General features: G+C 72.4%; 47 protein-coding genes, 1 rRNA gene and 1 pseudogene. 13 read left to right on the top strand and 36 right to left on the bottom strand.

Going from position 1 to position 53,399, the window contains the following annotated elements; all coding sequences use genetic code 11:
- Positions 1-242 precede the first annotated feature (242 nt).
- Positions 243-1,448, bottom strand: coding sequence for a DUF5685 family protein (locus ACFYQ6_RS34135; protein WP_361586562.1), 1,206 nt, complete (start codon positions 1,446-1,448; stop codon positions 243-245).
- Between the two features lie 309 nt (positions 1,449-1,757).
- Between ACFYQ6_RS34135 and ACFYQ6_RS34130 the strand changes: the two genes are divergently transcribed.
- A complete protein-coding gene (locus ACFYQ6_RS34130) occupies positions 1,758-2,204 on the top strand; it encodes a cell division protein SepF (RefSeq protein ID WP_356740348.1) in 447 nt (148 codons plus the stop codon).
- A 22-nt stretch (positions 2,205-2,226) separates the two neighbouring features.
- Here the strand turns inward: ACFYQ6_RS34130 and ACFYQ6_RS34125 are convergent, their stop codons facing one another.
- Together ACFYQ6_RS34125 and ACFYQ6_RS34120 are read right to left on the bottom strand one after the other, a co-directional pair.
- Positions 2,227-3,447, bottom strand: a complete 1,221-nt coding sequence (locus tag ACFYQ6_RS34125) for an acyl-CoA dehydrogenase family protein (protein WP_361586560.1) — start codon at positions 3,445-3,447, stop codon at positions 2,227-2,229.
- A gap of 89 nt (positions 3,448-3,536) precedes the next feature.
- Complete coding sequence (locus ACFYQ6_RS34120) at positions 3,537-5,279, bottom strand: MFS transporter (protein ID WP_361586558.1); 1,743 nt, start codon at positions 5,277-5,279, stop codon at positions 3,537-3,539.
- Positions 5,280-5,759: 480 nt separating this feature from the next.
- Between ACFYQ6_RS34120 and ACFYQ6_RS34115 the strand changes: the two genes are divergently transcribed.
- The gene (locus ACFYQ6_RS34115) at positions 5,760-6,800 is read left to right on the top strand and encodes a phosphatase PAP2 family protein (RefSeq protein ID WP_361586555.1); all 1,041 of its coding nucleotides are present in this window, start codon (positions 5,760-5,762) and stop codon (positions 6,798-6,800) included.
- A gap of 85 nt (positions 6,801-6,885) precedes the next feature.
- Here ACFYQ6_RS34115 and ACFYQ6_RS34110 read toward each other — a convergent pair whose 3' ends face one another.
- Together ACFYQ6_RS34110 and ACFYQ6_RS34105 are read right to left on the bottom strand one after the other, a co-directional pair.
- Positions 6,886-7,101: an I78 family peptidase inhibitor gene (locus ACFYQ6_RS34110; protein WP_361586552.1), complete on the bottom strand. Its 216-nt coding sequence runs from the start codon at positions 7,099-7,101 to the stop codon at positions 6,886-6,888.
- Positions 7,102-7,544: 443 nt separating this feature from the next.
- Positions 7,545-8,825 carry a glycosyltransferase family 4 protein gene (locus ACFYQ6_RS34105; protein ID WP_361586549.1) on the bottom strand — a complete coding sequence of 427 codons (1,281 nt, stop codon included), beginning with the start codon at positions 8,823-8,825 and terminating at the stop codon, positions 7,545-7,547.
- Positions 8,826-9,125: 300 nt separating this feature from the next.
- Between ACFYQ6_RS34105 and ACFYQ6_RS34100 the strand changes: the two genes are divergently transcribed.
- The gene (locus ACFYQ6_RS34100; protein ID WP_361586567.1) at positions 9,126-9,908 is read left to right on the top strand and encodes a hypothetical protein; all 783 of its coding nucleotides are present in this window, start codon (positions 9,126-9,128) and stop codon (positions 9,906-9,908) included.
- A 137-nt stretch (positions 9,909-10,045) separates the two neighbouring features.
- The gene (locus tag ACFYQ6_RS34095; RefSeq protein ID WP_361586546.1) at positions 10,046-10,351 is read left to right on the top strand and encodes a hypothetical protein; all 306 of its coding nucleotides are present in this window, start codon (positions 10,046-10,048) and stop codon (positions 10,349-10,351) included.
- A 72-nt stretch (positions 10,352-10,423) separates the two neighbouring features.
- On the opposite strand, the gene der is transcribed toward ACFYQ6_RS34095, so the two are convergent.
- The 5 genes from der to aroH form a co-directional block, all read right to left on the bottom strand.
- Entirely contained in the window at positions 10,424-11,893 is a 1,470-nt protein-coding gene (der, locus tag ACFYQ6_RS34090) for a ribosome biogenesis GTPase Der (RefSeq protein ID WP_388766711.1), read from the bottom strand.
- A 56-nt stretch (positions 11,894-11,949) separates the two neighbouring features.
- Positions 11,950-12,618, bottom strand: coding sequence for a lysophospholipid acyltransferase family protein (locus ACFYQ6_RS34085; protein WP_356740366.1), 669 nt, complete (start codon positions 12,616-12,618; stop codon positions 11,950-11,952).
- Positions 12,615-13,331 (bottom strand): (d)CMP kinase, encoded by a 717-nt coding sequence (gene cmk, locus ACFYQ6_RS34080; protein ID WP_361586541.1) that lies wholly within the window; start codon positions 13,329-13,331, stop codon positions 12,615-12,617. Before cmk ends, ACFYQ6_RS34085 begins: the two co-directional genes overlap by 4 nt.
- Positions 13,332-13,442: 111 nt before the next feature.
- Positions 13,443-14,528 carry a prephenate dehydrogenase gene (locus tag ACFYQ6_RS34075; protein WP_361586538.1) on the bottom strand — a complete coding sequence of 362 codons (1,086 nt, stop codon included), beginning with the start codon at positions 14,526-14,528 and terminating at the stop codon, positions 13,443-13,445.
- A complete protein-coding gene (gene aroH, locus ACFYQ6_RS34070; protein ID WP_356740372.1) occupies positions 14,525-14,887 on the bottom strand; it encodes a chorismate mutase in 363 nt (120 codons plus the stop codon). The genes ACFYQ6_RS34075 and aroH overlap by 4 nt, the downstream gene beginning before the upstream one ends.
- A 250-nt stretch (positions 14,888-15,137) precedes the next feature.
- Between aroH and ACFYQ6_RS34065 the strand changes: the two genes are divergently transcribed.
- Positions 15,138-15,548 carry a Rieske (2Fe-2S) protein gene (locus tag ACFYQ6_RS34065; protein WP_361586535.1) on the top strand — a complete coding sequence of 137 codons (411 nt, stop codon included), beginning with the start codon at positions 15,138-15,140 and terminating at the stop codon, positions 15,546-15,548.
- A 44-nt stretch (positions 15,549-15,592) separates the two neighbouring features.
- A pseudogene (locus ACFYQ6_RS34060) lies at positions 15,593-16,282 on the top strand (DNA polymerase beta superfamily protein).
- Position 16,283: 1 nt separating this feature from the next.
- Here ACFYQ6_RS34060 and ACFYQ6_RS34055 read toward each other — a convergent pair.
- Positions 16,284-17,234, bottom strand: a complete 951-nt coding sequence (locus ACFYQ6_RS34055) for a class I SAM-dependent methyltransferase (RefSeq protein WP_361586533.1) — start codon at positions 17,232-17,234, stop codon at positions 16,284-16,286.
- Positions 17,235-17,281: 47 nt separating this feature from the next.
- On the opposite strand from ACFYQ6_RS34055, the gene ACFYQ6_RS34050 reads away from it, so the two are divergent.
- On the top strand, positions 17,282-17,848 hold the full coding sequence (locus ACFYQ6_RS34050) for an XRE family transcriptional regulator (protein WP_361586531.1): 567 nt from the start codon (positions 17,282-17,284) through the stop codon (positions 17,846-17,848).
- Positions 17,849-17,866: 18 nt separating this feature from the next.
- Here the strand turns inward: ACFYQ6_RS34050 and ACFYQ6_RS34045 are convergent, their stop codons facing one another.
- The 14 genes from ACFYQ6_RS34045 to ACFYQ6_RS33980 all read right to left on the bottom strand — a co-directional run bounded on the left by ACFYQ6_RS34045 (position 17,867) and on the right by ACFYQ6_RS33980 (position 33,488).
- Complete coding sequence (locus ACFYQ6_RS34045; RefSeq protein ID WP_388766705.1) at positions 17,867-18,658, bottom strand: DNA polymerase beta superfamily protein; 792 nt, start codon at positions 18,656-18,658, stop codon at positions 17,867-17,869.
- A 3-nt stretch (positions 18,659-18,661) separates the two neighbouring features.
- Complete coding sequence (locus tag ACFYQ6_RS34040; protein WP_361586525.1) at positions 18,662-19,684, bottom strand: ADP-ribosylglycohydrolase family protein; 1,023 nt, start codon at positions 19,682-19,684, stop codon at positions 18,662-18,664.
- The gene (locus ACFYQ6_RS34035) at positions 19,681-20,424 is read right to left on the bottom strand and encodes an NUDIX domain-containing protein (RefSeq protein ID WP_361586523.1); all 744 of its coding nucleotides are present in this window, start codon (positions 20,422-20,424) and stop codon (positions 19,681-19,683) included. The genes ACFYQ6_RS34040 and ACFYQ6_RS34035 overlap by 4 nt, the downstream gene beginning before the upstream one ends.
- Positions 20,421-21,500: an AAA family ATPase gene (locus tag ACFYQ6_RS34030; RefSeq protein ID WP_361586520.1), complete on the bottom strand. Its 1,080-nt coding sequence runs from the start codon at positions 21,498-21,500 to the stop codon at positions 20,421-20,423. The genes ACFYQ6_RS34035 and ACFYQ6_RS34030 overlap by 4 nt, the downstream gene beginning before the upstream one ends.
- Positions 21,497-22,150 carry a nicotinamide riboside transporter PnuC gene (gene pnuC / locus ACFYQ6_RS34025; protein ID WP_361586517.1) on the bottom strand — a complete coding sequence of 218 codons (654 nt, stop codon included), beginning with the start codon at positions 22,148-22,150 and terminating at the stop codon, positions 21,497-21,499. Before pnuC ends, ACFYQ6_RS34030 begins: the two co-directional genes overlap by 4 nt.
- A gap of 133 nt (positions 22,151-22,283) precedes the next feature.
- On the bottom strand, positions 22,284-23,471 hold the full coding sequence (locus ACFYQ6_RS34020) for a pseudouridine synthase (RefSeq protein WP_388766701.1): 1,188 nt from the start codon (positions 23,469-23,471) through the stop codon (positions 22,284-22,286).
- Positions 23,471-24,121 carry an SMC-Scp complex subunit ScpB gene (gene scpB / locus ACFYQ6_RS34015; RefSeq protein ID WP_361586511.1) on the bottom strand — a complete coding sequence of 217 codons (651 nt, stop codon included), beginning with the start codon at positions 24,119-24,121 and terminating at the stop codon, positions 23,471-23,473. Before scpB ends, ACFYQ6_RS34020 begins: the two co-directional genes overlap by 1 nt.
- The gene (locus ACFYQ6_RS34010) at positions 24,118-25,404 is read right to left on the bottom strand and encodes a segregation/condensation protein A (protein ID WP_388766699.1); all 1,287 of its coding nucleotides are present in this window, start codon (positions 25,402-25,404) and stop codon (positions 24,118-24,120) included. The genes scpB and ACFYQ6_RS34010 overlap by 4 nt, the downstream gene beginning before the upstream one ends.
- Before the next feature lie 104 nt (positions 25,405-25,508).
- Positions 25,509-26,087, bottom strand: a complete 579-nt coding sequence (locus ACFYQ6_RS34005) for a hypothetical protein (RefSeq protein WP_361586564.1) — start codon at positions 26,085-26,087, stop codon at positions 25,509-25,511.
- Complete coding sequence (locus ACFYQ6_RS34000; protein WP_361586505.1) at positions 26,084-27,202, bottom strand: ParA family protein; 1,119 nt, start codon at positions 27,200-27,202, stop codon at positions 26,084-26,086. The genes ACFYQ6_RS34005 and ACFYQ6_RS34000 overlap by 4 nt, the downstream gene beginning before the upstream one ends.
- Positions 27,203-27,560: 358 nt before the next feature.
- Positions 27,561-28,676 carry an alanine dehydrogenase gene (gene ald / locus ACFYQ6_RS33995; RefSeq protein WP_361586672.1) on the bottom strand — a complete coding sequence of 372 codons (1,116 nt, stop codon included), beginning with the start codon at positions 28,674-28,676 and terminating at the stop codon, positions 27,561-27,563.
- Between the two features lie 143 nt (positions 28,677-28,819).
- On the bottom strand, positions 28,820-30,892 hold the full coding sequence (locus ACFYQ6_RS33990; protein WP_388766696.1) for a tetratricopeptide repeat protein: 2,073 nt from the start codon (positions 30,890-30,892) through the stop codon (positions 28,820-28,822).
- 221 nt (positions 30,893-31,113) lie between these two features.
- Positions 31,114-31,740: an NUDIX domain-containing protein gene (locus ACFYQ6_RS33985; RefSeq protein WP_388766694.1), complete on the bottom strand. Its 627-nt coding sequence runs from the start codon at positions 31,738-31,740 to the stop codon at positions 31,114-31,116.
- Positions 31,741-31,817: 77 nt separating this feature from the next.
- Positions 31,818-33,488, bottom strand: a complete 1,671-nt coding sequence (locus ACFYQ6_RS33980) for a CTP synthase (RefSeq protein WP_361586639.1) — start codon at positions 33,486-33,488, stop codon at positions 31,818-31,820.
- Between the two features lie 437 nt (positions 33,489-33,925).
- Here ACFYQ6_RS33980 and ACFYQ6_RS33975 point away from each other — a divergent pair, with 437 nt between their 5' ends.
- From ACFYQ6_RS33975 to ACFYQ6_RS33965, 3 genes are all read left to right on the top strand, one after another.
- Entirely contained in the window at positions 33,926-35,728 is a 1,803-nt protein-coding gene (locus tag ACFYQ6_RS33975; RefSeq protein WP_361586674.1) for a glycoside hydrolase family 15 protein, read from the top strand.
- Positions 35,729-35,869: 141 nt separating this feature from the next.
- Positions 35,870-37,267, top strand: coding sequence for an FAD-binding oxidoreductase (locus ACFYQ6_RS33970; protein ID WP_388766692.1), 1,398 nt, complete (start codon positions 35,870-35,872; stop codon positions 37,265-37,267).
- Between the two features lie 79 nt (positions 37,268-37,346).
- Positions 37,347-38,987, top strand: coding sequence for a PucR family transcriptional regulator (locus tag ACFYQ6_RS33965; protein WP_361586645.1), 1,641 nt, complete (start codon positions 37,347-37,349; stop codon positions 38,985-38,987).
- A 473-nt stretch (positions 38,988-39,460) separates the two neighbouring features.
- Here ACFYQ6_RS33965 and ACFYQ6_RS33960 read toward each other — a convergent pair whose 3' ends face one another.
- From ACFYQ6_RS33960 to ACFYQ6_RS33940, 5 genes are all read right to left on the bottom strand, one after another.
- Positions 39,461-40,540, bottom strand: a complete 1,080-nt coding sequence (locus tag ACFYQ6_RS33960; RefSeq protein ID WP_361586647.1) for a glycosyltransferase family 4 protein — start codon at positions 40,538-40,540, stop codon at positions 39,461-39,463.
- A gap of 175 nt (positions 40,541-40,715) precedes the next feature.
- On the bottom strand, positions 40,716-42,461 hold the full coding sequence (recN, locus tag ACFYQ6_RS33955) for a DNA repair protein RecN (protein WP_361586650.1): 1,746 nt from the start codon (positions 42,459-42,461) through the stop codon (positions 40,716-40,718).
- A gap of 95 nt (positions 42,462-42,556) precedes the next feature.
- Complete coding sequence (locus ACFYQ6_RS33950; RefSeq protein ID WP_361586653.1) at positions 42,557-43,504, bottom strand: NAD kinase; 948 nt, start codon at positions 43,502-43,504, stop codon at positions 42,557-42,559.
- A gap of 134 nt (positions 43,505-43,638) precedes the next feature.
- A complete protein-coding gene (locus ACFYQ6_RS33945; protein WP_361586656.1) occupies positions 43,639-44,454 on the bottom strand; it encodes a TlyA family RNA methyltransferase in 816 nt (271 codons plus the stop codon).
- A gap of 7 nt (positions 44,455-44,461) precedes the next feature.
- Positions 44,462-44,776, bottom strand: a complete 315-nt coding sequence (locus tag ACFYQ6_RS33940; protein WP_361586658.1) for a hypothetical protein — start codon at positions 44,774-44,776, stop codon at positions 44,462-44,464.
- Positions 44,777-44,818: 42 nt separating this feature from the next.
- On the opposite strand from ACFYQ6_RS33940, the gene ACFYQ6_RS33935 reads away from it, so the two are divergent.
- Positions 44,819-45,166 carry an SCP2 sterol-binding domain-containing protein gene (locus ACFYQ6_RS33935; RefSeq protein ID WP_356740416.1) on the top strand — a complete coding sequence of 116 codons (348 nt, stop codon included), beginning with the start codon at positions 44,819-44,821 and terminating at the stop codon, positions 45,164-45,166.
- Positions 45,167-45,272: 106 nt separating this feature from the next.
- On the opposite strand, the gene ACFYQ6_RS33930 is transcribed toward ACFYQ6_RS33935, so the two are convergent.
- The 4 genes from ACFYQ6_RS33930 to ACFYQ6_RS33915 form a co-directional block, all read right to left on the bottom strand.
- Positions 45,273-46,076 (bottom strand): ABC transporter ATP-binding protein, encoded by an 804-nt coding sequence (locus ACFYQ6_RS33930; RefSeq protein ID WP_361586661.1) that lies wholly within the window; start codon positions 46,074-46,076, stop codon positions 45,273-45,275.
- A gap of 56 nt (positions 46,077-46,132) precedes the next feature.
- A complete protein-coding gene (locus tag ACFYQ6_RS33925; RefSeq protein WP_388766688.1) occupies positions 46,133-47,191 on the bottom strand; it encodes a FecCD family ABC transporter permease in 1,059 nt (352 codons plus the stop codon).
- The gene (locus ACFYQ6_RS33920) at positions 47,188-48,168 is read right to left on the bottom strand and encodes an iron chelate uptake ABC transporter family permease subunit (protein ID WP_361586676.1); all 981 of its coding nucleotides are present in this window, start codon (positions 48,166-48,168) and stop codon (positions 47,188-47,190) included. The genes ACFYQ6_RS33925 and ACFYQ6_RS33920 overlap by 4 nt, the downstream gene beginning before the upstream one ends.
- A 398-nt stretch (positions 48,169-48,566) precedes the next feature.
- On the bottom strand, positions 48,567-49,595 hold the full coding sequence (locus ACFYQ6_RS33915; protein WP_361586667.1) for an HAD hydrolase-like protein: 1,029 nt from the start codon (positions 49,593-49,595) through the stop codon (positions 48,567-48,569).
- 72 nt (positions 49,596-49,667) lie between these two features.
- On the opposite strand from ACFYQ6_RS33915, the gene ACFYQ6_RS33910 reads away from it, so the two are divergent.
- The gene (locus ACFYQ6_RS33910) at positions 49,668-50,948 is read left to right on the top strand and encodes a DUF1015 domain-containing protein (RefSeq protein WP_361586669.1); all 1,281 of its coding nucleotides are present in this window, start codon (positions 49,668-49,670) and stop codon (positions 50,946-50,948) included.
- Between the two features lie 177 nt (positions 50,949-51,125).
- Here the strand turns inward: ACFYQ6_RS33910 and ACFYQ6_RS33905 are convergent, their stop codons facing one another.
- Positions 51,126-51,908 carry a hypothetical protein gene (locus ACFYQ6_RS33905; RefSeq protein ID WP_361586679.1) on the bottom strand — a complete coding sequence of 261 codons (783 nt, stop codon included), beginning with the start codon at positions 51,906-51,908 and terminating at the stop codon, positions 51,126-51,128.
- Positions 51,909-52,193: 285 nt separating this feature from the next.
- Between ACFYQ6_RS33905 and ACFYQ6_RS33900 the strand changes: the two genes are divergently transcribed.
- Positions 52,194-53,279 carry a hypothetical protein gene (locus ACFYQ6_RS33900; RefSeq protein ID WP_388766718.1) on the top strand — a complete coding sequence of 362 codons (1,086 nt, stop codon included), beginning with the start codon at positions 52,194-52,196 and terminating at the stop codon, positions 53,277-53,279.
- Between the two features lie 28 nt (positions 53,280-53,307).
- Here the strand turns inward: ACFYQ6_RS33900 and rrf are convergent.
- Positions 53,308-53,399, bottom strand: a 5S ribosomal RNA gene (gene rrf, locus ACFYQ6_RS33895); the annotation flags it as partial.

The following is a 53,399-nucleotide window of genomic DNA, read 5'->3' as shown; positions in this document are numbered from 1 at the left end:
CCCCCCCCCCCCCCCCCCCCCCCCCCCCCCCCCCCCCCCCCCCCCCCCCCCGCGCCCCCCCCCCCCCCCCCCCCCCCCCCCCCCCGCCCCCCGGGCCCCCCCCCCCCCCCCCCCCCCCCGCCCGGGGCGCCCCCCCCCCCCCCCCCCCCCCCCCCCCCGCCCCCCCGGGGGGCCCCCCCCCCCCCCGGGCCCCCCCCCACGGCACCGCTGCGCGCCGGTGGGCCGCACCGCGGACCGCTCTCTCAGCAGTCGCACCCGCAGTCGCAGTCGCAGCAGCCGCCGTCCTCGCCGCCGCAGCAGTTGCTGCAGCAGTCACAGCCTTCGCAGCAGTCACCGCAGTCGCACTTGTGGCAGAGCCCTTCCCGCTCCTGACCGCTCCAGGGGTCGTTGAAGTTACTGGCGCAGCACATCTGGCAGGTGCAGGCGAGCCCCGCCCAGACCAGGCACCCGGCGATGAGGCCGCGCCGGTTGCGGGGCGGCTCGGGCGGAAGGGGCGGCCCGAACGGGCCTCCCGGACCACTGGGTGCGTACGGGTTGCCGGGCGGCGGGCCGAAGGACCCCGCGGGCCCGCCGTCCGGCTGGTGCGAGCAGGAGGACGAGCCGAAGGCCCGGTCGACGGACCTCCGCAGCTCGTGGACCAGGAGCACATGGGCCAGCGTGCTGTCGGTGAATTCCGCGTCCCGCATCGCCAGACGCACACCGTGCAGCGCGTCGTCGCACAGCCGGCGGGCCTCGGTGAGGGACGTGCCGGTGGCGGTGAGCGGGTTCCAGGCACCCGACGCGGCGTCGGTCTCCCTGTCCTCCACGGCGTCCAGGAGGTGGGCGAGCCTGCCGAAGAGCCGTCCCGCCTCGGCGAGCGCCTCGGCGTTCTGCGGCTTGCCCGCGAGTACGGCGGTGTGCGCGAAGGCCGCGGCCGTGGCGGTCTCGGTGGGCTCGGTGACCGTCAGGAGGGAGGTGCCGGGTCCGGCGAGGGACTCGATTCCGGTCTGCCGGTCGACGGCGTCGACCAGGACCGCCGTGTCGAAGCCGAGCTCGGCCCCGGTGCGCGCCCCCGCCCTGTCCCAGCCCGCCGCGACCCTGCGCGCCGCCGCGGCGACCGGGCGCCGCTTCAACAGTCCGTCCCGGTCGGCCACATGGTCGCGGACCTTCGCGGAGGCCAGCACGAGCGACACGGCGGCGGCCAGCCTGGCGCCCTCGCCGCGCGCGACCGGAGCCGTCCGCATCGAGCGCAGCGGGCAGGGGCCGGCGGTGCGCCGTTGTGCGCCGGTGCGCTCGGCCTGAGCCTCCGTCAGGACCGAGACGATCAGGCCGTCGTAGTTCGTCACCACCCGTGCGAACTGCCCGTGGTCCGCGCGCAGCGCGAGACAGAGCCCGCAGAGATGGGCCATCCACTCGGTCTTGAGCCCTTCGGACAGCCGATGGGTACAGGGCCTGACGATTCCGAACACGACGATCCCCCGGTAGCCGTTCACCTGATACGCGGCACTCGTCCGCCCGCGCGGCGTGCATCGTATCGAGCGTCCCGTTCACCCGTACGCACGCCATGTCACCCGGACGGCCCGGAGCATCATATTTTCCTTTTGCAACCCCCCTTATACGGGAGGAACCCTGACGAATCGCCACATGCTCTGCACCAGTAGCGTCACGAATCGCCTGCGCGCCGACTATCCCCTTGGCGCTGTATCCGCATCATGGACGACCATAGGGATAGGAAAGAGATGCGGAACACCAACGAACCGCGGTGAGAGGAGGCGTCCATGGGATCGGTGCGCAAGGCGAGCGCCTGGCTGGGCCTCGTGGAGGACAACGACAACGACGAGCGGTACTACGACGACGAGTACTCCGAGGATGCGGAGACCGGCACCGGCCAGCCATGGGTGACCGACCCCCGCGTGCAGGTGGCCTCCGAGAAGGCCGAGGACACGGGGCGCAGGATCGCCACGGTCACCCCGGACAGCTTCCGGGACGCGCGTGGGATCGGTGAGCTCTTCCGGGACGGCGTCCCGGTGATCGTCAACCTCACGGCCATGGATCCCTCGGACGCGAAGCGAGTCGTGGACTTCGCCGCGGGACTGACCTTCGGCCTGCGCGGCTCCATCGAGCGAGTGGCGACCAGAGTCTTCCTTCTGACCCCCGCCCACACCCAGGTGGTGAACGGCGAAGCCGCCGGCCGGCCCGCCGACGGCTTCTTCAACCAGAGCTGAGCAGGGCGCTCGCCGGAGAGCCCTACCGGAAAGCGTCCAGGCCGGTGAGCGCCTTGCCCAGTACCAGCTGGTGCATCTCCACGGTTCCCTCGTAGGTGAGCACCGACTCCAGATTCGTCGCGTGCCGCATCACCGGGTACTCCAGCGAGATCCCGTTGGCACCGAGAATCGTCCTCGATGTGCGGCAGATCTCGATCGCCTCACGCACGTTGTTGAGTTTGCCGAAGCTGACCTGCTCCGGACGGAGCCTGCCCCCGTCCAGCCTGCGGCCCAGGTGATGGGCGAGCAGGACGCCCTTGTGGAGTTCCAGGGCCATGTCGGCGAGCTTGGCCTGGGTGAGCTGGAACCCGCCGATCGGCCTGCCGAACTGCTCACGGGACTTCGCGTAGTCCAGCGCCGCCTCGAAGCTCGCGCGCGCCGCGCCCATGGCTCCCCAGACGATGCCGTAGCGGGCGTGACTCAGGCAGCTGAGCGGGCCGCGCAGACCGGTGGCGCCGGGCAGGACGGCGTCGGCGGGCAGCCGTACACCGTCCATGACCAGTTCGCTGGTGACCGAGGCGCGCAGCGACCACTTGTGCCTGATCTCCGGCGCGGAGAAGCCGGGGCTGTCCGTCGGCACGACGAATCCGCGGATTCCGGTTCCGCCGCCCGCCTCGTCGGTCTGCGCCCACACGACGGCGACCCCGGCGACCGATCCGTTGGTGATCCACATCTTGCGGCCGGTGAGGACCCAGTCGTCACCGTCCCGCTCGGCGTACGTCCGCATCCCCGCGGGGTCCGAGCCGTGGTCGGGCTCGGTCAGGCCGAAGCAGCCGATGATCTCGCCCGCCGCCATGCCGGGCAGCCACCGCTGCTTCTGCTCCTCCGAGCCGAAGCGGTGGATGGCGTACATGGCGAGGGAACCCTGGACGGAGACCAGGGAGCGGATCCCGGAGTCGGCGGCCTCCAGCTCCAGGCAGGCCAGGCCGTACTGGACGGCGCTCGCTCCCGCACAGCCGTAGCCCTTCAGGGACATGCCCAGCGCCCCGAGCGATCCCAGTTCGCGGGCCAGCTCGCGGATGCCGGGGAGCTCGCCCTTCTCGTACCACCCGGCGATGTGCGGGAGGACCCGGTCGGTGGCCCAGGCGCGCACGGTGTCGCGGATCGCGAGGTCCTCCGGCCCGAGGACGTCGTCGATGCCGATGGGGTCGCGCGGATCGAAGGGCGGGAGCTTCGACGGCTTCGCGGACTCGGTGGTGGACATGGGTGCCTCCGGCGGCTCGCACGGTTCGGAAACGCGCCACCGTACTGAAACTAGCAGTGATAGTTATGGCGCCCCGGCGACGTTACGGCTCAGAGTGCGGCCCGTCCAGAGCCGGTGGCCTCGGCGGGTTCGCGCCGGGCCGGACCCGGCAGCCGCTTCCCCCGGGCCTCCGGTACGGCCGGCGCACGCGCCCCGCCGCGGGCCGCCGACGCGACGGAATCCCGCCCGCTCGCCTGCTCCGGCAGCTCCGGCAGCTCGACGGGCCGCTCCCGGCAGCCCTTCGCCACCGGCGGGCAGTCCATGACCCGCGGCAGACGCAGTGCCGCCAGCGCGCCGAGCAGCAGGAGCCCCGCACTGACCAGCAGCGTGATGTGGAGACCGTCGACGAAGGCGTGCCGCGCCGTGTCGCGCAGCAGTTCCCCCATGGGGCCGCCCAGCCTGCCCGCCACCTGGTAGGCCTCACCCAGCGAGTGCGAGGCCGCCGATCCGGCGGCCGCGGGGACTCCCTCCTCGTGCAGCCGGGAGAGTCCGGGGGCGTAGGCCGCGTTCATGACACTGCCCAGCAGCGCGATCCCCAGGCCCGCGCCCAGCTGGTAGGAGGTCTCACCGATCGCGGCGGCTCCGCCGGCGCGTTCGGCGGGCACCTCGCTCAGCATCGACTCGTAGGCCCCGAACAGCGTGGACTGGAGCCCGAAGCCCAGCAGCACGAAGCCCGCGGTGAGCAGGACGGGTCGGTCGTGCTGTCCCATCAGGGTCAGCAGGAGCACGGAGGCGGCCGTCAGCACGAAGCCCCATCCGACCATCCGGCGCGGCCCCATCCGGCTGAGGGTGTACGAACCGGTGGCGCCGGCCGCCATCGCCGCGAAGGTCAGCGGCAGCAGCCGCAGACCGGTCTCCAGCGGGCTCAGGTCCAGGACCAGCTGGAGGTACTGGACGGCGATCAGCTCCAGGCCGACCAGGGCGAGCATGGCGAGCACGATGCAGCCGACGGCCGTGGTGAAGGCGGGCCGGGAGAACATGGCGATGTCGATCAGCGGGTGTGTGCGCCGCCGCTGCCTGCGGACGAAGAGGACGAGCAGGAGGATCCCGGCGAGCAGCGGGCCCAGGGTGGCGACGGTCAGGAGTCCTCCGTCGCCGCCGATCCGCTTGATGCCGAGGACGACGCCGAGCACACCGGCCGCGGCCGTCAGAGCGCCGAGCACGTCCCAGGGGCCGTCGCTCCCGCCACGCGACTCGGGCAGCAGCCAGCGCCCCACGGGGAGGATCACGGCCATGAGCGGGATGTTGATCAGGAAGACCGAGCCCCACCAGTAGTGCTCGACGAGGAACCCGCCGATGACCGGGCCGGTCGCGGCGCCCACCGCGGCGACCGCGGTCCAGATCCCGATGGCCAGGGCCCGCTCGCGCCGGTCGGGGAAGACCTGCCGGAGTATCGACAGCGTGGCCGGCATGATCATCGCGCCGCCCACGCCGAGCAGCGCGCGCGCCGCGATCAGCATGCCCGCGCTGTCGGCCGCCGCCGCGAGCGCCGAGGCGATCCCGAAGAGCGCGTAACCGAGGAGGAGGACCCGCCGTCTGCCGATCCGGTCACCGAGCGTGCCGAAGAGGATCAGCAGGGAGGCACAGACCAGCGGGTAGGCGTCCACGATCCACAACAGGCCGACGGCGCTGGGCCGCAGATCCTCGGTCACGGCGGGAACGGCGACGTGCAGCACGGTCGCGTCCAGCGCGACCAGAAGAAGACTGAGGCAGAGGACGACCAGGACGACCCAGCGGTTGGCACCGTCGGCCGCTGCGCGCAGCCTGCTCACGGCCGTGGACGTCCCAGTCATGTACGTACCTCCCACAATGAGTCCCTCGCGCTCGGCAGACCTGCTGGGGATCCGGCTTCGGCGTCCCCCGGGCCCGGCATCGACGGGCGAGTGAGCCGTCAGCGTACGCGAGTTCCACGTGGTCACGCGTGGTGCAGTTCATACGTTCAGCGGCCACCGGGTGTGGCGTACACCACTTCACCCGGTACACGGGGTGACGGCTCCGCCGCCGCGCCGGTGTGCGGCACCGCCCTGCCCGGCCGCGCCCCGCGGCTGCCCCGAATGGACCCGCGCATACGCGTCCCGATCACGCCGCATCAGTTTTTTCGGCGATCAAACATTTCTGCGAATAACGCCAGGATCGAATAGGCGGGGCGCCCGAAACCATTCATCGGCGCACCGGTAATGGATACCTGTCTGAGACAAAGTCCACATCACATCGTCATCACAAAGACGCGGGATCGGCCGGATCGCACACTCACTCGCTGTAACGTCCATTGCGTGCGTACCGACATCTTTGCCCGTCTGGACCGGGAGCCGGAACCGCCGAAGATAGAGACCCCGCGGATGAGTCGTCACCGCATCGCTCTCTTCGGCGGGACTTTGGCGTTCTATGTCGCCATCGTCGTCGCTGTGCTCGTCTCGTCCTGGCTGGTGGCTCTCGACTGGAAGGTCATGCTGTTCCGGCCCTATCAGCAGTGGCCCGGACTCCACGCCTTCCTCGACTACTACGTCGTGCTCGGCCAGCGTGGCCCCACGGCCGTGATGGTCGCCTCCTGGCTCGGCTGGCGCTCCTGGCGCCAGCACACGCTGCGGCCTCTCCTCACGCTGGGCACCTCGCTGCTGCTGCTCAACGTGTCGGTGGGCGCCGTCAAGCTCGGGCTGGGGCGGCTGGGCCCGCACTACGCCACCCAGATCGGCTCGGCCGAGCTCTTCGCCGGCGGCGATATATTTCCTTCCGGGCACACCGCCAACGCCGTGGTGACCTGGGGAATCCTCGCCTATCTGGCCACCACCCCGCGTGCGCGGCGCTACCTGTCGGCCCTGTCGGCGTTCGTCTCGCTCGGCGTGGGGCTCACCACCGTCTACATCGGCACCCACTGGCTCAGCGACGTCCTGCTGGGCTGGGCGGCCGGCCTGCTGATCCTGCTGGCCCTGCCGTGGTTCGAGCCGCTCGTCACCCGCGCCGAGGTCCTCATCCTCTCGGTGCGGGAGCAGTGGCGGGCACGCCGCCGGCTGCGGGCGTCCGCCCCAGCCGCCCCGGCGGCTCCGGAGCCGGTGCTGCTGCCGCAGGCACTGGGCGGCGGGAAGGGCGCCGAGGGCGCCCAGGAGGCCGCGAGCATGGTGGCGGTGCCCGATTCCCCGGCGACGGCCGGACACCCGGGGGGTGCGCGCGCCCGCGCGCACCAGGCGCACCCGGTCCGCTCGGAGCGGACACCCGTCACCCCGGCGGGCTCACGCCGCCCGCCGCACGCGGATCGCGCCCCGCGGAGCGGCGGATCTCCGGCCCGTCCGGTGACGGGCGGATCGGTGGCCCCCTGACCTGCGGGGACCACGCACCTCCCCGGCTCCGCGCATGACGAAGGCCCCGGCATCCGCCGGGGCCTTCGTCATGCCGGGCCGGATTTCAGCCGACCCAGCAGCGGGTCACCTTCGCGGCGTCCACCTCGAAGTTGATGCGTCCGCCACGGAACTCCATGGTGATGATGCTGCCCGGCGGGAGTGCTCGGACCGTGCTCCAGCCTCGCGCTCTGGCCTGGCGTTCCGCGGCCTCGGCGTCGAGGCCGACGTACGAGTCGGGAGCGTCGTCCGGCTGGGCGGGAGGGGTCGGTACAGGTGCCATACCTCTCACCGTAGGCCGTCGCGCGGCGAGGCGGAAGCCGTGGGCCGGGACGCACCAGGAGCGACCGTATGTACCTCGGCGGTCACGCTTGTGTCACAGGATCCCCACGCGCGTTCACCCGGGTCCACCCCGTCGGAAGAGGCGGCCGCACGGTGCGTGACCTGCATTTCACGGGCGCCCGGAATTGCTCCCCGGACATCGTCGACGAGGGAATTGAGGGCCGCCCTAGCGTATGCGTCGCGCGTTTCCCCGCGGCCGCGGAATGCGGAATACGTGACCGCGCAACCTGGAATTCACTCCCCCTTATGACACCCTTACTTTCCCCGCGCACCGACCCTGCCCGGCCCCGGCCGCGGGGCCGCCGTACCCGTCACGCCATCCGGAATGAAACGGTCCGGGACGCGGCGGACGAGGCGCCCGGACAGGCGTCCGGGCGCCTCCTCTCAGCCCCGTCCCCGGCGGACCGCCGACGACGCCAGGTCACGGAGCGCGTACGCTCCGTCCAGCACTCCGCCACGGGACCGGTGCACGGCGTTGCGCAGCGTGCTCTGCGACCGGCCCCTCGATCCCCGTGCGGCCAGCTCGCGGAAGAGCTTCTCGTGCCGTTCCGCGATCGGCGCCGGATCGAACCGGGCCGCGGAGACCCGCGCGGCGCGGCCCATCCTGTGCCGTAACCCGTCGTCGTCGATCAGGCCGAGCAACGCCTTCGCGAACGCTCCGGTGTCCCCGAGCGGCACGAGCCTGCCGTCCGCCCCGTCCTGGATGATCTCGGCGGGCCCGTGCGGGCAGTCGGTGGCCACCACCGGCACCCCGCAGCGCATCGCCTCCACGATGGTCATGCCGAACGACTCACGCTCCGAGGTCACGGCGGCGATGGAGGCCTTGGGCCACTCCTCCTCCATGGGATCGGCGGATCCCATGAGCAGTACCCGTTCCCTGAGCCCGAGCTCCTCGACGAGGGCACGCAGGGGCCGCTGCTCGTTGCCGGACGCGTCCCCCGCGCCGTAGATCCGCAGCCGCCAGTCCGGCCTCGCCGCCGCGACGTCGGCGAAGGCCCGGATCAGCACGTCGTACCGCTTGACCCGGTGCAGCCGGCCGGCCGCCACGATCCATCTGGCGTCGCAGTCGGCGGGCGGCCCGCTCGGCTCGGGCACACTGTTCGGGATGGCCTCCACACGCACCCCCGGCAGCCTCAGCCCGGTCCGGTAGTCCCGGGCGTCGGCCTCGGTGACGGTCGTGACGGCGTCGAGCAGCGCGTACCGGTGCCTTACCTCGCGGCGGAGCCGGTAGCTGTGGCTCTCCAGCGTGAGGTGCTCCTGGCCGACACGCACCGGCCCGCGCCGGGCCTGCCTGCTGATGTGGACGTTGAGCCCCGGCCGTGTACCGACGACGACATCGGCCTCCAGCGCCCCGAGATGGGCGGCGAGGCGGCTGTCGGTGAGCCTGCTGTACTGCCGGTACCTGGTGTCGCCGCGCGGGAACACCGAAGCCGGTCGCGCGTGTTCCGCGTCGTCCCCCTCGAATCCCGGGGCCGATCTGCGCAGGTCGACGAGGTGGCTCATCCGCACACCGGCGGGCGCGCCGAGCGCCGGGTCCTCGCGGTGCCGGAAGACGGAGACGATCTCGACGTCGTGCTGTTCCGCCAGGGTCCTCGCGAGCGTGAAGGTCGTACGGATCGTTCCCCCGATGCCGTACGCATTGTGGAGCAGAAATGAAATGTGCATTACGTGGTCGTTTCCCCTGTTCGACTGGTCCGCAACGGACCTTACGTGTCGTCAGAAGGGGTCACGGCTTTCCCGCAGGAGTCGCACAGAGCCGTGACATTTCGAACTGGCGCACGCACACTGCCGGCTATAGGCGGAATGCCTGGCTCCGTATTTATTTCACGATCTGACGGTGCGCCGGTTCACCGACTCCCCCGCTTCAATCTCCCGATTCGCGCGTTACCCCGGCCCCGGATCGTCCGTTGTCTCTTCATGAGCCGGGAACCGCCCGGCACACGCACCGAGTTCGAGGAGCCACCCGTGCCGCGCATGCTCGACGTCAGCGAGGACGTACGTGCCGAGATCGGCGACGCCGAAGCCGACCGGCTGCTCGTCGGCGACAGCGCCCCAGGCAGTTACGACTGCACCTCCTGCCGCACGCCCGGCGACTCCGACCAGGAACGCACCAGCACGGTGCTGTTCGTGGGCGACGAGACAGCCGTGCTCGCCTTCGCCCACGCGACCTGCATCCCCTCGCAGGTCGTCCAGGTCGCGGAGGACCAGCTCCAGGGCGCCGTGCGGTCCATCACCGGCAGCGAGCCGGAGAATCCGGAGGGCCTCATGCCCGAACAGGCTGTCCTCGGCATCACCAGCGGTCTCGTCCTGATCGAGGACGATCTGCGCCCGGCGCTGGTCGTCGAACCGACCGGGCCGATCGCCCGGCCCGGGACCGACGGCAGCAGCGGGGACCAGTTCCTCCAGCTGCTGCTGGAGCAGGGCTTCCAGCCCACGCCGCATCTGAACCGGCTGCCCGGTGTGCTTCCCGGCTGGTCCGTCCTGCTGGCCATGGGCCAGCTGCACGCGGTGCTCCAGCCGGGTGCCGGCGGCGGCAGCCCGGTGGCCTGGTGGCAGGCTCACCAGCCGCTCCAGGTCACGGAGGGCTGGCGTACGGCGGCGAACAAGTCGCAGAGCGTGCTGGTCTTCGCCGCGCCCGCGGGTTCCATCGGCCAGCAACCGCGTGAGGACCTGCTCCGCGACGCGCTGGACAAGGCCGCGGTGAACGGTCTGCTGGTCGCCGCGACGATGCCGCTGGCCGGGACCTGACCGTGCCGGCAGCGCCCTCCCCTGCCCGCCGGACATCGTTTTCTCCGCCCGGCCCGCATCCGACGGGCGGCGAGGTCGTTGGCACCTACGTGCACTCATACGACCCTTCTCGCCAGCAGCAGACCCCGATCCCGGCCATGCGCCCCTCACGGGACCCGTCGGGCGGCAGGTCCGCCACCCCGATCTACGACGCGCTGTACGCCGAGTACCGCCGATCGTTCCGGGCGCTTCCGGGCGACCGCACCGGTGAGGAGAATCTCGGCTTCAGGACGTTCGGCATCGGGATGTTCGGCAGCCGTGCACCTCTGAGCGGCCGCACGGCGGCGAACGCCCAGGGCAGCAACAGCGCGTCGGGGGGCAACCCCGGTTCCTGGCAGCGGGTCGGGCGGCATGCCGGACGGGCCAGGCCGGCGGCGTTGCCACCCGGGCCGACGGACAGCTGAGGGCCTACGGCGAAGCCCCGGACCCCCGCCTGAGCGGGGTGGGTCCGGGGCTTCGCCGTAGGGGCTTTCAGGTCACTTCTTGCGGCCGCGCTTCTCACGCACCCGCACGGAGATGTGCAGCGGCGTGCCCTCGAAGCCGAACTCCTCGCGCAGACGGCGCTCGACGAAGCGCCGGTAGCCGTGCTCCAGGAAGCCGGAAGAGAAGAGCACGAACCTCGGGGGCTTGGTGCCCGCCTGCGTGCCGAAGAGGATGCGGGGCTGCTTGCCGCCACGCACCGGGTGCGGGTGGGAGGCGACGATCTCACCGAGGAAGGCGTTGAGCCTGCCGGTGGGGACGCGGGTCTCCCAGCCCTCGATCGCGGTCTCGATCGCCGGGACGAGCTTCTCCATGTGCCGGCCGGTGACTGCCGAGACGTTGACGCGCGGGGCCCAGGCGATCTGGGCGAGCTCCGTCTCGATCTCGCGCTCGAGGTAGTAGCGGCGCTCCTCGTCGAGGGTGTCCCACTTGTTGAAGGCGACGACGACGGCGCGGCCGGCCTCCACCGCCATGGTGACGATGCGCTGGTCCTGCACGCTGATCGACTCGCTCGCGTCGATCAGGATGACGGCGACCTCCGCCTTCTCGACGGCGGCGGCGGTACGCAGTGAGGCGTAGTAGTCCGCGCCCTCCTGGAGGTGGACCTTGCGCCGGATGCCCGCCGTGTCGATGAACTTCCAGGTGGTCCCGCCGAGCTGGATCAGTTCGTCGACCGGGTCGCGGGTGGTGCCGGCCAGGGCGTTGACGACGACGCGGTCCTCGCCGGCGACCTTGTTCAGCAGGGAGGACTTGCCGACGTTGGGACGGCCGATGAGCGCGATGCGGCGCGGACCGCCGAGCGCGTTGCCGAACGTCTGCGCGGGGGCCTCGGGCAGGGCCTCCAGCACGGCGTCCAGCATGTCGCCGGTGCCACGGCCGTGCAGCGAGGAGACCGGGTACGGCTCGCCGAGGCCCAGCGACCAGAGCGCGGTGGCGTCGGCCTCGCCGCTCTGCCCGTCGACCTTGTTGGCGCACAGGACGACGGGCTTGCCGGCCCGGCGCAGCAGCTTGACGACCGCCTCGTCGGTGTCGGTGGCGCCGACGGTGGCGTCGACCACGAAGACGACCGCGTCGGCCGTCTCGATGGCGTACTCGGCCTGGGCGGCGACGGAGGCGTCGAGACCCAGTACGTCCTGCTCCCAGCCGCCGGTGTCGACGACCTTGAAGCGGCGCCCGGCCCACTCGGCCTCGTAGCTGACGCGGTCACGGGTGACGCCCGGCTTGTCCTGGACGACGGCCTCGCGGCGGCCGATGATCCGGTTCACCAGGGTCGACTTGCCGACATTCGGGCGGCCGACGACGGCGAGCACGGGGAGCGGTCCGTGACCGGCCTCACCAATGGCGCCCTCGACGTCCTCGGGGTCGAACCCCTCCTGCGCGGCGAGCTCCATGAACTCCGCGTACTCGGCGTCGCCAAGTGCTCCGTGCTCGTGGTCCGAGCCGTCGGAGTGAATCTGGTCGTTCATGAAGTCCGTTCCTCTTTGCATCATCATCGATGGGCCACGATCGCGCGGCCCACTACTCAGGTCTTGACCGGGCGCCCGGTGAGGCGCCTGGCGTCTTCCAGGTGCGCGGTCAGCCTGCCCTGGATCAGCAGTGTCGCCTCGTCCAGCGCCTTCCTGGTCCGCCGCCCACTGCCGTCACCGGCCTGGAAGGCGTCACCGAAGACGACGTCCACCCGGCTGCGCAGCGGAGGCAGTGCTGATATCAACCGTCCGCGCCGCTCGGTGCTTCCCAGGACCGCGACGGGGACGATCGGCGCCCCGCCGCGTACGGCGAAGTACGCGAGCCCCGCACGCAGCGAGGCGAAGTCTCCCTCGCCCCTCGTTCCCTCGGGGAAGATCCCGAGGGCCCCGCCGTTGCCCAGCACGCCGAGTGCCTGCGTGATGGCGGTGCGGTCGACGGTCGTACGGTCCACCTTCAGCTGCCCGATTCCGCGCAGGAACGGGTCGAGGGGGCCGACGAACGCCTCCTTCTTGATCAGGAAGTGGACGGGCCGGGGCGCGGTGCCCATCAGCATCGGCCCGTCGATGTTGTGCGCGTGGTTCACGGCGAGTATGACGGGTCCCGACGCCGGGACCCGCCACGCGCCGAGCACACGGGGCCTGAACAGCCCGTACATGAGCCCGATGCCGATTCCGCGCCCGACGGCCGCTCCGCGCAGCGTGGGCGCGGCGGTGGCTTCGGTCACTTCGCGGCCTGCTTCTCCCCGACGAGGGTGACGACGCACTCGATGACCTGCGTGAGGGTCAGCTCGGTGGTGTCCACCTCGACGGCGTCAGCGGCCTTGGCCAGCGGCGAGGTCTTGCGTCCGGAGTCGGCTGCGTCGCGCTTGATCAGCGCCTCCTTGGTGGCGGCGAGATCGGAGCCCTTGACCTCACCGCTGCGGCGCGCGGCGCGTGCCTCGGGGGACGCGGTCAGGAAGATCTTGATGTCGGCGTCCGGCAGCACGGTGGTGCCGATGTCCCGGCCCTCGACGACGATGCCCCGCTCGGCCTCGGCGGCGATGGAGCGCTGCAGCTCGGTGATCCGGGTGCGCACCTCGGGGACGGCGCTGACGGCGCTGACCTTGGAGGTGACCTCCTGGGTGCGGATCGGGCCGGAGGCGTCCTCGCCGTCGACCGTGATCGTCGGGGCCGAGGGGTCCGTCCCGGAGACGATGACCGGCTTGGCGGCGGCCGTGGCGATCTCCGCCGGGTTCTGCACGTCGATGCCGTTGTTCAGCATCCACCAGGTGATCGCGCGGTACTGGGCGCCGGTGTCCAGGTAGCTCAGGCCGAGCTGGGCGGCGACGGCCTTGGAGGTGCTCGACTTGCCTGTGCCGGAGGGGCCGTCGATGGCGACGATCACTGCGGCCGGAGCGGTCCGGGCGGCGGCGCTTACGGTTTCCACGGTGGTGGACACCTTCCTGGTACACGGGGGCGGGCGGAGCGGGGCCACGGAACGGCCTCCCCCAAGGTTACCGATTGCGCGAAGCGCCTTTGTACCCCTGTCCCGGGCCGCCCCCGGCCACCGCTACGGGCGGATCGACCAGCCCCGCTCCTTGAGGGACGCGCTCAGCCCGGGTGCGGCGCTCGGCTCGACCATCAGCTGCACGAGCCCGGCCTGCTGGCCGGTGGCGTGCTCGATGCGGACGTCCTCGATGTTCACCCCGGCCCGCCCGGCGTCGGCGAAGATCCCCGCCAGCTCGCCCGGCCGGTCGCTGATGAGCACGGCCACGACCTCGTACGCCGCCGGGGCCGCCCCGTGCTTGCCGGGCACTCTCACGCGGCCCGCGTTGCCGCGGCGCAGGACGTCCTCGATGCCTTCGGTGCCTGTGCGGCGCTTGTCCTCGTCGGCCGACTGGAGGCCGCGCAGCGCCCGTACCGTCTCGTCCAGGTCGGCGGCGACGCCCGCCAGCACGTCGGCGACGGGGCCGGGGTTGGCGGAGAGGATCTCCACCCACATCCGGGGGTCCGACGCGGCGATGCGGGTGACGTCCCTGATCCCCTGCCCGCACAGGCGCACGGCGGTCTCGTCGGCCTCCTCCAGCCGGGCCGCGACCATGGAGGAGATCAGCTGCGGGGTGTGGGAGACCAGGGCGACGGCGCGGTCGTGGGCGTCGGCGTCCATGACCACCGGGACGGCGCGGCAGAGCGCGACGAGCTCCAGGGCGAGGTTGAGGACCTCGGTGTCGGTGTCCCGGGTCGGGGTGAGGACCCAGGGCCGCCCCTCGAAGAGGTCGGCGGTGGCGGCGAGGGGTCCCGAGCGTTCCTTCCCGGCCATGGGGTGCGTGCCGATGTACGGCGCGAGGTCGACGCCGAGCGCCTCCAGCTCGCGGCGCGGGCCGCCCTTGACGCTGGCGACGTCGAGGTAGGCGCGGGCGATCCCGTCCCGTATCGCCGTGGCGAGCACGGATGCGGTGTGGGCCGGCGGCACGGCGACGATCGCCAGGTCCACAGGTCCTTCGGGGGCCTCGGCCGTGCCGGCGCCGAGCGCGGCGGCGGTGTGCGCGGACGACGGGTCGCGGTCGACGAGGTGCACCTGGACGCCGCGCCCCGCGAGCGCGAGGGCGGCGGAGGTCCCGACCAGACCGGTTCCGATGACGAGGGCTGTTCTCACTGGGCGATGTCCTTGCGCAGGGCACCGGTGGCGCCGAGGTAGACGTGACTGATCTCGGACTTGGAGAGATACGTCTCCACGTGGGCCAGGACGCGGACCACGCGGGGCATCGCCCCGGTGATGTCGAGCTCCTGGGCACAGATCAGCGGTACGTCGACGATACCGAGGCCCCGGGCGGCGGCCGCCGGGAAGTCGCTGTGCAGATCGGGGGTGGCGGTGAACCAGACGCTGATCAGGTCGTCGGCGACGAGTTGATTGCGCTCCAGGACCGCGGTGAGGAGTTCGCTCACCCGCTCGTCCATGTGTCCGGCCTCGTCCCGCTCCAGCTGGACGGCTCCACGGACCGCTCGTACCGCCACGTCGTACCTCTCGTCGCCTCGTGCTGCGTGCCTTCTCAGCCTAGAGGGGCGCGTGGGCCGGTGGTCACCGCTGCTCTGTCCTTGAGACACCTCGGCGGCGCGAGCCGCGCCCGCCCGGCGGCGTGGTGCCCTCCCTGCGCCCACGCGGGGTGGTCCCGGGGGTGCCGGTCCGGTCCTTGGGCGCGGTTGCTTCGCCGGGGCGGCCGACGGCGTCACGATGCCTCTGAGCGACCACCACGCGAGGAGAGCCATGAACGCACGACGAAGGACGGTCCTGACAGCGGGGGCCGCGGCACTGGCGGCCGGCTGCGGCTCGTCGGAGGGCGACGGGGACGGGAGCGACGAGAGCTCCGCGTCCGCCTCGGCCTCCGTCGGCGCGGAGCTGGCCAGGACCTCCGACGTCCCGGCCGGTGGCGGCACGATCTTCAAGGACCGGAAGATCGTGGTGACCCAGCCTGCCGCAGGCGAGTTCAGGGCCTTCTCCGCGGTGTGCACCCATGCGGGCTGCATCGTCGCGTCCGTCGGCGACGGCACCATCGACTGCGCGTGCCACGGCAGCCGGTTCAGCATCCGGGACGGAGCGGTGGAGCACGGCCCGGCCACCCGCCCGCTGCCCGCCGAACGGATCGCGGTCGACGGGGACGTCATCCGCCAGGCCTGAAATCCCTTTCCCAGCACCCACCGCGCCCTCGTACGCTCACCGGGATGATCACCCCTGACGGCGCACGGCTCGTGCGGGACCACACCGTGTACTCGTGCGTGATGGGCTCCCGCGCCTTCGGGCTGGCCACCGAGGACAGCGATACGGACCGGCGCAGGGTCTTCCTCGCGCCCACGCCGCTCTTCTGGGGCTTCGCCGAACCCCCGACCCATGTCGAGGGGCCGGCGGACGAGCAGTTCTCCTAGGAGCTGGAGCGCTTCTGCGAGCTGGCGCTGCGGGCGAATCCCCATGTGCTGGAGTGTCTGCACTCGCCGCTGGTGGAGCACGCAGACGCCACGGGCCGCGAGCTCGTCGGTCTGCGCGAGGCCTTCCTCTCACGCCAGGCCCACACCACGTTCGTGCGCTATGCACTGGGCCGGCGGCGGAAGCTGGAGGCGGATGTCCGCCTCCACGGCGAGCCGCGCTGGAAGCACGCGATGCATCTGCTGCGGCTGCTGGAGAGCTGCCGGGACCTGCTGCGTACGGGCGAGCTGGTGATCGACGTGGGCGACCGGCGGGAGGCTCCGCCGGCGGTGAAGCGGGGCGAGGTCCCGTGGGACGAGGTGGAGCGCGCGATGACGCGGCCGGCGCAGGAGAGCGACGAGGCCGCCACCCGCTCCCCGCTGCCCCCGGAGCGGGACCGGGAGCGCGTGGAGGCCTTCCTGGTCCGTACCCGGAGGACGTCGGCGGGGTAGGTCAGCCCGCGTCCGCCGGGCGACGGCCCAGCCAGAGCCGGCGCGTGGAGCGGACGACGAGGTCGTCGCGGTGGCGCACGTCCTGCGGGCCGCCGTCGAGGAGGGCGCCGAGCGCGGCGAGGTCCGCGGGCTCGGCCACGCCGTCGAGGGCCCCGCGGATGCGGCCCAGTACGACGTGGGCGTACTGGCCCGCGGAGGGCGGAAGCGGGGCGCGCACCTCCAGCGGCTCCATGTGCTCCTGCTCGACCGTGAGGCCGGCTGCGGCCAGCAGGACGCCCCAGTCGGCGCCCAGGTGCGGCACCTGTCGCGCGTGCAGCCCGTCCAGCGCCTCGCGGCAGCGCGCCTCCAGTCCCGGGCGGCCGGGCGCCGCGTCCTCGGGCAGGAAGCGTGGCATCCCGTCCATCTCGGCGACGGCCACCAGGCCGCCGGGGCGCAGCGCGGCGCGGACCCCCGTGAGCGCCGTGGCCGGGTCGTCCACGTGGTGCAGGGAGGCCGAGGCCCAGACGAGGTCAGCGTCCTCGATGCCGGCGAGCCCGGCTCCGGCGTCCGTCTCCAGGGTGCGCACCCGGCCGCCCAGGCCCTTGGCACGGGCGGTCTCCTCGATCAGGGCCAGCATCTCCGGGGAGTTGTCGACGGCGGTCACCCGGGCGCCCGGAAACCGCTCCAGCAGCGCGAACGTGCCGGTGCCGGTGCCCGCGCCGAGGTCCACGACGTGGGCGACCCCCGGCCCCGCGGCGTCGGCGACCCGGGCGGTCACCGAGGTGAGGTACGGGGCGAACAGCTCCGCGTCGAGGTCGAGCACCGCGGCGAGGGCGTCCTGTGCGCCGGGGGTCCCGTGATCGTGGCCGTGATCGTGGTGGTCGCCGTGGTGCTGGGCACCGTGGCCGTGCCGGGCGTGAGGGGCGGCGCCGTGCTGTCCCGGGGCGTGGGGGTGGGAAGGGGTGGGAGTCATGCGACCGAGCCTACGAAATGTTGCTCCCAGCGCATACTGTCTTGCCCATGACGCAAGAAGGCAGTGACCTCGACAGCCTCGTACGCAAACGGGTCCGTGCTCTGCGGGCCGCGCACGGCTGGTCGCTCGACGACCTCGCGGCCCGTTGCCACCTGAGCCCTTCCACCCTGAGCCGGATCGAGACCGGCCACCGCAGGATCGCGCTGGACCAGCTCACCGCGATCGCCCGGGCCCTCGGCACCTCGCTAGACCAGCTCGTCGAGTCGGCGCCCGACGACGTGGTGACGAACCCCACCCATGTCCCGGCGCGCGGTCTGACCCAGTGGGCGATGCGCGGCGAACCCGGGGTCACCGTGGCCCGGATGCGACTGACCGGCCCGCCGCCGGAGGGGCCGTCGGCGCTGAAGGCGCACCCCGGGCGGGAGTGGTTCACGGTGCTGTCGGGCACGGTCGTGCTGCTGCTGGGTGACCGGCGGCTGCGGGTGGAGGAGGGCCAGGCGGCGGAGTTCACCACGATGCTTCCGCACGCGCTGGGCGCGGTCGGCGGCCCGGCCGAGGTCCTCGGCATCTTCGACCGCGAGGGCCACCGCTCCCATCTGCGCGAAGGCGGGTGAGAGGGCGGCCCGGCACCGTCAGGACGTGACGCGCTCCCCCAGGCGCACCCGGACGACGAGGTCGTGCAGGGCGTCGAACCCCGAGGGTCTCTCCGCGAGGCGTGAGGCGGCCTGTGCCTCGTCGAGCACGGCGTGGAGCGATTCGACGTCACGCGCGGCCGACGGGCCGTCGACCATGTGCGCCGCCCCGTGCTCGGCCTCCGTCTTCGCGTCGATCAGCTCGGGCAGGCAGGCCGGGGCCGTCACTTCGCCGAGCAGGGTGGGCAGGTGGGCCACCAGCGTGCCGGTGCGCATCAGATGGATGCCCGTGAGCAGTGCCCGGAAGGTGTACAGGAGCGGCTTGAGCTCGCCGGTCCTCTCGAACAGCCGCCACTGCGTACCGGCGAACCCCCGGTAGTGGTGGGCGTGGTTGCGGGTCACCACCGCCGGTGCCAGGGCCGCGAGTTCCGCGTGCAGGGCTGTGGTGTGCACGACGAGCGGGGACAGCAACTGCTCCAGCACGTAGCCGTTGGGCTTGAGCATGAGACGTACGAACTTGCGGAGGTCGTGGGTGACGAGGTCCATCTCGACCCCGTCGTGGTCCCATATCCGCGAACGCGTCTCCTCCGGCTCCCGCAGTCCGACGAGATCCTCGGCGGGCAGGACGTGGACCCCCCGCAGGTCCACGTCCGAGTCCCGCGAGGGGAAGCCGTACAGGTGCGCGCCGGAGACGGTGGCGAACAGGGTCGGGCAGGGCTCCTCGGCGAGTACCGGGGCCAGGTCGGTGACCGGCAGCCCGGCCCGCGCGAGGAGCGCCGTATCGGTGTGCATGGGTCAAGCGTCCCAGAGCGCGGCCAGCGACAGCAGGTCGCTGCGGTACTCGATGCGCTCCGACCACTCCTTGGGCCACGCCCCCGCACCGAGGTGGGCTCCCGCCAGCGCGCCCGTCAGGCAGCCCAGCGAGTCGGAGTCCCCTCCGGTGCAGGCGGCGCGGCGCAGCGCGGTGACGGGTTCCTCCGGGAAGAGCAGGAAGCAGTGCAGGGCCGTGGCGAGGGCCTCCTCCGCGATCCAGCCGTCGCCGGTGGCCTCGCAGGGGTCGGTCTCCGGGGACGGGTCGCGCAGGGCGTCCTGGACCCGGGCGAGGGCGGCGAGGCACTCGTCCCAGCCGTGCCGGATGTACGCCTCGGGCGAGGACGCGCCGGCGTAGCGCCACAGGTCGCCCAGCCAGCGCTCGTGGTATCGGCTTCCGTTCTCGTACGCGTAGCTGCGCAACCGGCCCACCAAGCCCATCGGTTCGGCTCCCTGTGCGAGCAGGAAGACGGCGCGGGCCATCAGGTCGGACGCGGCGAGCGCGGTGGGGTGGCCATGGGTGAGGGCGGCCTGGAGCTGGGCCGCCCCCGCGCGCTGTTCCTCGCTGAGGCCGGGTACGAGGCCGAGCGGCGCGACCCGCATGTTGGCGCCGCAGCCCTTCGAGCCGGTCTGGCTCGCCTCCTGCCAGGGGCGTTCGCTGTCGAGCAGCCGGCAGGCGGTCATGCAGGTGCGGCCGGGGGCGCGGTTGTTGTCCGGGGAGTGGTACCAGTCGACGAACTCCTCGCGTACGGGGCGCACCAGCCGCAGGGGGGTGAGCAGCCCGCGGTCCATCGCGGTGCGTATCCCGCGCCCCAGCGCGAGCGTCATCTGGGTGTCGTCGGTGACGAAGGCGGGCTCGGGCAGCCGCATCTGCCGCCACGGTCCGCACTTCGCGAGGATCGCCGGAACGTTGTTGAACTCGGTGGGGAAGCCCAGCGCGTCGCCGAGCGCCAGCCCGGTCAGCGCGCCCGTGGCGGCCTGTTTGGTGAGGGTCCTCGTCGGGATCATGTCGTCCGTCCTTTCGGGCGTCCTTCCGGGCGCAGCAGTGGAGGGTGCAGGGCGGTAGCGGCACCCGCCTTGTAGAGGGCGGCCGGTTTACCCCGTCCGCCGGTGCGGCGCGGCGGTCCTTCCACGGCCTGGACGAAGCCGGGCGTGGTGAGGACCTTGCGCCTGAAGTTGGGCCGGTCGAGCTCGACGCCCCAGACGGTCTCGTAGACCTGCTGGAGCTCGCCGAGCGTGAACTCGGCGGGGCAGAACGCGGTGGCCAGGCAGGAGTACTCCAGCCTGGCGCCGATCCGGTCGTGCGCGTCGGCCAGGATGCGGTCGTGGTCGAAGGCGAGCGGCTCCGTGCCGCCCGTCTCCCACCACTGGGCGTGCGCCGCGTCCCCGCCGCCCCGGGGTTCCGGCAGGTCGGGGACGAGTGCGGCGTACGCGACGGAGACGACCCGCATCCTGGGGTCGCGGTCCGGATCGCTGTAGGTGCGCAGCTGTTCGAGGTGGAAGCCGCACACGGTGTCCTGGGTGAGGCCGGTCTCCTCGGCGAGCTCGCGGCGCGCGGCCTCCTCGGCTGACTCGCGGGGCAGGACGAACCCGCCGGGCAGCGCCCAGCGGCCCTTGTACGGTTCCTCGCCACGCGTCACGAGCAGGACGTGGAGCCGGCCTTCACGGACGGTGAACACGGCCAGGTCGACGGTGACGGCGAAGGGGGTGAAGGCGTGCGGGTCGTAGCCCTCGGGGACGGTGCTCATCGGCGCTCCGGGAGGGGTGCGGTGAAGTGCGGGCCGGCGGCGAGGAGTGCGTCCACGGCGGCGACCGCGGTCGCCAGGCGCTCCTGCCGGCTGCCGGTGATCTCGATGAACTCGCGCCCTGTGCGGGTGAGTTCGGCGCGGAACCGGTCGGTCATCCAGGGCCGCAGTTCCTCGCCGTCACGCAGTCCGTCGTCCTCGAAGGCGACGCCCTCGTGGCTGGTGAGCAGCCACAGGTGGTGACGGTTGCGGTCGGCGGTCTTCTCGACGAGCGGGTTGCGTCCGCCGATGTACCGCTCGTGCCAGACCGTGGTGGCGAAGGAGTCGGTGTCGCAGAAGAGCACCGGGGAGCCGAGCCGCGCGGCGGCGTCCTCCCGCGCGTTCTGGGTCTCGGCGATGAGCGGGAAGTCGTCGGTGGTGAAGGTGACGTCCTCCCACTGGGCACCGGGCCACCGCGCGCGCAGGGAGGCGAGCTTCGCCTCGCTGAACTCCCGGCCGTACTCGGCGACGTACCCCGTCCGGGACCACACGCCGCCGCGCCCGCGGTAGTGCCCGGTCAGCGCGCGGGCCAGGGTCGTGGTCCCGGTGGACTCGGCACCGAGGACGACGACCCGGCGGGTGAGGGCCGCCCGCACCGGCGGTTCGAGGAAGTCCCAGCAGCCGGCCGGATCGGCTCGGACCGCCGTGCCGGAGACGGGGAAGACGGTGCGGCCGGGGTCGACGAGGACGGACTCGGCTCCGAAGCGCCGGGCCAGTTCGTCGCCGTACTCCTCCGAGGTGAAGACGGTGTCGACGGGTTCGGGCACGGCTCCGGTGAAGACGGCCATGTGCGCGTCCCAGACGGCGGGGTCGGCGAGGTCCATGGGTATGTCGTCGACGGCGCCCACCACCCGTACGTCCGGGTGCACTTCCCGCATCCAGGCGACCCGGTCGGCGAGCGGGACCGATTCGACGGACGCGGCGCAGACCAGGACGGTGAGCCGCTCGCAGCGGTCCCGGGCGGTGCGTACGAGGTGGTGGTGGCCGGCGTGCGGCGGATAGAACTTGCCGAGGACGAGGCCGTGTCCGTGACGCTTCACGCCGGCACCACCGCTCCGGGCCGGCGGCCCCGCTCGAGGTCCCGGCTCCAGCTGCGCAGCCCGATGAGGCAGAGCGTGAGGAAGCCCAGGTACAGCAGGGAGGTGAGGTAGAGCTCCTTGTAGGCGTAGAGCGGGATGTAGACGACGTCGGCGGCGATCCACAGCCACCAGGACTCGACGCGCTTGCGGCACTGTCCGTACGTCGCCATGAGCGACAGCGAGGTGGTCAGGGCGTCCCAGAACGGCACGGTCGAATCCGTGGCCCGGGACAGCAGGAGCGTGAGCCCGAGTGTCCCCGCCGCCCCCGCCGCGAGCAGCCAGGCCCATTCGGTGCGGCTCGTACTCCGCACCGGCAGGACGGATGTACCCGGTCCACCCCCGTGGGTCCAGGTCCACCAGCCGTACGCGGCGAGGGCGATGAAGACGATCTGCAGGCCGGCGTCGGCGTACAGACCGGACTGGGCGAACAGCAGGATGAAGAACAGGTTGTTCGCGATGCCGATCGGCCAGTTGGCGAGGTGCTGGCGGGCCACGAGCCAGACGCACAGCGCGCCGCTGCCGAAGCCGAGCACCTCGGTCCAGCTGACCGGGGTGTCGAGGACGGTCACCAGGGGCTGTTGCAGGGGATCGAGTATGTCCGCGAGCGTCACTGCGCCTCGCCTCCTTCTTAATGGTCACTCTGACTATAAAGAAGAAACGGCGACGGCAAAAGGCCCGCGGCCGGTTCCCGTTCGAAAAACTGAACGAGGAACCGGCCGCGGGCCGTTCGGGGAGGGGCGTGGACTACAGGCCGACCTCGCGCATCAGCATGCCCACCTCGGTGTTGGTCAGGCGACGCAGCCAGCCGGACTTCTGGTCGCCCAGCGGGATGGGTCCGAAGGAGGTGCGCACCAGGCGCTCGACCGGGAAGCCGGCCTCGGCCAGCATCCGCCGGACGATGTGCTTGCGGCCCTCGTGGAGGGTGACCTCGACGAGGTAGTTCTTGCCGGTGTTCTCGACGACACGGAAGTGGTCGGCGCGGGCGTAGCCGTCCTCCAGCTGGATGCCGTCCTTGAGGCGCTTGCCGAGGTCACGCGGCAGCGGACCCTGGATGGCGGCCAGGTAGGTCTTCTTCACCCCGTACTTGGGGTGCGTCAGACGGTGGGCCAGCTCGCCGTGGTTGGTGAGCAGGATGATGCCCTCGGTCTCGGTGTCGAGGCGCCCGACATGGAAGAGCCGCGTCTCGCGGTTGGTGACGTAGTCACCGAGGTTCTGGCGGCCGTCCGGGTCGCCCATGGTGGAGACGACACCGGCGGGCTTGTTCAGCGCGAAGAAGAGGTGCGACTGGGTCGCGACGGTCAGGCCGTCGACCTTGATCTCGTCCTTCTGCGGGTCCACGCGCATGCCCTGCTCGAGGACGATCTCTCCGTTGACCTCGACCCTGGCCTGCTCGATCAGCTCCTCGCAGGCGCGGCGCGAGCCCATGCCGGCCCGGGCGAGGATCTTCTGCAGCCGCTCGCCCTCCTGCTCGGCGCCCGGGTGGGTCTTGGGCAGCTTGATGTCGGGCTTCTCGGCGTACCGGTCGCGGTTGCGCTGCTCGATCTTGGCGTCGAGCTCCCTGGGGCGGGACGGGGCGCCCTGGCGGCGACCGCCCTTGCTCACGTTCTGGGCGGGCTTCGGTCCGCCCTTGGCGCCGCCGCGGGCCGCCGCGCCGCGGCCCTTGCGGGGGCCTCCGTCGCCGCCCGGCTTGTCGGAGCCCACGTCGTAGCGGCGCTCCTCGGGACGGGGACGGCGGGGGCGCTGCTCCTGCTTGTCGTCACGCCCGGAGCCGGAGACCCGGGGGTTCGGGTTGCTGTTCCGGCCGGTGCCGCTGTTGTTCCTGCCGCCGGGGCCGCCGCTCCTGCCGCCGCCGCTCCTGCTGCCGCCGCTGTTGCCGCCGCCGCTCCTGCTGCCGCCGCTGCCGCTTCCGCTGTTCCTGCCACTGCTTCGCATCAAAAATCCGTCTTGTCGTCTGCGTGAGTATCCGGGGTGTCCGGTGCGTCCGGATCGAACGACGGCACACCCTCTAGCGTCTCAGCCTCGATCGCGTCCGCCTCCGGGAGGAAGGGCGCGAGCTCCGGGAGCTCGTCCAGGCCTCGCAGGCCCATGCGCTCCAGAAAGTAGTTCGTCGTCCTGTACAGGATCGCACCTGTTTCGGGTTCCGCGCCCGCCTCCTCGACCAGACCCCTCTGGAGGAGGGTCCGCATGACGCCGTCGCAGTTCACTCCGCGTACCGCCGAGACCCTCGAACGGCTCACCGGCTGGCGGTACGCGACCACCGCGAGGGTCTCCAGCGCCGCCTGGGTGAGCCGGGCGTGCTGGCCGTCCAGGACGAAGCCCTCCACGGCCGGCGCGTACTCCGGCCGGGTGTAGAAGCGCCAGCCCCCGGCGACGCGCCTCAGGTCGAATCCGCGGCGCTGGACGGTGTACTCGTCGGAAAGGGCCCGCAGGGCGTCCGCCACGGCTCTGCGGGGCCGCTGGAGGACCTTGGCGAGGTGCTCCTCGGTGGCGGGCTCGTCCACGACCATGAGGACCGCCTCCAGCGCGGGCTTGAGGTCGAGCCCGGCCACCGTGCCGTCACGCCCGTCGTCGTCCGTTCTCATGCCTGTACGTCCTCCTGCGGCTCGGGCACCTCTTGGTCGAACTCGTCCGTGACCACGGGCTCGGCTCCCTCTCCCCCGGCCCAGCGGACCATGAGGTCGCCGAGCGCCTCCTCCTGGTCGAGAGCGACCGCCTTCTCGCGGTAGAGCTCCAGGAGGGCCAGGAACCGGGCGACGACCGTGAGGGTGTCCGCCGCGTCGCCGGTGAGGTCCGCGAAGCTGATCTCACCCTCCGCGCGCAGCCGGGCCACGACGATCTCGGCCTGTTCGCGGACGCTCACCAGGGGGGCGTGGATGTGGTCGACGTACACCTGTGGCTTCGGCCTGGGCTGCATCGCCTTCACCGCGAGCCGGGCGAATCCCTCGGGACCGATGCTGATCACGACCTCGGGAAGCAGCTCGGCGTGCTGGGGTTCCAGCCCCACGGTGCGGGGGTGGCGACGGGACTCGGCCTCCAGGCGGTCGCTGAAGATCTCCGCGATCCGCTTGTACGCGCGGTACTGGAGCAGTCGCGCGAAGAGCAGGTCCCGCGCCTCAAGGAGGGCGAGGTCCGCCTCGTCCTCCACCTCGGCGGTGGGGAGCAGCCGGGCGGCCTTCAGATCGAGGAGGGTAGCGGCGACGACCAGGAACTCGGTGGTCTGGTCGAGGTCCCAGTCCGGGCCCATGGCGCGGATGTGGGCCATGAACTCGTCGGTGACCTTCGACAGCGCCACCTCGGTCACGTCGAGCTTGTGCTTGGAGATCAGCTGGAGGAGCAGGTCGAAGGGGCCCTCGAAGTTGACCAGCCGCACGGTGAACCGGCGGTCGTCGCCTTCGGAGGCGGTTCCGGCGGGCCCGGTCTCTGCGGGGCCGGCCTTAGCGGGGACCGACTCTGCGGGGCCGACCTTAGCGGGGACCGACTCTGCGGGGCCGGTCTCCGCGGGGGCCGTCTCTGCGGGGCCGGTCTCCGCGGAAGCCGGAGCCCGTACGGCCGTGAGCGTCTCCCTGCCCGCCGTCGAAGGCCTCTCGGCGGGCTCCAGGGGGCCCTGGAGCGCCTGCGGGGCGTGAGCCGCCGCCTCCTCCCCGTACGGGGCTCCGGGCGCCTCAGGGGGCGCCGAGGCCGCTGCGGGCTCCGCCGGAACCACGGGCGCCGCAGGAACCGCGGGGACCACGGGAAGCGCACGGGCCGCCGGTGCCGGGCCGCCGGGAGAGTCCACGGGGTCCGCGGGAGCCGTCGCAGGCCGTATCCCCGGCCCGCGGCCGAGAGCACGGCGGGTCGGGCGGGGCGGGTCGTCGGCTGTCGGCATGTGCTGGGGTCCAGATGTCCGGCGGGGAGTCGGGCGGTGGCCCTGGGGCGGGGCCGCCCTTTCGGCGGCGTCCCTCTCCCGGCAGGCTACCGGCGCGGCGCCGGTCAGCGGCCCCGCAGCCTCCGCACGAGGATGCTCGCGTCGCCTCTGGACTCCAGGTCGGCGAGGACCACGGCGACCGCCTCGCGGACGATGCGCCCCCGGTCGACCGCCAGACCGTGCTCACCGCGCAGCACGAGCCGCGCGTGTTCGAGGTCCATCAGTTCCTCGGCCGAGACGTAGACGGTGATCTTCTCGTCGTGCCGCTCGCGGCCGCTCGGCCGCCGGTTCGCTCCCCGTCCCTGCCCCCGAGCCCGCTGGGGCTGGACGGTGGGCGCGGCCGCCTCCTGCGGTGGTGCCGGTGCCGTACGGGGCGGGGCAGGCGCACCTCGTTCCTCACCCCCGGCGCGGCTGCGTGAGCCACCGCCGTCCGCGTCCGCCGCGGAGTGCTCCTCGCGGGACGTCCCGGCAGGCGTGTCACCGCCACCGGCCGTGCCGCCCTGCTCCGCCGGATCGTTCGCCCCGGACGGTGCGGGCACCCGCGGTTCGCCGTTCGCCTTGCGTCGCCTCTCGGCAGGGGACGAGGCCTGTAGGCCCATGCCCCCGGTGGTACGGAACAACTCGTCGGCCCCCGGCAGACTCACTCGGCGTGACACCGGGCGAGCACCTCCCTGGCGAGCTGACGGTAGGCCGCGGCACCGACGGAGTTGGACGCGTACGTGGTGATGGGCTCACCGGCGACCGTGGTCTCCGGGAAGCGCACCGTGCGGCCGATGACCGTGTGGTAGACGTGGTCGTCGAAGGCCTCGACGACGCGCGCGAGCACCTCACGGCTGTGCACCGTGCGGGAGTCGTACATGGTGGCGAGGATGCCGTCCAGCTCCAGCTCGGGGTTGAGCCGCTCCTGGACCTTCTCGATGGTCTCGGTGAGCAGTGCCACACCGCGCAGCGCGAAGAACTCGCACTCGAGCGGGACTATCACCTTGTGAGCCGCCGTCAGGGCGTTCACGGTGAGCAGGCCGAGCGAGGGCTGACAGTCGATCACGATGTAGTCGTAGTCGGCCATCAGCGGCTTGAGGGCACGCTGAAGCGTCGACTCCCGGGCCACCTCGCTCACCAGCTGCACCTCGGCGGCCGAGAGGTCGATGTTGCTGGGGAGCAGGTCCATGTTGGGCACGGCGGTCTTCAGCAGGACCTCGTCCGCCGCCATGCCCCGCTCCATGAGCAGGTTGTAGACGGTGAGGTCGAGCTCCATCGGGTTGACCCCGAGGCCGACCGACAGGGCGCCCTGCGGGTCGAAGTCCACGAGCAGGACACGCCGGCCGTACTCGGCGAGCGCGGCACCCAGGTTGATGGTCGACGTGGTCTTGCCCACGCCGCCCTTCTGGTTGCACATCGCGATGATCTTCGCGGGGCCGTGGTCGGTCAGCGGACCGGGAATCGGGAAGTACGGCAGCGGCCGGCCGGTGGGGCCGATCCGCTCGCGGCGCTGGCGAGCGGCGTCGGGCGCGAGCGTGGCCGCGTACTCCGGATCGGGCTCGTATTCGGCATCGGGGTCGTAGAAGTGCCCCTCGGGCACCTCGGCGAAGTCGGCGAAGGGGGCGGTCTCCCGGCCACTTTCGTTGCCGGCCATGGCGTTCACGTGTAGGCCGTCCATCATCTGGGGGGCTGTCGTCATGTGCTGGTGGGTGGCGAAGGTGCGGACAGCGACGGAGCCGACAGCTTCGAGCCCGATCGGGCTCAGACCCCGTGCAGGCATCCCTGGTTGACCACCCCCGGGAGTAATTGTCGACTCATTCACAAGTCGTCTTACCTCCTTGGATGTGACCAGGAAACTTATCGATAGGTCAGCGTGGCACCATGCCGACGATTGGCGACTCTATGGCGTGTCACCGGTTCGCAGCAACACAATCCGCCGGACCCGGCCCGATGTGTCGGCAATCGAACACCCCGCTGTCAAGGGTGCGGGGCACCCGAGGGACACCTTTCGCCGGGGTGCAAAAAGGGTAGAGGGTTATGTCTCCGGCGAGTTGGGCCGGGGCCCCTCATGCGTCCGGCCGGACCTTGCTGGGCAAGGTCCGGCCGGACGCATGAGGTTGACGGAAGGCGTTGACCGCTCAGCCGACGAGCGTGCTCAGTTCCACGTGGTCGAGCCCGTGCGCCTCGGCGACCTCGCGGTAAACCACCTGGCCGTCATGGGTGTTGAGGCCCTTGGCCAGCGCGGCGTCACGGCGCAGGGCCTCGGCCCAGCCGCGGTTCGCGAGCTCCAGGATGTAGGGCAGCGTGGCGTTCGTCAGCGCGTAGGTGGAGGTGTTCGGCACGGCGCCCGGCATGTTCGCGACACAGTAGAAGACCGAGTTGTGGACGGTGAAGGTCGGCTCGGCGTGCGTCGTCGGATGCGAGTCCTCGAAGCATCCTCCCTGGTCGATCGCAATGTCGACAAGAACACTTCCGGGCTTCATCTTGGCGACCAGCTCGTTGGTGACCAGCTTCGGCGCCTTGGCGCCGGGGATCAGCACGGCACCCACGACGAGGTCGGCCTCGACGACGGCCTTCTCGAGCTCCAGCGCGTTGGAGACGACCGTCCGCACCCGGGTGCCGAAGATCTTGTCTGCCTCGCGGAGCTTGTTGATGTCCTTGTCGAGCAGCGTGACGTGGAAGCCGAGCCCGACGGCGATCTGCGTGGCGTTCCAGCCGGAGACACCGCCGCCGATGACGACCGCACGGGCCGATCCGGTACCGGGGACACCACCGGGCAGCACACCGCGCCCGCCGACCGAGCGCATCAGGTGGTACGCGCCGACCTGCGGGGCGAGGCGGCCGGCGACCTCGGACATGGGGGCGAGCAGCGGCAGCGCGCGGTTCGCGGTCTCGACGGTCTCGTACGCGATGGCGGTCGTGCCGGACGCGAGCAGGGCGTCCGTGCACTCGCGGGATGCGGCGAGGTGGAGGTAGGTGAAGAGCGTCTGCCCCTTGCGGAGGCGGTGGTACTCCTCGGCGACCGGCTCCTTGACCTTCAGCAGGAGGTCGGCCTCCGCCCAGACCTCGTCGGCGGTGGGCAGGATCCGCGCGCCGGCGGCGACGTACTCGGCGTCCGGGATGGAGGACCCCTCCCCCGCGTGCTGCTCGACGAGGACCTGATGTCCGTGGCGTACGAGCTCATGCACTCCGGCAGGGGTGATCGCCACCCGGAACTCGTTGTTCTTGACTTCGCGGGGGATGCCGACCTTCACGTCGATCACGGTCCTTGACTCGGAGGCTGGCTGGGCATAACGGGTCATACCCGCATGAACCAAGCATAAGGGGAGACACCGCAGAGATCTGCGGCAGAGCCATCATTAATGAAGGACTTCCCGCTGTCCAGCCTTACAAAGCATTAAGTTTCGATCGAAGTACTACGGATTTCGTAGGTCGAGCCTTCCTCACCCAGCAATCTGTCGGCGGCCGAGCGGTGCAGCCTGGCTGCCGCCGGGTCTCCCAGCCGGTCAAGGGTGTCGGCCAGCCGGAGCTCCAGCGCCGCCTGGAGACGCACGTCACCCGCCCTGCGCGCCAGGTCGACCGCCTCACGGCAGGTGTGCAGACACTCCTGCGGCCGGCCCGCGTACTCCTGGACCCGCGCCGCCTCGCCGAGCGCCCGCGCCTGGGCCGGCAGGTCCCCGAGCCTGCGGTGGCCCGCCGCCGCGGCCCGCCAGTTGCGCAAGGCCTCGCCGTACCGTCCGGTGTACGTGTGGACGGCTCCGAGGCGCCCGTACAGCCGCGCCGCGTCGGCCGCCTCACCCTGCGTGAGCCGCTGGGCGAGGGCCCGGCCGTACCAGTCGGACGCCCGGTTGTAGTCACCCAGTTCCGCGTAGGCACCGCCTGCGGATTCCATCGCCCTGCCGGTCGCGTAGAGGTCGTTCGCCGCGCGTCCGGCGTCGAGTGCGGCCCGGTAGCGGTTCAGGGCCTCTCGCGTACGGCCGGTCCTGGCGTCCAGATCGGCGAGGTTGAGCAGCGCCGCGGCCTTCTCCCTGGGCAGGTCGCGGCGCTCCGCCACGTCGAGAACCAGCCCGTGCAGCCCGTACAGCACGGGAGCGGCGTCCTCGGTCCCCCGGTGCACGGCGAGGGCGCGGACGAGGGCGGCCACCAGCCGGCGGGCGAGGGTGTCCAGTTCGCCGTCCCGCACCGCGAGCCGGGCGGAGGCCAGCAGGGCGGGCTCACGGATCCGCAGCCACTCGGCGGCGGACCCCGGATCGGGGAAGCGCAGCGAGCGCGGCAGCCCGGCGAGCCTGCGGCGGGCCGGGGAGTCCTCGGGGTCGGTGACGGCGCGGCACGCCTGGAGCCGGCGCACGGTCCGCTCCAGCATCCTGGCCCGCGCGAGCTGGATCTCGGCGGGCCTCTCCCGCTCCTCCAGCACGGCGCGCACCAGCGGGGCCAGGCAGCCTGGCACCTCGTACTGCGGCTGTCGCGCGCCGTTCGTCCGCAGCAGCCCGAGGCGGACGAAGTCGTCCAGGGTGGTCTGGGCGGCCGACACGGAGCAGCCGGCCAGCGCGGACGCGGTGTGGGCGTCGGCCAGTCCCGCGGGTGCCAGGGCGAGCAGCCGCAGTATCCGGGCGGCGGCCGGCGGCAGCGACTCGTGGGCCAGCCGGAAGGCGCGGGTCAACGGACGTGCCGCGGCGGGCTGTTCCGGTTCGTCCTGCTGGTCGAGGAGTTGCTTGGTGGCATCCGCGACCGATGCGCCGGGACGAGCGGCGAGCCAGCCCGCGACCAGGGTCAGCGCGGCGGGCAGCCCTCCGCACTCCTCCGCGAGCGTCTCGGCGGCCCTCGGATCGACGGTGATGCGGACCTGGCCGATGCTGCGGGCGAGCAACTGGACCGCGGAGCCCGCGTCGAGCCCGCCGAGGGTGCACGGGCGGACGCCCGGGATGCCGGTGAGGGGGCCGGTGGAGGTGGCGACCACCAGGCAGTCCGGGTTGTCCGGCAGCAGCGGATCGACCTGTTCGGCGTCCACCGCGTCGTCGAGCTGGATCAGGGCGCGGCGTACCGCGAACGCCTCGCGGACCATCTCGGAGAGCTCGTCCTCGTCGGCGCCGGGCGGGGCGGCGATGTGGAGCAGGCCGAGCAGTTCGCGTGCGGTGCGTTCGGCCGGGACGCGTTCACCGCCCGGCTCCGTGAGCGAGATCCGGAAGACGCCGTCGGGGTGGTCGCCGGATTCGGCGACCCGCCGGGTCAGCTCGGCGGCGAGGGCGGTGCGTCCGGATCCGGGCCGGCCGGCGATCAGCAGGACCCTGGCACGGGCCGCCTTGCGGCCGGCCAGGGTGTCCAGACCGGCGCGCTCGATGTCCTCCTGAAGGGATTTCAACTCGCGTTCGCGGCCGAAGAACTGAGATGGAGTCAGGTCGGGCGGTCCCTCGGCTCCCGCTGTCCCCGCCGCTTCGGCCGGGCCGCTGGTGTCCACCGCCTGATCGGTCACGGGCCACGCTCCACTTCGCTGCACGCGGTTGCCCGCCGGAACTCCGGTCGGGGCCTTTCGAGCGTAGTTCAGTGGTGCGGGCGATCACGGCCGAGCGCGGCGGGCACTTCCCCCGTTCGGATCAGCATTTCGTACGATCTGGCGATGGTTGCGGCCGCCTGGCGGCCCGCCGCCGGCCGCCCGGGGAGGACGGACCGGAGACGGGTGCGGGAGCGGCCCGGTCAGGACTCGAACGGGCGCGCGGGCCACGGCGCCTCGGCCGGGCGCAGCGAGTCCACCCCGTCGCCCGCGAGCACCGCGGTGAGCGAGAGGACGCCCACGACCAGGCAGTTGTTGTGCAGGTCTCCGGCGAGCACACCCCGGACGAGCTCCTGCAGCGGCACCCTGGCCTGCTCCATGTCGGCCTCCTCCTCGGCCACCGCGAAGCGTTCGCCCTCGGCCTCGGAGAGGTTCCGGGCGAGGAAGACGCGCACGGCCTCGTCGCAGCCGCCCGGCGTCGTGTAGACGTCGGTCAGCACCCGCCAGTCCTCGGCCTTGACGTGGGCCTCCTCGTACAGCTCACGCTGTGCCGCGTGCAGAGGGTTCTCGCCGGGGACGTCGAGCAGCCCGGCGGGGATCTCCCAGAGCTTGTGGCGCACCGGGTGGCGGTACTGCCGCAGGACCAGGACCCGGCCGTCCTCGTCGAGCGCGAGCACGGCGACGGAGCCGGGGTGGACCTGGTAGTCGCGGCTGTGGACGCTGCCGTCGGGCATCACGACGTCGTCGGTGCGGACGCTGGTCTTGTTACCGGTGAAGGGGGTCACCGACGCGGTGACCTGCCACTCCTCGGGCGTGTCCTGGAAACCCATCTACGTCCTCCCACGAACAAACAGAAACCGGGGTACGCATCCCGTGAAGGATCCGTACCCCGGTCAACCGTATCGCCTTACGCGTCGGCGCCCGTCCCCTGCGCGGCGACCTTGCGCTCCACGGCGGCCTTCACCAGGCCGGCGAAGAGCGGGTGGGGGCGCGTCGGGCGGGAGCGCAGCTCCGGGTGCGCCTGGGTGGCGACCAGGTAGGGGTGCGCCTCGCGCGGGTACTCGACGTACTCGACGAGCTTGTTGTCCGGCGAGGTGCCGGAGAAGACCAGTCCGGCCTTCTTCTCCAGCTCCGCGCGGTAGCCGTTGTTGACCTCGTAGCGGTGGCGGTGGCGCTCCTCGACGTACGGCTCGCCGGCGTAGGCCTCGCGGACCAGGGAGCCCTCGGCGAGCTTCGCCGGGTACATGCCGAGCCGCATGGTGCCGCCGAGGTCGCCCGCGCCCTCGACGTAGGCGAGCTGCTCCTCCATCGTCGAGATGACGGGGTGGGCCGTGGCGGCGTCGAACTCGGTGGAGTTGGCGTCGGTGATCCCCGCGAGGTTCCGCGCGGCCTCGATCACGATGCACTGGAGGCCGAGGCAGAGGCCGAGCAGCGGCACCTTGTTCTCGCGGGCGTACTGGATCGCGCCGACCTTGCCGATCACGCCGCGCTCGCCGAAGCCGCCGGGGATGCAGACGGCGTCGACGTCACCGAGCTGCTTCGCGGCGCCGGCCGGGGTCTTGCAGTCGTCGGACGCGACCCACTTGACCTTGACGCGGGCCTTGTTGGCGAAGCCGCCGGCCCGGATGGCCTCGGTGACCGAGAGGTAGGCGTCCGGCAGGTCGATGTACTTGCCGACCAGGGCGACGGTGACCTCGTGGTCGGGGTTGTGGACGCGGTCCAGCAGGTCGTCCCAGGTGGTCCAGTCGACGTCGCGGAACGGCAGGTCGAGCTTGCGGACGACGTAGGCGTCGAGGCCCTCGGTGTGCAGCACCTTGGGGATGTCGTAGATCGACTTGGCGTCCACGCAGGCCACGACCGCCGCCTCGTCGACGTCGCACATCAGCGAGATCTTGCGCTTGATGGCGGTCGGGACGTCACGGTCGGCGCGCAGCACGATGGCGTCCGGCTGGATACCGATGTTGCGCAGGGCGGCGACGGAGTGCTGGGTGGGCTTGGTCTTCAGCTCGCCGGACGGACCGATGTAGGGCAGCAGCGAGATGTGCACGACGAAGACGTTGTCGCGGCCCACCTCGTGGCGGACCTGGCGGACCGTCTCCAGGAAGGGCAGCGACTCGATGTCGCCGACGGTGCCGCCGACCTCGGTGATGACGACGTCGACGTCGTCGGTCGCCATGCGGCGGATGCGGTGCTTGATCTCGTTGGTGATGTGCGGGATGACCTGCACGGTGTCGCCGAGGTACTCGCCGCGGCGTTCCTTGGCGATGACCGTGTTGTAGACCTGGCCGGTGGTGACGTTGGCCGAGCCGTCGAGGTCGACGTCGAGGAAGCGCTCGTAGTGGCCGATGTCCAGGTCGGTCTCGGCGCCGTCGTTGGTGACGAACACCTCACCGTGCTGGAAGGGGTTCATCGTGCCGGGGTCGACGTTGAGATAGGGGTCGAGCTTCTGCATGGTGACCCGGAGGCCACGTGCCTTGAGCAGGGCACCCAGGCTGGAGGCAGTCAGACCCTTGCCGAGGGAGGAGGCGACACCCCCGGTGACGAAGATGTGCTTGGTCGTCGTGGATGTGGGCTGCATAGCCAAAGGGGGCTCCCGTGGTCGCGATCGTGAGGTGCGTTCCGGCGAGCCTCACGGAGATTTCCGGAGGTGCCGTCGCTGCGGTTCGGGGGCCTCGTCCACTGTCGGGACGACCACCGGTCCACGGGCTACCAGGGTAACAGCGACGGAGGGAGGCTGCTTCCGGCCATGCCCCGTCCCTCGCGGGCACAAGATCACCACACTCGTCGCGAGTCCCACCCATAACTGGTGACAGAGGGCGGACAACCTGCAGACAGTCGCGCGGATCTCCCAGGTGCGTCGTATCCTGCTCGGACACTCGCTGCCGAGTTGGCCGGCCCAGCGGCTCCACCCCAGCCCGCTCACCCGTGCAAGAGCTCGTCGGTTCTATTACAACGACCCCTTGACCAGTAGTTAGCGCCCTGCGGGGCGACATGGCCGTTCGACTGGAGAAGCACGTGGCCGGGCGCATCGAGGATTACGCACTCATCGGAGACATGCAGACCGCTGCCCTGGTCTGCCGGGACGGCACAGCGGACTGGCTGTGTCTTCCCCGCTTCGACTCCCATGCAATTTTCGCCGGACTTCTCGGCACCGAGGAGAACGGTTTCTGGCGGATCGGTCCCGCCCGCCCCGAGGGGGCGGAGCCTCCGCCGGCGGACCGGCGCCGTTATCGCGGCGACTCACTCGTCCTGGAATCGGAGTGGGACACCGACCGCGGTACGGTCCGCGTGACGGATTTCATGCCGCCGCGTGACGGCGCGCCGCAGCTCATCCGTATCGTGGAGGGTGTGAGCGGCCGGGTTCCGATGCGCTCCGAGCTCCGGATGCGTTTCAGTTACGGACGCGTCACCCCGTGGGTCCACAAGGTCGACGGCCGCACGGTGGCCGTCGCGGGCCCCGACTCGGTGTGGCTGGACACCGACGCGGAGACGTACGGCCAGAATCTGACCACGTACTCCGACTTCGCCGTGTCCCCGGGCGACCGGATCGCCTTCACGATCAGCTGGCAGCCCTCGCACCACGAGCCGCCCGCCATGCCGGAGCCGGAGGGCTCCCTGGAGGCCACGGAGACCTTCTGGCGCGAGTGGGTCGAGCACTGCACGTACCACGGCCCCTACCGTGAGGCGGTCGTCCGCTCGCTGATCACCCTGAAGGCGCTCACCTACGCCCCGACCGGGGGCATCGTCGCCGCACCGACCACCTCGCTCCCCGAGGACATCGGCGGCTCGCGCAACTGGGACTACCGCTACACCTGGCTGCGCGACGCGGCGATCACGCTCTCGTCCCTGCTGCGCACGGGTTACCGCGAGGAGGCCCGCGCCTGGCGCGAGTGGCTGCTGCGGGCCGTGGCGGGCGACCCGGAGAATCTTCAGATCATGTACGGCATCGCGGGCGAGCGCGAGCTCGGCGAGGCGGAGCTGGACTGGCTTCCGGGTTACGAGAACTCCGGCCCGGTGCGGGTCGGTAACGGCGCGGCGAACCAGCTCCAGCTCGACGTCTACGGCGAGGTCACCGAGGCCCTGCACCTGGCGCACATGACGGGTCTGACCCGCAACGACTACGCCATGGGCCTCCAGCTCAAGCTGATCAGCTACCTGGAGAAGCACTGGGACGAGCCCGACGAGGGCATCTGGGAGGTGCGCGGCCCGCGCCGGCACTTCGTGCACTCCAAGGTCATGGCCTGGGTCGCCGTGGACCGGACGATCAAGCTGATCGAGTCCGGGGACACGGAGGGCCCGCTCGAGCGGTGGTACCAGCTGCGGGACGACATCCACCGCGATGTCTGCGAGCGGGGCTACGACCCGGAGCGCAACACCTTCACGCAGTCCTACGGCTCCAAGGAGCTGGACGCGTCGCTGCTGCTGATCCCGCAGATGGGCTTCCTGCCTCCGGACGACAAGCGGGTCATCGGCACGATCGAGGCGATCCAGCGCGAGCTGTCCACGGAGGACGGTTTCGTCCTGCGCTACCCGACCGAGGGTGAGGACGCGGGTGTGGACGGCCTGGAGGGCGACGAGGGCGCGTTCCTGGCCTGCTCGTTCTGGCTGGCGGACGACCTGGCGATGATCGGCCGGGTCGACGAGGCCCGCCGGCTCTTCGAGAAGCTGCTGTCGCTGCGCAACGACCTCGGCCTGCTGGCCGAGGAGTGGGACTCACGTCTCCAGCGTCAGGTGGGCAACTTCCCGCAGGCGTTCAGCCATGTGCCGCTGATCGACACGGCGCTCCGGCTGACGGCGAGCGGGGCGTACGCCGGCTGACCCCACGGGGTGGGGTGTCACGGGGCCCGGCCCTGTGGCACCCGCAGGGGTGTGACGGGACCGACCCTGTGGAACGGCCGATGTCCCTGGCCGGGCCTACGATGGGAAGGTCCTGTTCAGGCCCTGCGAAGGGGGCACCACATGACACCCCCCACCCCTTTGACGGACGCCGCCCTGACCGGCCTGCGCTCCGATTTCTCCGGTGAGGTCCACGCACCCGGCGACCCGGGCTACGACGAGGCACGCACCGTCTTCAACAGCATGATCGACCGCAGACCGGCCGTGGTCGCCCAGTGCGCGGACGAACCGGATGTCGCGCGGGCGCTGCGCTTCGCGCGCGACCACGAGCTGGAGGTCGCCGTGCGCGGGGGCGGCCACAGCGTGGCGGGCATGGCTCTGAGCGAGGGCGGTCTGGTGATCGATCTGCGCCGGATGAGCGGAGTCGGTGTGGACCGGGACGCCATGTCCGCCCGCGTCGGCGGCGGCGCCGTCATGAGCGATCTCGACCGCGCCACCCAGCCCTTCGCCCTGGCGACCACGGGCGGCCGGGTCTCCACCACCGGGGTCGGTGGCTTCACCCTGGGCGGCGGCTCGGGCTGGCTGGAGCGCGCATTCGGCCTGGCCTGCGACAACCTGCTGGCCGCCGATGTCGTGACGGCGGACGGCACCACGGTCCGCGCGAGCGCGGACGAGAATCCGGAACTGTTCTGGGCCCTGCACGGCGGCGGCGGGAACTTCGGTGTGGTCACCTCGCTGACGCTGCGGCTGCACGACCTGCCCGCGATGAACATGGCGCTGCTCCTCTTCCGGCCGGAGCGGGGGCCCGAGGTGGTCCGTACGTACCGGGACGTGATGGAGTCGGCCCCTGACGCCGTGGGCGGCGGCTGCATCTATCTCACCGGCCCCCCGGAGGAGTGGGTGCCCGAGGCCATGGTGGGCCGTCGCGCCTGCGCGGTACTGCTCACCTACGCCGGCCCGGAGGCGGAGGCGCACGACGTGGCGGCTCCTCTGCGCGCGCTGGGGCCCGACGCCGAGGTGATCGACGCGGTCGCGTACGCGGATCTGCAGTGCATGCTCGACGACCCGCCCGGGATGCGGAACTACTGGTCCGCCGAGTATCTGCGAGGCCTGCCCGACGAGGCGGCGGCGGCCTTCTGCGCCGGCGGCGAGACGATGCCCGTCCCCACCGGCACGCAGCACGTGCTGTTCCCGATGGGCGGGGCGGTGGCCCGGGGGCCCGCGGACTACCCGCTGCCCTGGCGTACCTCCCCGTGGGCCGTCCATCCGTTCGGCGTGTGGGAGAGCCCGGCCGACGACGAGCGGGCCAAGCGGTGGGTGCGCGAGGTGCGGGCCGCGGTGATGCCGTGGGCGAGCGGGGACGTCTACCTCAACTTCATCGGGCGCGAGGGCCAGGAGCGGGTGGTCGCCGGCTTCGGGGAGCAGGCCTACGAGCGGCTGTCACGCGTCAAGGCGCGCTACGACCCCGACAACGTGTTCCACCTGAACCACAACGTGAAGCCCGCCGTCGCCCTGGTGTGACGTGCCGGGCCGGGCCCGGTAGCTTCCTGACCGGGGCGTTCGCCCCGTCACGGGCGAGCGGGAACACGAGGCCGGATCAGTGGGCGCAGAGGGCGGCACAGAAGGCGGGATCACCGTACGGCGGGCGCTCGAGCTGCCGGGGCTGCGCGCCGGCCTGCCCGAGGTACTGACGTGTGAGGACCGCCTGGACCGCGCGGTGCGCTGGGTGCACGCCGGTGAGGCACCCAATCTCCCGGCCCTGCTCAAGGGCGGGGAGCTGCTGCTCACGACCGGGCTCGGGATCGGGTCCCGGCCCGCCGAGCAGCGTGCGTTCGTGCGCAGGCTGGCCGACAGCGGCATCGCGGCCCTGGTGGTGGAGCTCGGCCCGCGCTTCAGCCGGCTCCCCGCGGCGATCGTGGACGCGGCGCGGACGGCGGGACTGCCGCTCGTGCAGCTGCACCGTGAGGTGCCGTTCGTGGCGGTGACCGAGGCGATCCACACGGAGATCGTCAACGGCCACTACGCGCTCCTCCAGCGGGCCGAGGAGGTCCACCGCCGGTGCACGCAGGCGGTGCTGGGCGGCGGAGGCGTGCCGCAGGTCCTGGGGATCGTGGCGGACTTCGCCGCCAACCCGGTCTTCCTGGAGACCCCGGACGGCGGCCTGCTGTTCGCGGCGGGACCCGGGACCGGGCCGGTGGGCGCCGATCCGCTCCAGGTCTGGGAGGGACTGCGCGGAGCCCGCGAGGCCCGGGAGGCACCACCGGCCGGCGCGGTCCTGGTGGACGTCCCGGGCGGCGGGCCGGGCACCGGTGCCGTGCGGGCCCGGCTGGTGCTGCTCCCGGTGTCGGGGCCGCTGGTGGCGGTGCACCGGATGGCCGCGGAGCGGGCGGCGGGCATCGTCGCCGTCGTGCTGATGCAGGCCCGTCAGGAGGAAGAGGTGGCGGCGCGGGGGCGCGGGGACTTCCTCACCGATCTCGCCGAGGGGCGGGTCGCTCCGGGTGACGCGCCCGCGCAGGCCGGGGTGCTGGGGTTCAGACCGGGCACGGATCAGCTGCTGCCGGTGGTGATGCGGCTCTCCCCCGGGTCGGCGCCCTCGGGCAGCTGGGCGCTGCTGGCCCGCGCCGTGACGGAGGAACTCGCCGCGGTGGGCGTCCCGGTGCTGGTGGGGGTGCGGCCGGTCGAGGGCCGGGTCCCGCTGCTGCTGGCCCTGCGCTCCGGGACCGCACGGCCGGCGCTGGCGGACCGGGTGGCGGCGGCGCTGCGGGCCGGCGCGCACCGGGCGGGGCTGGAGGGGACCGGAGGCCGTACACCGGTCGTCGTGGTGGTCGGCGCGCCGGGCGGATGGGCTGCCGCCGGGGCGGGGCTGCGGCACGCGGCGGAGGCGGCGACGGCGGCGCAGGGACTCGCGGAGCGCCCCTGGTTCGACGCGCGAAGTCTTGACATCGACCTGCTGCTGTGGCGTTTGCGGGACCACCCGGACCTGGCGTCCTTCGTGGACCGGGCGATCGGGCCGTTGCGCGAGCACGACCGGACCTCGCGTCCCGAGCTGCTGCCCACGCTGGAGGCGTATCTCGCCCATGCGGGCCGCAAGGCGGAGGCGGCGCGAGATCTGCATCTGAACCGGCAGACCCTCTACAACAGGCTGGCCCGGATCGGCGAGCTGCTCGGCACCGATCTGGACGACCCGCAGTCGGTGCTCGCGCTCAGCCTGGCCCTGCGGGCACGCCGTCACACCGCCTGAGCACCCCGGCGCACCGCCCTGGGTTCGGGCACATCACCCGAGGCACCGTCACACCGCCCGAGCACCGCGACGCACCGCCCTGGGTTCGGGCACATCACCCGAGGCACCGTCACACCGCCCGAGCACCCCGGCGCACCGCCCTGGGTGCGGGCACATCACCCGAGGCACCGTCACTCCGCCCGAGGCACGCGCCCGTGGCCGCCGTCCCGGTCAGCCCGGTGCTTCTCCGCCAGTCGCCCTGGACAGGTTCCTCTCCGTCACGGCACTGTCCGCCCTCGCCCGGCAGCAGCTGGTCTGTGCGGCCGCCGACGCGGCCGTTCCCGGCCGGGGCCTGCCCGTGAAGGTGTCAGGCTATGACGGGTCGTCCGGTCCGGAGGACTGCACCGTGTGACTCCGGCCGCCCCCCGGCCGCTCGGGTCGCGGGCGGAGCGGACCCGCGGGGGCGACGCCGGGCGGACCCGCGAGGAGACCGCTCAGGCGCGGTCGACCGTGAGGGGCTGCGCCAACTCGTCGTAGACGGAGAGCACATGGGCGATCGTGTCCTCCTCGGTGGGCCAGCCCGCGGCCTGGGCGCGGCCCGCGTCGGCGAGCCGTGCCCGCCGGCCGGGGTCGGCGAGGAGCTGTGCGACGGCGCCGGAGAGTGCCGGGGCGTCGCCGTACGCCACCAGGTCCGCCGCGTCGCCGACGAGCTCGGGCAGTCCGTCGGAACGGGTGGCGACCACCGGGACACCGAGCCGCAGCGCCTCCTGGGCGAGTGAGGGGCCGGCCGCCCCCCGGCCCGCCACGAGGGCGAGGTCGGCGGTGGAGAGGAGTTCGGCGAAGCCGTCCCGGGCGTCGGTGAAGGCGACGGGCAGCCCCTCCTCCACGGCCCGGCTCCGCAGGGCACCGGCTTCGGGGCCCTCCCCCGCCACGACCAGCAGGGGTGCGGGGTCGAGCGCCTGCCACTCGCGAGCGGCGTCCAGGAGCACGCCGTGGTCGGGCTGGGCCACCGACACCAGCAACGGCCTCCCCACGGCTCCCAGTTCGGCGCGCAGCTTGCCGTCGTCCGCGGCACCGGGGAGACGGCCCGCCGGGACCGGCGCCGGGGCGAGCCTGGCGTCCCTGGCTCCCCGGCGGCGGGCCCGGTCGACGAGGTCCCACGACGTACCGAGCACGACGGCCGCCGCGCGGGCCGCCCTGCGCTCCAGCATCCGCTGGAGCCTGGCCCGGGCGCCCTCGACGTCCGCGCTGGTGTGCCAGGTGACGACCAGCGGGGTGCCCCGGCCGCTGAGCGCGAGCCCGGCGCGCAGGGCCGCGTGGAGTCCATGGGCGTGGACGATGTCCGCGCCCGTGCACGCCGTGCGGAGGGCGGCGAGTGCCGCGGGGTCGCTGCGGCGGGGCACCGCGACGAAGAGGGCGCCGGTCGCGGGGAGGCCGTGGGCGCGGCCCGTCCCGGCCGGGGCGCAGACGGTGACCTGCACCCCCCTGGCGATCAGACCCGCCGCGAGCGAACTGACATGAGCGCTGCTTCCGGCACCGCCGCCCAGTACTTGGACCGTACGCAGCTGTGACACGTTGATCGGCTCCCGGGGCTCCCGAGTCGGTGAGGGGTACAGCGCCAAGGATGCCAGTCCGTACGCACGTTCCGGGACCGACGAAACGTTCTTCCCGCCGTCACGGCGACAGCGGGCCGAGCCACCCCACTCGTACGAGTGAGATGCGAGGCGTGGAGCTGACGCCGGCGGCCGGCTATCCGTCGGCCCGCGCGGTCTCCAGCAGTTCCTCGGCGTGCGCCCTCGCCGTCTCGGAGTCCTCCTGGCCGGCCAGCATCCGGGACAGCTCCCGCACCCTGTCCTCGCCCTCCAGGACGGTGACACCGCTCCTGGTCACCGATCCGTCCACCGTCTTCTCGACCAGGAGCTGCCGGTCGGCGAAGGCCGCCACCTGCGGGAGGTGGGTGACCACGACGACCTGGGCGGACCTGGCGAGCTTGGCGAGCCGCCGGCCGACCTCGACCGCCGCCTTGCCGCCGACCCCCGCGTCGACCTCGTCGAAGAGATAGGTCGGCACGGGGTCGGAGCCCGCGAAGACCACCTCGACGGCGAGCATCACCCGGGAGAGCTCACCGCCGGAGGCGCCCTTGGCGATCGGACGGGGCTGGGCACCGGGGTGCGGCGCCAGCAGGAGCTCGACCTCGTCCGCGCCGGAAGGCCCGTAGAGGACGCTCCGGCCGCCGATGTCGATGCCGGAGGCCTCGTCGGGCGCCTCCGTCTGCCCGATGGCGAAGGAGACCCGGGCGTGCGGCATCGCGAGCGAGGCCAGCTCCTCGGTGACGGCAGCCGCGAAACGGGCCGCCGCCTCGGTCCGGGCGTCGGTCAGTTCCTGCCCGAGGACGGAGAGTTCCGCGCGCAGCGCGTCACGCTCCGCGGTCAGCTCGCCGATCCGGTCGTCGTCGCCCTCCAGCTCGGTCAGCCGGGCGGCACCCTCCTCGGCCCAGGCGAGCACGGCGGTGATGTCCTCGCCGTACTTGCGGGTGAGCGCGGTGAGCGCGGCACGGCGTTCCTCCACCGCGGCGAGGCGCAGCGGGTCGGCGTCCAGCTGGTCGGCGTACCCGGCGAGTTCCCCGGCCACGTCCCCGAGCAGGATCGAGATCTCGCCGATCCGGTCCGCGAGTGCGGCCAGCGCGGGGTCGTGCGCCCGTACGGCGTCCAGGGACCGGCCGGCGGCGGCCACCACGGTGGTGGCGTCCACGCCCTCCTGGTCCTCCGGGTCGCCCGCGAGCGCCGCGTGCGCGAGTGCGGCGGCGGAGGCGAGCGCCTCGGCGTGCCCGAGCCGCTCGGCCTCGGCCGCGAGCTCGGTGTCCTCCCCGGGCAGCGGCTCCACCGCGGCGACCTCGTCGAGGCCGAAACGCAGGAGGTCCGCTTCCTGGGCCCGCTCCCGGGCCCGCGTGGTGAGTTCGTCGAGCTCGGTGACGACCGCGCGCAGCCGGCGGTAGGCGGCCGCGTACTTGGTGTGCGGTACGTCCACACCGTCGCCCGCGTAGCGGTCCAGGGCCTGCCGCTGCCGCGCGGGCTTGAGCAGACCCTGCTGATCGGTCTGGCCGTGCACGGCGACGAGCTCGTCGGCGAGCTCGGCCAGCACACCCACGGGTACGGATCTGCCCCCGAGATGCGCGCGCGAACGCCCTTCGGCCGAGACCGTACGGCTGACGAGCAGCGCACCGTCCTCGATCTCGCCCCCGGCCTCCTCGGCGCGTACAGCCGCCGCGTCGCCCGGGGACACCGTGATCCGCCCCTCGACGACCGCGGCCTTGGCACCGATCCGCACCAGGGCGGGGTCGGCGCGCCCGCCGAGCAGCAGCCCGAGGCTGGTGACGACCATGGTCTTGCCCGCGCCGGTCTCACCCGTCACCGCGGTGAAACCGGGTGACAGCTCCACCACCGCGTCGTCGATGACTCCGAGCGACCGTATCCGCATCTCCTCCAACACGGACATGACCTTACGAGGTCCGGCGGCCCGTGTGCGACGGGCCCCGGTGTCCGATTCACTCCCGCGGGTGTGGACACCGCCCCGGACAGCCGTCCCGCGCATCAGTGCGGAGCGCCCCGCCAGCCCTGCACAGGCAGCGCGAACTTGGCCACGAGACGGTCGGTGAACGAGGCCCGGTGCAGCCGGGCGAGGCGTACGGGCACGGCGCCGCGCCGCACCTCGACCCTGCCCCCGGCGGGCAGCTCGACGGTCCGCCGCCCGTCGCACCACAGCACCCCGTGCGGGGTGTGCGGCTGGACCTCCACGGCCAGGACCGAGGTGGGCGAGGTCACGAGCGGCTTGGCGAAGAGCGCGTGGGCGCTGATAGGCACCATCAGCAGGGCCTCGACCTCGGGCCAGACGACGGGGCCGCCGGCCGAGAAGGCGTAGGCGGTCGAGCCCGTCGGCGTGGCGCAGACGATGCCGTCGCAGCCGAAACCGGTCACGGGACGGCCGTCGATCTCCAGGACGACCTCGAGCATCCGTTCGGGCGAGACCTTCTGCACGGCGGCTTCGTTGAGCGCCCAGTCGGTGTGCACGACGTCGCCGTTGCTGCGCACGACGACGTCGAGCGTCATCCGCTCCTCGACCTGGTACGCCCGGCTGACGACGCGCTCGACGACCTGGTCCAGGTCGTCACGCTCCGCCTCGGCGAGGAATCCCACCCGTCCGAGGTTGACGCCGAGCATCGGCACCCCGGAGGCGCGGGAGATCTCGGCGCCGCGCAGCAGAGTCCCGTCCCCGCCGAGCACGATCAGCAGCTCGCAGCCGTCCACGGCGTCAGGGGTCGCGTCCGTGACGGTCTGCACGGACGGCGGCAGCGGCAGGTCCTGTGCCTCCGCGGCCAGCACCCGGACGCCGAGGCCGTTGCGCAGCAGGCCCTGGACGACGAGCTCGGCACTGCGGATCGCGGCCGGACGGCCGGTGTGCGCGAGCAGGAAGACGGTGCGTTCCGCGTCCCCGGGCTGTTCGGCGCTCCCGGGTCGTTCCTCTTCCCCGGGCTGTCCCACGTTCCCGGGTCGTTCCTCTCGCCCGGGCTGTTCCACGTTCCCGGGTCGTTCCTCTTTCCCGGGCTGTCCCACGTTCCCGGGTCGTTCCTCTCGCCCGGGCTGTTCCGCGTTCCCGGTCTGTGCCGCATGCGTCGTCAACGGGGCCCCTCCGCCACTGCACGGTCGACATCCGCGGGATCCAGCTCAGGTGCTCCGGCCCGCAGCCACAGAAAGTACTCGACATTTCCCGACGGCCCGGGCAGCGGGCTCGCCGTCACCCCCTGCACGCCGAGGCCCAGCAGACCGGCCCGGCGCGCCACCTCCCGTACCGCTTCGGCCCGCAGCTCGGGGCTGCGGACCACACCGCCGCTGCCGAGGCGCTCCTTGCCCACCTCGAACTGCGGCTTGACCATGAGCACCAGATCGGCGTCGGGGGCCGCGCAGCGCGCGAGCGCGGGCAGCACCAGACCGAGCGGAATGAAGGACAGGTCCCCTACCACCAGGTCCACCGCCTTCCCGTCGATCTGCTCCAGCGTCAACTCCCGTACGTTGGTACGGTCCTTGACGGTGACGCGTTCATCCGACTGCAGGGACCAGGCGAGCTGGCCGTAGCCGACGTCCACGGCCACGACGTGGCCGGCTCCGGCCCGCAGCAGCACATCGGTGAAGCCGCCGGTCGAGGCCCCGGCGTCCAGCGCCCGCCGTCCTTCGACTTTCAGCCCCAGCGGCCCGAACGCTGCGAGGGCGCCGGCGAGTTTGTGCCCGCCGCGCGAGACGTACTCCGGGTCGCTGTCGTCCTTGACGACGACGACGGCGGCGCTCGTCTCGACCTGGGTGGCGGGTTTGGTCGCGGTGTTGCCTCCTACGGTCACCCGCCCCGCTGCGATCAGCTGGCTCGCGTGCTCGCGCGAGCGGGCGAGCTTACGGCGTACCAGCTCGGCGTCGAGGCGGCGACGTGCCACTCCTGCCACGTTCGGTTCAGCTCCTGTTGTCGTGCGCGGGCGTCGGTGCGGGTGCGGGCCGGGCGTCCAGCGCGGTCAGCTCGTCGCGCAGCCCACGGTGTACATCCTCGTACACCTCGTGGTGGCCGGCCGCCGCGAGGTGGTCCGCATCGGCCAGCCGCTCCAGCCGCGCGTCGACACCGGCGTGCCCGGTGGGGGTGCGCGCGACACCGAGGGGTGCGGGCGGTGCGGGGTCGAAGGAGGGCTCGGGCGGCGCGGCGGGCGGTGCCGCGGCAGCTTCGGCCGCCTCACCCTGCTGCGCCGTCTCCGGACCCGGCATCCAGTCGCTCATGCGGGAACGCTACCCCGAAGGGCCGGTGTACCGTCGGTGACGATGGCGACCATGGCGGAGTGCCGCAGCGCACTCGACACACTTTCCGACAATCTGGCGGGCGCGGACGGCGACGTTCGCGGTGCCGCCGCCCTCGACCGCTCGCTGAGCTGCCACATCAGGGATCTGGACGTCACGTTCACCGGACGGCTGTCGGACGGCAGGATCACGGTGCTGGACACACTGGAGGGCCCACCCCGGGAGAAGGCCGAGATCCGGCTCGCGATGACGGGCGACGATCTGGTGGCCATGGTCGGCGGTGAGCTGAACTTCGCGAAGGCCTGGGGGTCGGGGCGGGTCCGGCTGGAGGCGGGCTTCCGCGATCTGCTGAAACTCAAGTCACTCCTGTAGCCGGTCGGCCCGGGTGCGGCGCCTTCCCCGGGGCGCACGGGGCGGGGCGCACGTGCGCCAGGAGCCCCGGCGCACCCCCGTGGGCGCTCGGGCGTGCCCCCCGCGCTCAGACGGCGACCTCGGTGCGCTTCCTGCGGGCGGCCGGGATCACGAGGGGCGTTCCCGTCTCGGGGTCGTCGATGATCTGGCACCGCATGCCGAACACCTCCTCCACGAGCTGCGCGGTCACGACGTCGCCGGGGGCGCCCTCGGCGACGATCGTGCCGTCACGCATGGCGATGAGGTGCGTGGCGTACCGGGCGGCGTGGTTGAGGTCGTGCAGCACGGCCACCAGGGTGCGGCCCTGGCTCTCGTGCAGCTCGGCGCAGAGGTCGAGTACGTCGATCTGGTGCTGGATGTCCAGATACGTCGTCGGTTCGTCGAGCAGCAGCAGCGGGGTCTGCTGGGCGAGCGCCATGGCGATCCAGACCCGCTGGCGCTGGCCGCCGGACAGTTCGTCGACGTAGCGCTCGGCGAGCTCGCCGACGCCGGTCGACTCCATCGACTCCTTCACGATCCGCTCGTCCTCCGGCGACCACTGCCGCAGCAGACCCTGGTGGGGGTAGCGGCCCCGCGCGACCAGGTCGGCGACGGTGATGCCGTCGGGGGCGATGGAGGACTGGGGCAGCAGGCCCAGGGTCCTGGCGACCTTCTTCGCGGGCATCCGGTGGATGGACTGCCCGTCCAGCAGGACGTCTCCGCCGCTCGGCCGCAGCATCCGGGAGAGGGCGCGCAGCAGGGTGGACTTGCCGCAGGCGTTGGGCCCGACGATGACCGTGAAGGAGTTGTCGGGTATCTCGACCGACAGGTTCTCGGCGATGGTCCGCTGGTCGTAGCCGAGGGTCACCGATTCCGCGGTGAGGCGCTGCATGGTCGTACTCCCGGATTCGAGGGGGTTGGTCCGCGGGGTGTCCGGCGTACCCGGTTTCATATGCGTCCCGCCCTGCGCTCGGTCACCAGGAGCCACAGCAGGTAGCAGCCGCCGAGCACCCCCGTGACCACGCCCACGGGGAGCTGGCGGTCACCGAAGGCGTTCATGGCGGTCCAGTCGGCGACGAGCAGCAGGGCTGCGCCCGTGCCCGCCGCGGCGGCCAGGTTGGGGCCGGGCGCGCGGGTGAGCCTGCGAGCGACCTGCGGGGCGCTGAGGGAGACGAAGACGATGGGCCCGGCGGCCGCGGTCGCGACGGCGACGAGGAGCACTGCGCAGCCCAGCAGGACGAGCCGGGTACGTTCCACCCGCACGCCCAGGGCGTGGGCGGCGTCGTCGCCCATCTCGATCATGCGCAGCGGTCGCCCGTACCCCAGGATCACGGGTATCAGGAGGCAGCAGACGCCCAGCAGGGGCCAGACCTGCGCCCAGTCCCGGCCGTCCAGGGAGCCGGTCATCCAGACGACCGCGCGGGTGGCGTCGACGAGGTTGGCCTTGGTGATCAGGAAGTGCGTCGCCGCGGTGAGCATCGCGGCGGCACCGATGCCGACGAGGACGAGCCGGTAGCCGTGCACGCCGCGCTTCCAGGCGAGCAGGTAGACGGCGGCGCCGGTCAGCAGGCCTCCTCCGACGGCGCCGGCGGCGACCGCGGTGGGGTCGCCGTGGAACAGCACGATCACGACGAGGGCGCCGACCGCGGATCCCTGGCCGAAGCCCAGCACGTCGGGGCTGCCGAGCGGATTGCGGGAGACGCTCTGGAAGACGGCCCCGCCGATGCCGAGCGCGGCGCCGACGAGGAGCCCGACCAGGACCCGGGGCAGCCGCAGTTCGGTGACGATGAACTCCTGCTGGAAGGTGCCGTTGCCGAACAGGGTGGTGACCACCTGGCCCGGTGACATGGCGAAGTCGCCGCTCCCGATGAGCACCACGGCCGCGAACGCCGCCGCCGCGAGCAGCAGCGCGATCACGACGAGTGCGCGGACGTCCACCCGGAAGGAGAGCCCGCCGGCCGTCCGCACGGCACGGACCGTCCTGGTGGTGTCCTGCGTGGCCTTCACAGCTGGGCCATCCTCTTGCGTCGTACGAGATGGATGAAGACGGGCCCGCCCAGCAGCGCGGTGACGATGCCGACCTGGAGCTCGGACGGGCGGGCCACGACCCTGCCCACCACGTCCGCGCCGAGGAGCAGCACGGGTGCGAGCACGGCGGCGTACGGCATGATCCACCGCATGTCGGGCCCCGTGATGGTGCGGACCAGGTGCGGGATCATCAGCCCGATGAAGACGATCGGCCCGCAGGCGGCGGTCGCGGCCCCGCAGAGCAGGGTGACGGCCACCATCGCGAGGACGCGGGTGCGGGTCAGGTGTGCGCCGAGCGCCCTGGCCGTGTCGTCGCCCATCTCCAGTGCGTTGAGCGGCCGGGCGATGAGCAGGGACAGCAGCACCCCGAGCGCGATGAACGGCCACACCTTGCCGACGGTCTCCGGATCGGCGGAGGCCAGCGACCCGACTGTCCAGAAGCGCAGCCGGTCCAGCGCCGCGGCGTCCAGCAGCTGTACGGCGTTGACGTAGCCGTACAGCGCGGCGGTGACCGCCGTACCGGCGAGCGCGAGCCGCACGGGGTTCGCGGACCGGCTGCCGCCGAGCAGGTACACCGCCACGGAGACGATCGCGGCCCCGGCGAACGCGAACCAGACGTACCCCGTCAGCGAGGTGACGCCGAAGAAGCTGATGGCCGACACGACGGCCGCGGACGCCCCGGCGTTGACGCCCAGCAGTCCGGGCTCGGCGAGGGGGTTGCGGGTCAGTGCCTGCATCACCGCACCGGCGAGCCCCAGCGCGGCTCCGACGATCAGGCCGAGCACCGTACGCGGGACCCGGACATCGCGGACGAGGACGTCGCCGTTGGTCCCCGTGTGGTGGAACAGGCCGTGCCATACGTCGGAGAGCGGAAGGGCCTTCGCGCCGACCGCGATGCTCGCCAGACACACCAGCACCAGCAGGCCTACGGCGACCAGCAGGCCCGCGGCGCGCATCGCGTGGCGCCCGGCGCGCGCGGGCTCGCCGGGCGCGGCCGCGCGGCCGGAACTCGATTCGGGGGGACTCTCGGTCAACACCAGGTTAGGCTAGCCTATCCTCCAGTCGGCCCCACTCCTCGGTGCCCGGGGGGCGCCCGGCGCCGGAACCCATCGGTGCGGGGGCCTCACGCGGCTCCGGAACCCGTCGGTGCGGGGGCCGCACCCCGGCTCAGAGCCCGTCGTCCCTCGGCCGCACGCGGCTCTAGAGGCCCAGCCTCGCCACGGCTTTCCCCGAGTCCAGGCCGCACCAGGCTCCAGAGCCCCGTCGGTGCGGGGGCCGCTCCCGGCTCCGGAACCCCCTCGGTGCGGGGGCCGCACCCGGCTCAGAGCCCGTCGTCCCTCGGCCGCACGCGGCTCTAGAGGCCCAGCCTCGCCACGGCTTTCCCCGAGTCCAGGCCGCACGCACCCTCCCCGGCGTGCGTCCACGCCGCCCCGCACAGGGCGCGCAGCCCGTCGATCGCGTCCCCCTCGCCCTCGACGGCGAGGGCGTCCTCGCGTACCTCGGCGGTCCAGCCACCGCAGCGGAAGACACCGCCCTCGACGGTCACCTCGGGCTGGCCGGTGAGCAGGCCCCGCAGATCCCGGTCGACGAAGGTCGGGCGGTACTTGGGCTCGGCCGCGAGCAGCTGCGCGGCGTCGGTCACCCCGGTCAGCACGAGCAGCGAGTCCACACCGCCGTTGAACGCGCCCTCGATGTCGGTGTCCAGCCGGTCTCCCACGACCAGCGGCCGCTCGGCCCCGGTCCTCAGCACCGTCTCGCGGTGCATCGGCGGCAGGGGCTTGCCCGCGACCTGGGGTTCGGCACCCGTCGCGATCCGTACGACCTCCACCGCCGCGCCGTTGCCCGGCGCGATGCCCCGTGCTCCGGGAATCGTCAGGTCCGTGTTGGACGCGAACCACACCGCCCCGCGCGCGATGGCGTACGCGGCCTCGGCGAAGCGGCCCCACGGGAGATCGGGCCCCCCGAACCCCTGGGCCACGGCGACCGGCTCGTCGTCGGCCGACTCCACCGGCACCAGGCCACGCTCGCGCAGGGCGACCCGCAGGCCCTCCCCGCCGACCACGAGCACCTTGGCACCGGACGGCAGCTGATCGGACATCAGCCGGGCCACCGCCTGCGCGGACGTGATCACGTCGGACGGCTCGGCCGGCACCCCCAGCTCCGTCAGGTGCTCGGCCACGGCGTCCGGGGTCCGCAGGGCGTTGTTCGTCACGTAGGCCAGGTGCATGCCGCCCTCACGGGCGGCGCCCAGCGACTCGACGGCGTGGACGATCGCATGCCCGCCCGCGTACACCACCCCGTCGAGATCGAGCAGGGCCGTGTCGTACGCCTCGCTCAGCGCCGCGCTGCTGCCGAGCGGCCGGGACCTGTACTGCTGACTCATATGCGTGCGCTCCTCTTTCCATGCCTCTCCCCCGATCATCGCGCATCACGGAAGCGCACATACGATGCCCGGATGAACACAACCGGGCACGCCGTCGGCCGGGGACTGCGGCTGATCCCCTTCCGCGGACTGCGGTACGTTCCCGAGCGGGTCGGCAGCCTGGCGGCGGTCACCTCACCTCCGTACGACGTGGTGGTGCGGCCCGACGGGCTGCACCACCTAGAGTCCTCGGACCCGCACAACATCGTGCGGCTGATCCTCCCGCAGGCGGGCACGGCCACCGCGCGCAACCGGCAGGCCGCCGACACCCTGAAGCGCTGGCTGACGGAGGGCGTCCTCGCGCCTGACCCGGTGCCCGCGCTGTACGTCTACGAGCAGCGGACCGGCGACACGCTCCAGCGGGGAGTGATCGGCGCCCTGGCCCTCTCCCCCGCGTCGGAGGGCGTGGTACTGCCGCACGAGGACGTCATGGCCGACGTGGTGGCGGACCGCGCCGACCTGATGCGCACGGCCGGCGCCCACCTCGAACCGCTGCTGCTGAGCTACGCGGGTGACGGCGGGCGGAACGGCGCGACGGCGGTGATCGAACGTGTGGTGCAGCGCCTCCCGCTGCTCACCACGACGACCGAGGACGGCGTCGGCCACCGCCTCTGGGCGGTCACCGACCCCACCGAGCGTGCGGAGATCCAGTCGGACCTCTCCCACCGCCAGGCCCTGATCGCCGACGGCCACCACCGCTGGGCCACCTACCTCCGGCTCCAGGAGGAACAGCCCGGCCCGGGCCCTTGGGACTTCGGTCTCGTCCTGCTCGTCGACACGGCCCGCTATCCGCTCCAGGTCCGCGCGATCCACCGTCTGCTGCACCGGCTGCCGGTCTCGCAGGCCCTGAGCGCCCTCGACGGCCGCTTCCGCGTCCGGTCCGTCGAAGGGCCTCTGCCCCGGGCCCTCGACGTACTCGCGGAGGCATCCACGGAGGGCAACGCCTTCCTGCTCGCCGGCGACGGCCACTTCCGTCTGATCGACCGGCCGGACGACGACCTGCTGTCCCGCACGGTCCGGTCCGACCGGCCGGAGGCATGGCGCGCGCTCGACGCGACGGTCCTGCACTCCACCCTGCTCGACGGCGTCTGGAAGATCCCCGACGCCCCGGAGCACATCGCCTACATCCACGACGCGTCGGCGGCGGTCGAGCAGGCCGAACGGCACGGCGCCACGGCGGTGCTGATGCATCCGGTACGCGAGGACGTGGTGCGGGACCTGGCCCGGCAGGGCGTCACCATGCCCCGCAAGTCGACTTCGTTCGGCCCGAAGCCGGCGACGGGACTGGTGCTGCGCAGTCTGGACATCGGCTGAGGCACCACGTGAGCCCGACAGTTGCCGGCCATGCACGGTGACGGGCTGACCGGCTGACGGGCTGACCGCCTGACAACGCTTCTGACCGGCGTCGGGCTTGCGCATCGCGTCCGGAACGAGAAAAGGGCGGCACCCGTGGTGGGTGCCGCCCCTCTCCGTCCTACGTCACATCAGCGCTCAGGCCTTCGCGGGCCCGTCCTCGTCGCTGTCCTGCCCGTCCTCTGCGGCCGGTGCGTCGCCCGGCTCGTCGGCCGGCACGTCGGTGTTCTCGTCGGTCGCCGTGTCGATGCGCTCGTCGGTCGCCGTCACGTCGGTGCGCTCGTCGGCCGATTCCTCGTCCTCACCGAGCGCGTCGACGAATTCGACGCCGTCGAGTTCGGCGAGGCGGTCGGACGCGTCGGTCGCGCCGTCCTTGTCCGCCTCCAGGGCCTTGCCGAACCACTCACGGGCCTCGTCCTCGCGGCCGGCCTCGAGGAGCGCGTCGGCGTAGGCGTACCGCAGGCGCGGCGTCCACGAGTGAACCGCGCTGGAGGCGAGCTCGGGGCTCTGCAGCGTGACGATCGCGGCGTCGATCTGCCCCATGTCCCTGCGCGCTCCGGCGGCGACCAGGCGCATCTCCACCTGGCCGGCCTTGTCCAGCTTCTGCACCTCGGGCTCACCGGCCATGGCCATCGCCCTCTCGGGACGGCCCAGTCCACGCTCGCAGTCGGCCATCACGGGCCACAGTTCCACGGAACCGGTCATCCGGCGCGAGGCGCGGAACTCCGCGAGCGCCTCCCCGTACTTCTGCGTGGCGTATGCGGCGAAGCCCGCCGCCTCACGCACCGCGGCGACCCTGGACGCCAGACGCAGGGCGATACGCGAGTACGCGTAGGCCTGCTCGGGGTCCTCGTCGATGAGACGGGCGACCATGACGAGGTTCCGCGCGACGTCTTCGGCGAGGGTCTTCGGCAGGCTCAGCAGCTCCTGCCGAACGTCCTTGTCGATCTCGTCGCCGGTGACGTCGTCGGGGATGGGGAGCCGCTTGACGGGCTCGCGGTCACGGTCGTCGCGTCCCTGGTAACCGCCACGATCGTCGCGCCCACGGTAGCCACCACGGTCGCCGCCCCGGTCGTTGTCACGACGCGGCCCACGGTCCCGGTCGCCGCCACGGAAACCGCCACCGGATCCACCACGGCTGTCGTCGCGGCGGAAGCCACCGGGGCGGTCGTCGTCGCGGCGGGGGCCGCGCGGACGGTCGTCGCGGTGCTCGAAGCCGCCGCTGGGACGGCCACCACGGTCATCACGACGCTCAAAGCCACCACCGGGACGGCCACCACGGTCATCACGACGCTCAAAGCCACCGCTGGGACGGCCGCCCCGGTCGTCGCGCTGGCCACCGCGGTAACCGCCACGGTCGTCGTCACGGCGCGGGGCACGGTCGTCGCGCCGGAAGGTGCTCGACCGGTCGTCGTCGCGGCGCGGACCACGCTCACGGTCGTCACGGCGGAAGCCGCCACCGCCGGTACCGCTGCCACGGCTGTCGTCGCGGCGGAAGCCACCGGGACGGTCGTCGTCGCGGCGGGGGCCGCGCGGACGGTCGTCACGCCGGTCGAAGCCACCACCGGGACGGCCACCACGGTCATCACGACGCTCAAAGCCACCACCGGGACGGCCACCACGGTCATCACGACGCTCAAAGCCACCACCGGGACGGCCACCACGGTCATCACGACGCTCAAAGCCACCGCTGGGACGGCCACCACGGTCGTCACGCTGGCCACCGCGGTAACCGCCACGGTCGTCGTCACGACGCGGGGCACGGTCGTCACGACGGAAACCGCCACCACCGGTGCCGGCACCACGGCTGTCATCACGACGGAAGCCGCCACCGCCGGTACCGCTGCCACGGCTGTCGTCGCGGCGGAAGCCACCGGGACGGTCGTCGTCGCGGCGGGGGCCGCGCGGACGGTCGTCACGCCGGTCGAAGCCACCGCTGGGACGGCCACCACGGTCGTCATCACGACGCGGGGCACGGTCGTCACGACGGAAACCGCCACCACCGGTGCCGGCACCACGGCTGTCATCACGACGGGGGCCGCGGTCGCGGTCGTCGCGGCGGAAACCGCCACGGTCATTGTCTCGACGAGGCGCTCCGGACCGGTCGTCACGGCCGCCTCGGAAGCCGCCCCTGTCACCACCGTCCCGGCGACGCGGCTCGCGCTCCGGACGGTCGTCGGAAGAGTTGGTGGACATGGGGGTGACTCCTGTCATCGGGTACCACAGACATTCTCGCGCAGCCGACCAAACGACGCGCTTCGGCACAAAAAAGGACCCTTGGTCCCAGCATGAACGCTGGGACCAAGGGTCCTGAAAGATTGTTCGGCGGCGTCCTACTCTCCCACAGGGTCCCCCCTGCAGTACCATCGGCGCTGAAAGGCTTAGCTTCCGGGTTCGGAATGTAACCGGGCG

The sequence above is a fragment of the Streptomyces sp. NPDC005494 genome, assembly GCF_042872025.1.
Lineage (GTDB): Bacteria > Actinomycetota > Actinomycetes > Streptomycetales > Streptomycetaceae > Streptomyces.
Note: the sequence above shows the minus strand (reverse complement) of the source record. Positions and strands in the feature narration are given on the sequence as shown.

Bases quoted from the DNA above. Each gene is read 5' to 3' on its own strand.
- ACFYQ6_RS34130 (WP_356740348.1), top strand. From the start codon at position 1,758: ATGGGATCGGTGCGCAAGGCGAGCGCCTGGCTGGGCCTCGTGGAGGAC.
- ACFYQ6_RS34125 (WP_361586560.1), bottom strand. From the start codon at position 3,447: ATGTCCACCACCGAGTCCGCGAAGCCGTCGAAGCTCCCGCCCTTCGAT.
- ACFYQ6_RS34120 (WP_361586558.1), bottom strand. From the start codon at position 5,279: ATGACTGGGACGTCCACGGCCGTGAGCAGGCTGCGCGCAGCGGCCGAC.
- ACFYQ6_RS34110 (WP_361586552.1), bottom strand. From the start codon at position 7,101: ATGGCACCTGTACCGACCCCTCCCGCCCAGCCGGACGACGCTCCCGAC.
- ACFYQ6_RS34105 (WP_361586549.1), bottom strand. From the start codon at position 8,825: ATGCACATTTCATTTCTGCTCCACAATGCGTACGGCATCGGGGGAACG.
- ACFYQ6_RS34095 (WP_361586546.1), top strand. From the start codon at position 10,046: ATGCGCCCCTCACGGGACCCGTCGGGCGGCAGGTCCGCCACCCCGATC.
- der (WP_388766711.1), bottom strand. From the start codon at position 11,893: ATGAACGACCAGATTCACTCCGACGGCTCGGACCACGAGCACGGAGCA.
- ACFYQ6_RS34065 (WP_361586535.1), top strand. From the start codon at position 15,138: ATGAACGCACGACGAAGGACGGTCCTGACAGCGGGGGCCGCGGCACTG.
- ACFYQ6_RS34055 (WP_361586533.1), bottom strand. From the start codon at position 17,234: ATGACTCCCACCCCTTCCCACCCCCACGCCCCGGGACAGCACGGCGCC.
- ACFYQ6_RS34050 (WP_361586531.1), top strand. From the start codon at position 17,282: ATGACGCAAGAAGGCAGTGACCTCGACAGCCTCGTACGCAAACGGGTC.
- ACFYQ6_RS34045 (WP_388766705.1), bottom strand. From the start codon at position 18,658: ATGCACACCGATACGGCGCTCCTCGCGCGGGCCGGGCTGCCGGTCACC.
- ACFYQ6_RS34040 (WP_361586525.1), bottom strand. From the start codon at position 19,684: ATGATCCCGACGAGGACCCTCACCAAACAGGCCGCCACGGGCGCGCTG.
- ACFYQ6_RS34035 (WP_361586523.1), bottom strand. From the start codon at position 20,424: ATGAGCACCGTCCCCGAGGGCTACGACCCGCACGCCTTCACCCCCTTC.
- ACFYQ6_RS34020 (WP_388766701.1), bottom strand. From the start codon at position 23,471: ATGCGAAGCAGTGGCAGGAACAGCGGAAGCGGCAGCGGCGGCAGCAGG.
- scpB (WP_361586511.1), bottom strand. From the start codon at position 24,121: ATGAGAACGGACGACGACGGGCGTGACGGCACGGTGGCCGGGCTCGAC.
- ACFYQ6_RS34010 (WP_388766699.1), bottom strand. From the start codon at position 25,404: ATGCCGACAGCCGACGACCCGCCCCGCCCGACCCGCCGTGCTCTCGGC.
- ACFYQ6_RS34000 (WP_361586505.1), bottom strand. From the start codon at position 27,202: ATGCCTGCACGGGGTCTGAGCCCGATCGGGCTCGAAGCTGTCGGCTCC.
- ACFYQ6_RS33985 (WP_388766694.1), bottom strand. From the start codon at position 31,740: ATGGGTTTCCAGGACACGCCCGAGGAGTGGCAGGTCACCGCGTCGGTG.
- ACFYQ6_RS33980 (WP_361586639.1), bottom strand. From the start codon at position 33,488: ATGCAGCCCACATCCACGACGACCAAGCACATCTTCGTCACCGGGGGT.
- ACFYQ6_RS33970 (WP_388766692.1), top strand. From the start codon at position 35,870: ATGACACCCCCCACCCCTTTGACGGACGCCGCCCTGACCGGCCTGCGC.
- recN (WP_361586650.1), bottom strand. From the start codon at position 42,461: ATGTCCGTGTTGGAGGAGATGCGGATACGGTCGCTCGGAGTCATCGAC.
- ACFYQ6_RS33940 (WP_361586658.1), bottom strand. From the start codon at position 44,776: ATGAGCGACTGGATGCCGGGTCCGGAGACGGCGCAGCAGGGTGAGGCG.
- ACFYQ6_RS33935 (WP_356740416.1), top strand. From the start codon at position 44,819: ATGGCGACCATGGCGGAGTGCCGCAGCGCACTCGACACACTTTCCGAC.
- ACFYQ6_RS33930 (WP_361586661.1), bottom strand. From the start codon at position 46,076: ATGCAGCGCCTCACCGCGGAATCGGTGACCCTCGGCTACGACCAGCGG.
- ACFYQ6_RS33920 (WP_361586676.1), bottom strand. From the start codon at position 48,168: ATGCGCGCCGCGGGCCTGCTGGTCGCCGTAGGCCTGCTGGTGCTGGTG.
- ACFYQ6_RS33915 (WP_361586667.1), bottom strand. From the start codon at position 49,595: ATGAGTCAGCAGTACAGGTCCCGGCCGCTCGGCAGCAGCGCGGCGCTG.
- ACFYQ6_RS33910 (WP_361586669.1), top strand. From the start codon at position 49,668: ATGAACACAACCGGGCACGCCGTCGGCCGGGGACTGCGGCTGATCCCC.